This is a genomic window from Microcoleus sp. T3_D1 (assembly GCF_036700405.1).
Lineage (GTDB): Bacteria > Cyanobacteriota > Cyanobacteriia > Cyanobacteriales > Microcoleaceae > Microcoleus.
The window spans coordinates 1-48201 of sequence record NZ_JAUBOV010000059.1 but is presented as its reverse complement, the minus strand read 5'-3'; the positions used below and the strand labels follow the sequence as shown (position 1 = coordinate 48201).

Here is a 48201-nt window from a genome sequence, read left to right as displayed (position 1 = left end):
AAGCTTAGTCTGGTCAGAATGGCCTGTTAGATTTCTCTTTCAAGCCTCACGCCTTTAGGCTGAGGTTTCTGACAGGAGAGGTCTGGAAGCTGCGAATCTCGATCGCAAAATCGAAATTTTTTCTAAACCTGTCACTAGATTAACGTCCAGGGCTCGATCGCGATCGCAGGATCGACATATTAAAGCAGAAATCTATCTCCAGTTAAGCTCCAAGACCTCAACAGCCGATCGGCACGATCGTGGATGTTTGTCGTACAATCTCCTTAACAGGCAAAGGGAAAGAGCCTTCGCCGATCGGGGATTAAAATTAAAAGCGCATGACTTTCTCTTCAATAATTCGTACCCTGGGGCGATCGCCCCTAGCAACAGAACTCCTCAACAAGCTCAAGCGCCATCGCTGCTTGCAACTCAACGGCATCGCCCGGTTGCCCAAAGGTTTAGTAGCTTCCGCCCTCGCACAGCAAGAAGGGCGGAGTTTACTGGTAGTGACAGCAACTCTAGAAGAAGCCGGCCGTTGGGTGGCAGGGCTGGAGGCTATGGGCTGGCAGAGTGTGCATTTTTACCCAACTTCCGAGGCTTCGCCCTACGAGCTATCTTACTCCGACGAGAACGAAATGACTTGGGGACAAATGCAGGTGCTGGCGGATTTGGTCGAGAAACGAGAAACAAACGCTAATTCTAAGCCGATCGCGATTGTAGCTACCGAAAGAGCTCTCCAGTCTCACTTGCCGCCGCCTGCTGCTTTTGAACCCTACTGTCTGACGCTGAAGCGAGGTGCGGTTCAAGACTCGAAGATACTTGACCGCCAACTCGTGTCGATGGGGTACGATCGAGTGACTCTGGTGGAAATGGAGGGCCAGTGGAGTCGCCGGGGCGATATTGTCGATGTATTTCCGGTAGCGGCGGAGTTGCCAGTGCGGCTGGAATGGTTCGGAGATGATTTGGAGCAAATTCGGGAGTTTGACCCGTCTTCGCAGCGATCGCTCGATAAGGTCGATCGGTTGGTGTTAACTCCTACTAATTTTAACACAATTATTAAAGCAGTTTTATCTGAAAAAAAGGTTGACGAAATCAACCACCTAGGCTCTGTTGACACAGAAAATGAACCCGAAAATGAAGCGGAAAAATTTGTCCGCAGGTTGTTGGGTTTAGCTTTCGAGCAACCCGCATCTTTGTTGGATTATTTGCCAGAAAATACTTTAGTTGTTGTTGACGAACCGCAAGGCTGCGAAGGTCACAGCGACCGCTGGTTTGAGAATGCAGAGCAACAGTGGAAAAATTGCGATCGGGAATCTGTTGTTGCGGATGCGGGAACAGAAAAGTTGCCAATTTCTCATTTGAAAGTTCCGAAAATTCACCGCACTTTTGCTGAATCTATGGCAGATGTCGCAGCTTTCGAGAGGCTAGAACTTTCTGAATTAGCCGAAGATTCTACGGCTAAAAAATTTCAAAGCTCTGGGGAGAGTGACCAGCTACCGTCTGCGATTAATTTGGCTTCTCGGCCTGTGCCGGTGATGCCTCACCAATTTGCGAAGCTGTCTCAAATGCTCAGGGAAGAGCGCGATCGGGGTTTTACCATTTTTCTAGTTTCGGCTCAACCGAGTCGATCGGTTTCTCTGCTGTCGGAACACGACTGTCCGGCTCAGTTTGTGGTGAATCCGCGCGATTTTTTGGCGATCGACAAGTTGCAATTGCAGCACGTTCCGGTTGCTTTGAAGTACAGCGGGCTGGCAGAATTGGAAGGTTTTATTCTGCCGACTTTTCGGATTGTTTTAATTACCGATCGGGAATTTTACGGTCAGCATTCTCTCGCTACTTTTAGCTACGTCCGCAAGCGCCGCCGCGCTGCTTCTAAGCAAGTAGACCCGAATAAATTAAGCCCAGGTGATTATGTGGTTCACCGCCAGCACGGAGTGGGCAAGTTTATCAAGTTGGAACGTTTGACGCTCGATCGGGAAACTCGCGAATATTTGCTGATACAATACGCTGACGGTACTCTGAGGGTGGCGGCAGATCAATTGGGCGCTTTGTCGAGGTTTCGGACTGTAGGCGATAAAGTACCGGATCTAAACAAGCTGACAGGTCAAACTTGGGAAAAAACTAAGACAAAGGTTCGCAAAGCTGTTAAGAAATTGGCAGTGGATTTGCTCAATCTTTATGCTAAAAGAGCTAAACAAACAGGTTACGCTTTTCCTCCTGATATGCCTTGGCAACAAGAATTAGAGGATTCTTTTCCTTACCAGCCAACCCCGGATCAGTTGAAGGCAACTCAGGATGTGAAACGCGACATGGAGGGCGATCGACCGATGGATCGCTTGGTCTGTGGCGATGTCGGTTTTGGTAAGACAGAAGTGGCTCTGAGAGCGATTTTTAAGGCGGTTACGGCGGGCAAGCAGGTGGCTTTGCTCGCTCCGACGACGATTTTGACCCAACAGCACTATCACACGCTCTCGGAGCGTTTTTCCCCTTATCCGATCGAAGTTGGTTTGCTCAATCGCTTTCGCACTGAAACCGAGCGCCGGGAGATTCACAAGCGTTTGGCGACTGGGGAATTAGATGTGATTGTCGGTACTCAAGCTGTTTTGAGCAAGGCGATTAAATTTCGGGATTTGGGCTTGTTGGTGGTGGATGAAGAACAGCGGTTTGGGGTTAAGCAAAAGGAAGCGATTAAAGCTCTCAAAACAGAGGTAGATGTTCTGACTCTGACAGCAACGCCGATTCCCCGGACTTTGTATATGTCGCTGTCGGGGATTCGCGAGATGAGTTTGATTTCGACTCCGCCTCCTTCCAGGCGCCCGATTCAGACGCATTTGGCTCCCTATAACCCGGAAGTGGTGCGATCGGCAATTCGTCAAGAATTGGACAGGGGCGGTCAGGTTTTTTACGTGGTGCCGCGGATTGAGGGGATTGATGAGTTGGCCGTTCAGTTGCAGGAGATGGTTCCGTCTGCCAGAATTGCGATCGCCCACGGTCAAATGGAGGCGTCGGAACTAGAATCAATCATGCTGACTTTCAGTGCGGCAGATTTCGATATTTTGGTGTGTACGACGATTATTGAGTCGGGTTTGGATATTCCGCGAGTCAATACTATTTTAATTGAAGACGCGCAGAAGTTTGGTTTGGGTCAGCTTTACCAGTTGCGGGGACGGGTGGGACGCGCGGGGATTCAAGCTCATGCTTGGCTGTTTTATCCCAAGCAGAATAAGCTGTCTGATGCTGCAAGGCAGAGGCTGCGGGCAATTCAAGAGTTCGCGCAGTTGGGTTCGGGCTATCAGTTGGCTGTCCGAGATATGGAAATTCGCGGTTCGGGTGATGTTTTGGGTACTGAACAATCTGGTCAAATGGAGGCGATCGGTTTTGATTTGTATGCTGAAATGTTAGAGGAGGCTATTCGGGAAATTAAGGGTCAGGAAATTCCGAAAGTGGAGGACGCGCAAATTGACCTAACTTTGACGGCGTTTATTCCTGCCGATTACATCGCAGATTTGGATCAAAAGATGAGCGCTTACCGGTCTGTGGCTTCTGCTAATACGCCTGAAGAATTACAGCAGATTCAGGTTGATTGGTGCGATCGCTATGGGCCAATTCCTCTGCCAGCCCAGCAGCTTATCCGTGTGGTTGAACTCAAACAAATCGCTAAAAAAATCGGTTTTTCTCGGATTAAGCCGGAGAATAAGCAGAACATAGTTTTGGAAACTGCGATGGAAGAGCCTGCTTGGAATTTGCTCAAGGCTAATTTGCCGGAACATTTGCGCTCTCGTTTTGTCTACAGCAAGGGGAAGGTTACTATTCGGGGTATGGCGGTTTTGACGGCCCAAAAGCAATTGGATAATTTGATTGATTGGTTGGGTAAAATGCAGGGCGCTTTGCCGGAAGCAAATGTTTGATTTTAATATATAATCCCCAAATCTCGCGCACCGCCGAAACCACAGAATAATACTGATGGAACCAGAAAAAATATTACTGCTGTTTTCATGATGGTTTTAGCGACAGAAAGGATTAAAATCGTGAAAAAGTTAGTGAGTATTTTTTTGGCGATCGCGCTAATGCAAGGAGTCCCAATGGCGGTTCAATCTCAACAAATAATTGACCCGATCGATCGGGTTGTGAGTGCCGGATTGATGAATAAAGATGCTAGTGGTAATTTTAATGCTGATGGCCTTGTCAGTCGCGCCGATTTGGCGGTGATTTTAGTGAAAACTTTTGGTTTGGAACGCCGGAAAACCGCTCAGAAACCGGATAGGGAATTGCCGGACGTACCGAAGAGTTACTGGGCTTACAGTGCGATTCAAACTGCTTTGAAAACGGGAACGATGAGTGGATATCGCGACGGAATGTTTTTCCCAAATCAAAGGGTGACTCGCGCTGAAGCTTTGGCGATTTTTGCTCAGGCTTACGGGGTTTTTCAGTTTCCCGAACCCAGCATTTCCGAAATTTTAGCTAAGTATCCAGATGCAGGCGAAATTCCTAATTGGGCTAGAAAGTCTATAGCTACTGCACTTTATGAAGGGTTTGTTAATATTGATATCGCAACTAATAAGATTAATCCTTTGAAGCCGATGACTCGTGGGGATATCGCTTACGCTTTGAGCAAGTATTTAGAGCGGCAAGTAAGGCCCAGTTCTTTGCCTGTCCCGGACGAGGAGCCTCCCGATCGCGGCGTGGGAAGGTGATAGTGTTGAGTTGTGATATCAAATCCGGTAGCATCGGAATTATTCCTCTCTGTATTCTCTCCCTCTGCGTTCTCTGCGCCCTCTGCGGTTAAATCATTCCGATACAACCGGAAACGATATGAGTTAAAAAGTCGATCGCCCGCAATTCAAACACCATGCAAAATCCCGGAGATTTGGTGACTGTAAAAGCAGCCATCAAACCCCCAGGATTTAAGTTTTTCCTCTTAAACGAGGCTCAAATTATCTGCACTGAGCTTTAACTCAATCAGCAGTAGCCAATTCGGTACTAGCACCACCGCGCTTCCGTGTCAGGGTATTGAAAAGCATCTGACCGACAGCTTTAATCAAATTGCCTTCTAACTCCATAAACATCTTCATGTTCATGCCAAAAGCTGCATTAGCTTCGTCAACAATTCGCTCTGCTGTTGCTTCGTCAATCGGCAGTTCATTCATTGCCTGACGGTAGTTACCCTTGAATTCTTTTTCATCAGGAATATCCTGGAATTCATAGAAAGCAGTGCCTTCTCCGTCGGAAAGATTCATCCCGCGCTGGGCAATTCCCTTCAGGATTTGTCCGCCGGATAAATCGCCAAGGTAGCGAGTGTAAGAGTGAGCTACTAACAGTTCCGGTGCGGTCGCCGAAATCTCGCGAATTCGCTCCACATAAGCTTTAGCTGCGGCTGAGGGGGCTACTTGTTCGCGCCAATTCGCACCGTAGTAGTAAAATAAATCTTGCTCTAAGCTGTGTTTGCGATTCAACTCAGAAAAGTAAATTTTTGAAACAACCGGATGCTGCTTTTGGCGTTCCATTTCCTCTTCCATTGCCGAGTAGACAAAGTAGAGGTTTCCTACTAACTTCCGGTAAGAAGTTTTTTCTACAACGCCTTTTAAAAAACACTTGACAAAACCGACGTTTTCTGCCATTGTGTGGGACTTTTTGGTTCCCTCACGCAATTTGGTCGCTAAATTGATGCTCATGCTATATGTGTCCAACCTTCTATTTTTGTGGTAGCTGATGGATGCGCCAAAAATCTAAAATTTACCTAAGTGTTTACCTTAGATCGATTTGATGAGAGATTGTATTAATTTTTATAACAAAATCTACCGACCTCAAACGGCAGAAACCCTTGTGCCTTCCGAGGCACAAGGGTTCAAACTGCTGAAAAAGTTTAGTCGTTAGTGGTTCCTCATCGACTGTTAGCTACTGACTAACTTAGATGTCCAAGTCGAGGAGGTTGAGTTTGGGGCCGTAGGTTTCGATGAATTCGCGGCGGGGGGCGACACGATCGCCCATTAAGATCGTAAAGATGCGATCGGCCTCAGCAGCGTCTTCAATTTCCACCCGTTTCAGCGTCCGAGTTTCTGGGTTCATCGTTGTATCCCACAACTGTGTCGGCATCATTTCCCCCAAACCTTTGAACCGCTGAATGGTGTAATTAGCATTCGCCGGAAATTCATTGCGGATGAGATTGTTCATTTCGCGATCGCTGTAACAGTAGTAATGATTGCGTCCCCGTTCCACTTTATAGAGAGGAGGACAAGCAATATAGATGTAACCTTGTTCTACAAGTGCCCGCTGATAGCGGTAGAAGAAAGTCAGCAACAGCGTGCGGATGTGGGCACCATCCACGTCAGCGTCAGTCATAATTACGATGTGGTGGTACCGCAATTGACCCGGATCGAATTCTTCGCCTTTGATGCCCAAACCCAGGGCTGTAATTAACGATTGAATTTCGTTATTTTTGTAGATTTTGGCGTCGTCGGTTTTCTCAATGTTGAGAATTTTACCGCGCAAAGGCAGGATTGCTTGGAATTGGCGATCGCGCCCTTGTTTGGCACTGTTGTGCACGAAAATTCCCGCCCCTAATGCAAAGTTGTGACTGTTGGGCACTTCGATGTCGTAGACATCGTACCGCTCCTCCAAATGTTCGATCGACACAACGCGGTGGTTGTAATTCCGAACCGCTTGGCGAGCATATACTTCATCACCATTAAAGTAGCGATCGCAAAACGTCTCAAACTTCAACAAAGTCTTATCACCCTTCATGCGGCGATAAAGATTGTAAGCATCTACATTCATCCAACCTTCTTTCAGGTGGACTGTCTTCAAAGCTTCCAGCGTCTGGCGGTAATAAGTTTCCTTCAAAGCTTCTTTACGTTTCTGGCGAAACTCCGGCGTCCACTGTTCCTTAGTTTTTTCGCGCCGCCACTCCAACAAATTCTCATCTTGCCACTGTTCTTTAGCAAGTTGAGAATGAGTCTCCCGTGCTTCAGGATTGTTAGCAAAATGATTACTCACCCGTTCCGACTGAGCCAAACGGTTTTCTTCACTACTCCAATACTCTTGCTGCGCTTGGTTGAGCATTTCATTATTTTGCTGGCGATAAGTTTCATCACTATCGTAAAACTCCCGCCACTTGCTCATCATGTAAGCTTTATACTCTTCATCTTCCCACTGAGCTTTCGCCTGTTCCGAAAGAATTTGTCGCGTTTCGGGCTGCCGCATCCGCTCTTTCATCATCGCCCGAAATTCATCGGTCATGTGAGCTTGACGGCTCTTTTCAATGACATCGGGCCTGTGCAAGGTTTTCTCAAGGTTCGCGCGGTGAAGAGCCAAGTGATCCTCAGCAGGCAATCGCTGAATATTTGTCGGATTGTTGTTGAGTTTGTTAAAGTCAACGTGATGGCGGTGATTGCCGTCAGATGCGAGATAAACGCCGTGTTTCAGGTTGTAGAAATCCGCTAAAAGATGGGTGTAAATCCACTTATCACTGTTGGGATTCCAAACCATTTCGTAACCGTTAAGTCCCTGACCCTGTTTGGTTTTTTCCGACAACTTGCAGTGGAACGGCATTAATGAATCTTCCGGTGTCAGCATGGCCGCTGCTTTGTAAGTGCCATCCCGCAACATGAATGGATGGTCGGGAGTGCAAGTTATTGTCTCCCCATTGTCTAATGTCAATTTGACAACTTCAGCATTTGCTTTAGTCATCCGAGCATTAGTTATTCGCTCAAACCCGATGTTTCCACTCTCGCGAATGGTGTAGCAAAAGTGTTCTTTACCTTCTGCTTGTTCGTCAACTATCTGTTTGATAGTTTTTGTCGTACCGTCAGCTAATTTTATTTCCTGAAATGAAAAAAAACAGCCCCCCGCGGAATCCCCCTCGACGAGGTATATCTCAGACAGGGCGGGGTCTCTGGAGCTACAGTCCGCTAATTTTCCAGGCAAAGGAGACGATTCTAAGACTGATTTGCGGCGGACTAAATCGCGGGCACGACGGGCTGCTTCAGCAGCCTTAAATGCCTGAATTGCTTTTTCCAAAATAGCGTCGGCTACTTGGGGGCGAAACTCTAAATATTCTGTCAATACTTCGCCTACCAAGGAATCGACAATTCCCCGAACTTCTGTATTTCCTAGCTTAGTTTTAGTTTGGCCTTCAAATTCCGGGTCTGGGACTTTGACAGAAATCACTGCTGTCAAACCTTCGCGAACGTTTTCGCCGGCGAGGTTGGGCTCGTTTTCTTTGATTTTGTTGCGCTTGCGGGCGATCGAATTCATCGTCCGCGTCAAAACAGCCTTCAAACCTTCTAAGTGCGTGCCACCGTCGATCGTCCGAATGTTGTTAGCAAAACCGAGAACATTGTCGCTAAAAGCATCAACGCACCACTGCAAAGCCACTTCTATCTGCACGTTATTGCGTTCGCCTTGCACGTAAATCACTTCTTCGTGCAGAGGCTGCTTTTCGCGGTTCATGTAGGCGATATATTCCTTGATTCCGCCCTCATAACAGTAAGTTTCGACACGCGGTTCGCTACTTTTGAGCAGTTCCAAACGGTGGTCGCTAAACGTAATTCTCACGCCCGCATTCAAGTAACCCAATTCTCGCAAGCGCCCCGCGAGTGTAGTGTAATCAAATTCAATGCCAGTGCTAAATATTTGAGTATCTGGCAAGAAAGAAACTGAAGTGCCGGTGCGAGTGCCTTTGTTGGGCTTGGCAGTAAGTTCCGTAACTGGATTGCCTCTTTCGTAGCGCTGTAAATGTTCTTTTTGGTCGCGCCAAACTGTCACTTCTACCCACTCGGACAGCGCGTTAACAACAGAAATACCTACACCGTGCAATCCTCCAGAAACCTTGTAGCCACCACCGCCAAATTTACCGCCGGCGTGAAGTACAGTCATTACTGTTTCTATTCCCGATTTGCCAGTCTTGGCAACGATGCCGGTGGGAATACCTCGGCCGTCGTCTGTCACGGTAACGGAACCGTCGGCGTTGATGTCAATCTCGATGTGAGTGCAGTGGCCAGCCAGCGCCTCATCTATGGAATTGTCCACAACCTCGTAAACTAGATGGTGGAGTCCTCGCGGGCCGGTGGTACCGATGTACATCCCCGGTCGTTTACGGACTGCTTCGAGACCTTCGAGAACTTGAATCTGGTCGGCGCTGTAGCTGCTGGTCATACAAAAATAGCTCCAATAATGAGGCCTAAAGCCCCAAAAGCTTCTAAAATGGGAAAACTCCTAAAATTATAGCACAAAACCGTTAAAGGCGATGCTAGGGCTTTCTGAAGGGAAATTTATCGGGGGGACGTACCCGGCATAGTAGTTTTACTTGGGGAGCTATTGACATTTGGTGGCGGGGCTGTTAGCCGGAAGGTTGAGAAGTGCGATCGCCCGGTTGTCGGCGCTTGCCAATAATTGTTTTGTACCTCTTCTGGTGTCTCCGAACTGCTAGCGCTTGGCGTGCGGCCGCCACTGCGTCGCGGGCCTCGATCGCCCGTTGGACGATCGCCCCTGCGACTTCGGGACGGGCTGCCAGATACTCCATCAATCCATTTTCCACCAAAGATTTAACGATTTCTTGTACTTCGGGGTTGGCTAGCCGATTTTTCGTCGGGCCTTCAAATTCGGGATTCGGTACTTTCAGGGCAATAATACCGGTGAAGCCTGCCTCTAAAACCCCAGACCAATCCAAAATTTTATCTGTATCTTTAAGCTTGCCCAGATTGCGGGCGATCGCGCTTACCGTGCGCCGAGTCGTCAATTGGAAGGTGTTAAAGTATGTGCCGCGGTCAATGTTCTCGACGCAGTTGGCAAAACCTAACAGTCGGCCCCAGGACTTATTTTGCCTCGGAACGTGCCACTGAAAGGCTATTTCTACTTGTATGCCGTCGCGATCGCCCTGAATGTAAATAATATCTTTGTGCAGCGTTTCCACATCAGAGTTTAGGTAGGCGACATATTCCCGGATGCCACCAGGGAAGCAGTAGGTTTCGATGCAGGGATTACTGCTGCCTAGCAGTTGCAAGCGGTTGTCAGTCAAAAGAATTGTCAAACCGGGATTGAGATAAGCAAGCGGCCGCAGATGAAGGGCAAGAGTGGTGCGATCGAACTCAATGCCATTCTTAAAAATCTCCACATCTGGTTTGAAACAAATCGACGTACCCATGCGGTTTTCGGGACTCAGTTTAGCTGTCAGCGGCGTAACAGCGACGCCTTTGTCAAAACGCTGGCTGTAAATTTGCCCCTCGCGCCAAACAGTTACCTGCAACCATTGAGACAAAGCATTGACAATTGCTACCCCAACTCCGTGGAGACCTCCTGAAACCTTGTAGCCGTCGTGGCTGTCGCGCCGGCCGGCAAAGTGGATAACTGTGAAAACTGTTTCCAAGAATGATTTGCCAGTTTTGGAATGAATCTCAGTGGGAATTCCCCGGCCGTTATCTGTCACGGTAACAGAACCGTCAGCGTTGAGGTCAACTTCGATGCGAGTGCAGTAACCGGCCAGCGCTTCGTCGATCGAATTGTCCGCAACCTCGTAAACTAGATGGTGCAGTCCTCGCGGGCCGATCGAACCGATGTACATTCCCGGTCGTTTCCGAACTGCTTCGTGGTCTTCGAGAACTTGAATTTGGTCGGCGCTGTAGCTGCCAGTCATACAACAATACCTCCAATAATGAGGTCTAAAGCCCCAAAAGCTTTTAAAATGATAAAACTTCTAAAGTTATAACACAAAACGGTTAATGGCGATGCTAGGGCCTTCTGAAGGGAAATTTATTGAGGGGATGGATGGCTTGGATCGGGGAGGAGTGTTTGTTGTCAGCTAGAGGAGTTTGGGTGCGATCGCCCGCAAGGAAGTAAGCTATGCCTAGATTAATTACGATTTGTGGGGCGACGGCGACGGGGAAGTCGGGAGTGGCATTGGCTTTGGCGGGGCGACTACAATCCTCGATCCTCAGTGCGGACTCCCGTCAAGTGTACCGCGAATTTGACATCGGAACGGCAAAACCGACGGCGGTCGATCGCACTTGTGTACCCCATCACTTAATTGACATCTGCGATCCGACAGAAACTCTAACACTCGCAGACTACCAGCAACAAGCTCAAAATTTAATTGCTGCTGTTGATTCTCCTCTGTTGTTGGTGGGAGGGACGGGCTTATATATTAAGTCTGTAGTCAAAGGTTTGAAAATTCCGAGGGTAGCACCGATGCCCGAATTGCGATCGCAACTAGCAGAACTCGGACAATCTCAATGTTACGCGATGTTGCAGCAAGTCGATCGCTCTGCCGCTGAGAAAATTCACCTCAATGACCCAGTAAGAACTTTAAGAGCACTGGAAGTATTTTATGCGACCGGTCGCCCTATCTCCGAACAGCAGGGCGAAAATCCTCCCAATTATCCTATTTTACAAATTGGGTTGGATTGCGCGATCGATGTTTTGGTCGATCGGATCAAACAGCGCACCGAACAAATGCTAGAACGCGGTTGGATAGCTGAAGTAGAATATTTGTGTAAAAAATACGGCTGCGATTTGCCACTTTTGAACACGCTGGGCTATCAGGAAATGAAACAATATTTGGCTGGCGACATTAAGCTGGAAGAAGCTAAAGAATTAACAATTTTGCACACGCGGCAATTTGCGAAGCGTCAGCGGACATGGTTTCGAGCCTATCCTGAAATTGAATGGTTCGATGTTAGCATACCCGATTTGTGCGATCGAGTTTGGCGGAGGGTTGCAGAGTTTTGCGAACAATAAAGAGTTTTTTTACCGCAGAGGGCGCAGAGGGCACAGAGAAAGAGTAAGGAGAGATGTAAGTGTTATTTTTAATTTGGCAAAATTTCTCTAATTCTTTGCCGAAACAAACGCACAGCAGCACGCTGTCCGACTGTTCTGCTTTGTTCGATGAAACCGGGAATTTCAGCAACTGGTAAAAAGGGAAATGCTAAACTGCGATCGCACATTTCATATTTCCCTTTTCTCGTTCCCAGGATCTGCCTGGGAATGCCTGAATCCGAGGCTCTGCCTCGCACAAATAGGGAGGCAGAGCCTCCGGATCTGCGTTCCTAGGCTGAGCCTAGAAACGAGGGGAAATCCGTCAATTAACTGTACAAACTCGCCACATATTCGCCGTAACCGTTGTAGGGCAAAGTTGGGCGAGTTTCCCACGACCAACTGTTACCGGGGCCGACTATGCGTTCGCTGGCCTGCGACCATCTGGGGTGCGGCTTGTCGGGTTCCACATTTGCTTCAAAAGCGTATTCGTTGGGGCCGATTGTATTCCAAAAAGTGGCGGGCTGCTGTTCGACAAATTCAATTTTGACGATCGACTTTGCGCCCTTAAAACCGTATTTCCAAGGAATCACTTGCCGCAGCGGCGCACCATTTTGTTTTGGTAGCCTTCGGCCATACAAGCCTGTGGCGAAAAATGCTAAATCGTTCGCCATTTCTTCAATTCGCAGGCCTTCGGTATAAGGCCAAGGATAAAATTGCGACATCAAACCGGGGCCGGGAGTAATTTTGGGGTCGTAAAATGAGGTGAAGCGAACGAATTTAGCTTTCGATTGCGGTTCGACATCAGCCATCAGTAATTTCATGGGAAATCCGACCCACGGAACTACCATCGCCCAGGCTTCTACACAGCGAAATCGATAAACTCGTTCTTCGATAGGAAATTTTTTGTTGAGGTCGTCAATATCATAAGTGCGGGGATTTTTTACTAAACCGCCTACTTCTACTTTCCAGTTTTCTGTTGGCAAAGCTTGAGCGGCTTGCCAAATAGATTTTGTGCCGCCGTATTCGTAAAAATTGTTGTATTTTGTAGCTAAGGCTTGGTCGGTAATCGCTCGATCGACTTTCGCAAAGTCGGGATTCCGGCTCAATTCCGAATATGCTTGGGTTGAGCTTTGATCCAGAGCAGTTTTTGAGCTAGCATTGCTTTGGCAGCCAGTCAGCGGCAGCAGGGAAGCAGTCACGCCGGCGCCAATTAAATTTGTCATGAACCGGCGGCGGTTGAGAAAGGCTGTTTCTGGGGTAATTTGGGGTTCGAGAATTTCCCAAGGTTTGGGTACGCGAATTAACGGCATAAGTAATAGTTAAAAGTTAGTAGTTACTTGGGAAAAAATTGCCTAAGTTTTAATCGGTTAGTCGATTCTACATGGGAAATTTGAACTTTTAGATTCACTCCATAGAACAAAGAATCTCGGATATTTGGCAAGCTCTCCCGATTGATTTGGTGCGATCGCACGGCAAGTATTCGCAATGACAGTATAGCTTAATTCGGTAACAACTGAGATATTGCACCATCCTAAAGAACAGGCTTTCCGGCCTGTGAAGCGAAGAATGATTTTCTTGTGGGGAGTAGGGGTTGGGCAGGAGATCCCGCCCGTATGCTCGACCTATTAAACCTCGCTCGCAGGAAAGTCAGCAATTATTTACGCGCGATCGACCGCAGCAATTGTGGCGAAAATCTGGGAAACAATTATGATCAAGCAAAGATTCCAATTATTTAATTTGTCCACAGGAAGCGGCACGCACCGCCCCGCTTTCCTCCCCCACCAGCAACCATGTCGGACGGGGGTCTCCAGCGGAAAGACAAATGAGTTACTGCACCAATCCCCATTGCCAGAATCCCCAAAATCTCGATCGCGCGACAGTCTGCAAAAGTTGCGAGTCGAACTTGCTGCTAAAAGGCCGCTACCGAGTCTTTCACACCCTCGGTCAAAGTCTCACTTGCCGCACCTTCTTAGCCGTCGATGAAGACCAACCTTCGCAACCCCGTTGCGTCATTCAACAGTTCTGCGCGCCCGCAGGCACAGCGGACGGTCAAAACCCCCTAAACCGGACATTTCGCGGCTGGGCCTCAGTTCTCGACGAGTTGGGGAAACATCCGCAAATACCGAAACTGCTGGCATCTTTTGAACTCGAAGGCTGCCAGTATTTAGTGCAAGAATACATCGAAGGCCGCAATTTAGCCGATCGGCTTTCAGAAAAAGGTGTTGTTAAAGAAATTCAAATTTGGTATCTGCTGAGCGAATTGTTGCCAGTCCTGCAATTTGTTCACGAAAATCAACTGATTCACGGAGATATCAAACCGTCCAATATTATTCACCGGAAAACTCCCCAAGCATCCCCAGCTTTGGCAGGGAAAGAGGATTTACATGGAGTGTCTCAGGAAAGTGCCTCTGGGCTAGTTTTAGTCGATTTCGGCGCGGCAATTCCGGCAAACAGCGGGCCGCTCAAAACAGAAACGGTGACAGGTTCTGCGGAATACGCCGCCCCGGAACAAATTAAAGGCCAAGCGATTAAGAGCAGCGACATCTACAGTTTGGGCGTCACTTGCATTCACTTGTTAACGGGAATGTCGCCCTTTGATTTGTTTGACATCAAAGCCGAAAGTTGGGCCTGGAGACATTATTTGAAAGTACCAGTTTCGGCGAGACTCGGCCGCATTCTGGATAAAATGGTGCAGCGAGAACCATCAAAACGCTATCGATCGACCGAGGCAATTCTCACAGACATGAAATACGGCCCGGCACCGGTAGACGTGATTCTCAGCAAACCCAAGTGGACTTTGGCCATGTGGGGAGCAACTGCGGTTGCCCTGCTGTCCGTAGTGCTAGGTTCTCGCTTGCCATCTCCTGCACCGCAGGCTTTCACTTCTGGTGAGCCTGCTTCTAGCATTCCCGAAATTCGGTTCAATCCGCCCCCGATGCAGAATTTCAGGGGTGAGGCATCGCCGTCAGGGCCTGCTGTACGGACTCTGGCGGATCAACACAAAAACCCGGTTTGGGCGGTAGCAGTCGCTCCCCACGGCCGCGTGATAGTCAGCGGGAATAACGACGGTACAATTCACCTGCTGCACAAGCGTCACGGCAAGCTGCTCAAGGTTTTAGCAGGGCATTTGGGGCCCGTGTGGTCGGTGGCTGTCAGTCCCGACGGCAGGACGATCGCCAGCGGTGGCGTTGACGGTACGATTAAATTGTGGAGTTTCTATTCGGGCAAGTTAATTCGGACTTTGGACGGACACCAAAACGGCGTGTTCTCGGTGGTTTTTAGTCCCGATAGCCAGGCCGTGGCCAGTGTCGGTAAGGACAAAACTTTGAAGTTGTGGCAAGTCGAAGGCGGGGCAGAGTTGGAAACTCTCAAGGGGGTTTTTGACGAGGTGCAGTCGGTGGCTTTCAGTCCCGATCGAGAAACTTTGGCGATCGGCAGCAGCGACGGTAAGATCAACCTGTGGAACTGGCAGACTGGGGAATTTAAAGAAACTCTTTGGGGTCATTCCGAGGCGGTTTGGTCTCTGGCCATCAGCCCGGACGGTCAAACTCTCGCCAGCGGTAGTTGGGACAAGACGGTGAAGCTGTGGGATATCAGCCCCAATAATCACTCCGGGCAGCCCAACGGTTCTCTGCTACGGACTTTAATCGGCCATTCCGACAAGGTTAAGTCCTTGGCTTTCAGTCCCGACGGAGACAAGCTTGCCAGCGCCGATTTGAGCGGCACTATTAAGCTGTGGCGGATGAGTCCCGGCGAGCGGTGGCAGATGAGTCCCGCCGACACGGTGGGCACGCTGAAGGGTCATTCTACCTGGGTGGATTTGGCTTTTAATCCTCAAGACAAAACTCTGATCAGTGGCAGTTTTGACCACACGATTAAGGTGTGGCGACTGTCTCCTTAATTTTTTCGATCGCCCGTTCGATCGATTTTTGAACAGCTAGGGCGATCGAACATTCAGTTAATTTATCTATCAACACTTCCGACAGTTTCAAGGCTGACGCATGGGGTGGCGAGAAACCCGGTTCCTATGAGTTTTGCTAAGGATCGCGAATTAAATAACTTACAATTTTAATTGTTATTGTGGGATGGGCGTCCCGCCCGTCCTTTTTGGACGGGCGGGACGCCCATCCCACAAACTTGTGGAAGTTATTTAATTCTCATTCCTAACAGGAACGAGAAATATAGTCAGCCACCGGGTTTCAGATGGTCAAGAGTGCGTCCAGGACTTTGCTGGCTTTTATCTTGCTTTAATCGGGGTTCCCTAAAACCTCTATTCTACGGTTGGTAATCAAAAACTGTTTGAACTGTTCCAGGAATTACGCACAGCCTCAATAGATAGTGTTTTGTAGGGGCAAACCCCCCGTGGTTGCCCGATATAGTGTTTTGTAGGGGCAAACCCCCCGTGGTTGCCCCCATACCTGGAATGATTGCGTAAGTCCTATGTTGGTACAAAAACAAATTTAAAATCTCAAATAGTCAGAATATCCCTAGAAAAGGCAGTTGCTAACTAACTCTTGTGGTAAAGTAGTTTCGGCTGTTAAAATAAAATCTATGACCGCAAATTCCGAGTTAGCAGAGCAGTATTTGTCAGCGGGCGATAGCCTTCAGAAATCAGGAAAGCTTGAGGAGGCGATCGCTCAATATCAAAAATTACTAGCCATTCAAGCGGATAGTCCGATCGCACTCAACAAGATAGCAGAAATTTATTATACGCAACAGAAATATGTAGAGGCGATAGCCTCCTGTTACCAAGCACTTCGCCAGCAATCCAATTTCGCAGTCGCCTACAAAACTATAGGGAATATCCTGCAAGCCCAAGGCAAAATAGACGCGGCAATTCGCGCCTACTCCAAGGCGATCGAATTCGATCCTAATTTTGTCGAAGCCTATGTTAACTTGGGCAGTATGTTTTACAAACAAGGTCAGCTCGATGACGCCATAACTTACTATCAAAAATCTATCGTTATTCAACCAGATTTAGCCGTCGCTTATTGGAATTTAGGCAAAAGTTTGGAAGAGCAAGGTCGAATCAATGAAGGTTTATTTTATCAAAAAAAAGCTCTAAATTTACAGCCGGAGTTAGAAGCAAGAAGCAATTCAGTAGAAAATAACACTTACTGAAGAGTAATGTTATAGTCGGAATAATTCAATCATTCACGATGCAAGCTGGATCGACATGGAAATTAACCCGAATCCGCTGGAATTGCTAACGGCTAAAGTACGAGAAACTGTTGCAGATATCCAAAACTTAGGCAACCAAATTGATGCAAAATTTGATGAAAGTGCAACTGTATTAACGGCGTGGGTACAATCAGCGCCAAGTTCAATGGTTAGTGCCGGGGCGATCGCGACTCAAGAAGCTTTTAAAATAGCACATAACATCCGTTTTGAGAACCTACCAAGAAATCTGCAATCCAAATTTGCTAGGGCTGGGGTGCGTGACGGAATGCGAGATATTCAAGAAGCAGCAAAAGTATTTGAATCAATACCCGCCCAAATTCGTGCCCAAGGCCCAGAAGCAATTCGCAACTTCTGTCAAGATAAAGATTGGAGTCACATCCAAGCACACGTCAATGGAGGCCCAAGCGAAGCTGCTAACGGGATTTTTGAATATTTTTGGGTGAATCGTGCTCGCGGTGGTACAGACATGACTGCTGCCGAATTAGCAGTCGCTAAGCAAGTTTTAGCGGATGCAGCGTTTAAAGCAGCAGTTGCGGAAATCGTGGGGGCTGCAATGAAAGGGGCGATCGCCGCAGCAGTAATTGAGTTAATATTTTCTATCTTAGAAAACTCGCTATTGTGCGTTGAAGGCAAAATTACCCAGTCAGAGTTAGTCGAACAAGTCGCCACCGCCACCGCCAAAGCTGGCATTGCTGGCGGTGTTATTACTGGCATTCTGTTAACACTGTGCATGATATTTCCCCCCATTGCTGCGCTTTTAGGTGCCGCCGCGATGCCCTTAGCAGTTGCAGGTATTGGTTTTATGGGAATTCGCGCCTGGGAAATCTTTTGTCACGGCGATCGACTATTTGGTATTACGGAACAAACACAAAAATTTCTGGGGATGACTGAACAGTTGACAGTTGACAGTTGACAGTTGACAGTTGACTGTTATGATACCCGAATCAAACCGTTTATGAAGCGCGGATTGAAGGCTCTATTCATGATAGTTATTTATGTCCGCGCTTTGGGGTGGCGGTTGCTTGTAGCATCATTTTCAAATGATATCAATTCCGGTTATATCGGAATATTAAACCACAGAGGGCACAGAGGACACAGAGAAAGAGAAGAGAGAGGGATAATGATTCCGATGTCAACGGATTTGATATGATTGGGAAATATAAATAGTATGGATTCAGTAGAAAAAACTCAAGATCAGCAGCATCCGCAATACAAGCGCGATCGAGCCAGTGTCAATACTTTATTAGCAGGAGAAGCAACCGACTACAATTTATCGGAATTAGCAAGATTAATAATTCGCTACCGAGGCTTTCCCGGCGCTAGAGATATTCAATCAGACTTAAAAAAAGTCCTGCAAAAATGGAATCATACCGAAGAAACTCTTTATGAACAAACCCGTAAAATTCACACTAAAGGTGAAGTTTACAGGAAACAAAAAAGCGATCAAGAAGATTGGCTTTAATCTCAAATCTGCAACTTCCAGAAAGAGCCTGGAAGTTGCAGTCAACAGTCAACAGTCAACTGTCAACTGTTAACTATTTTCAAACCATCTCTGGCGAAACTTGCATTGCCGGCTGCGGCTGGAACTGGAACAGCGAATAAACCACATTGCGGCGGATATCCGTCATCATGTCCAAAAACAGCTCGTAACCTTCAGTTTTGTACTCGATTAACGGGTCTTTCTGCCCGTAACCGCGCAGCCCTACAGACTCGCGCAAAGCATCCATTTGTTGCAAGTGTTCCCGCCACAAAGTATCAATTTGCTGCAAAATAAAGAACCGTTCCGCATCTCGCATCAATTCAGCTCGGATTGCATTAACTTCCGCTTCTTTCATGTCGTAAGCGTTGCGGACTTGTTCGTGCAAGAAAGTTTTAATTTCCTCAACGGACAAATCTTCTAGCTGATCCGGTGTCATGTCAGCCAGCAGATAAACAAATTCCTTCACCTTGCTAACAAGTTTGTCGAGTTCCCATTCTTCCGAAGGTAAATCGGGATTGATGTATGCTCCCACGATGTCGTCCATCGTCTGTTCGGCATACCTAATTACCTGTTCTTTGGAGTCCAAACCTTCCAATACTCGGCGACGTTCGGCATAGATTGCTCGACGCTGATTGTTCATCACTTCGTCGTATTCAAATACCTGCTTGCGGATATCGTAATAGTAGGTTTCGACTTTTTTCTGAGCGCCTTCGAGGGAACGAGTCAGCATTCCCGATTCGATCGGCATATCTTCCTCAACACCGAAAGCCTTCATCAAACCGGCCACCCGTTCGCCGCCGAAAATCCTGAGCAAATTGTCTTCCAAACTCAAGAAAAACCGCGTTGAACCCGGGTCTCCTTGGCGTCCCGCCCGACCGCGCAACTGATTGTCGATCCGGCGCGATTCGTGGCGTTCGGTACCGATGACGTGCAAGCCTCCCAACTGCACGACTTCATCGTGTTCGGTGCTGGTAAAAGCATCGTATTCGCTGCGAGTTAAATTGTAAGCTTCCCGCAATTTTTGAATTACCGGGTCTTTTGTCGGCGCTTTTTCCGAAGCTATAGCCACGATATCATCGGCTTGCAATTCCGTGAGCGATCGCGCGCCGTACTCCTTCACCGCCAATTCCACCGCCGCCACGAGCATTTGTTCGGCATTTTTCGATAGCTGCGTCGGGAAAATCTGCGCCGAAGCTTTCCAAGACTTTACCTTTTTCTTAGTCGGATCAAAACCTTGAGGTGCGGGGCGGCCACCCATACCAGGCACTTGCACCAGTGAAAACCCGTCGTCATCTTCGGGTTGCACGATCCGGGGCATAAAATACTCCCGCAACTTCAGGCGCGCCATGTACTCAGAATTACCGCCCAAAATAATATCAGTACCGCGTCCCGCCATGTTTGTGGCGATCGTCACAGCACCCTTGCGTCCGGCTTGAGCGATAATTTCAGATTCCCGCTCCACATTTTCCGGTTTAGCATTAAGCAAATTGTGAGGAATTTTCCTCTCCAGCAGCAGCCGCGACAGCAACTCCGACTTTTCTACGCTTGTCGTGCCCACCAGCACCGGCCGACCCACCTCGTGCATTTCCGCGCATTCTTGGGAGATAGCATTCCACTTCCCAGCCTCCGCCTTGTAAACCATATCCGAAAGGTCTGTGCGGCTGGTAATCCGGTTAGTGGGAATCAGCGTCACTTCCAGTTTGTAAATCTTCTCAAACTCGGTCTCTTCAGTCTTCGCCGTCCCAGTCATCCCCGACAGCTTCGGATAAAGCAAAAAGAAATTCTGATAAGTAATCGTCGCCAGCGTCTGAGTTTCCGGCTGAATTTCCGCCCGTTCCTTGGCTTCGATCGCCTGGTGCAAACCGTCACTCCAGCGCCGTCCCGGCATCACCCGGCCGGTAAACTCATCCACAATCACGACTTCGCGATCGGGAGTGACGATGTAGTTAATATCCTTAATAAACAATTCCTTGGCCTTAATCGCATTAAAAATGTAATGCGCCCAAGGGTCAGCCGGGTCGTACAAATCCGTAACGCCCAACAACCGCTCAGCTTCACCAAAGCCTTCATCGGTCAATAGCACATTCCGAGCCTTTTCGTCAACCTCGTAATGTTCTTCATTTTCCTTTCTCAGAGCCGCAGCTACCTCAGCCGCCCGTATATACTTCTCACTGGGGCGTTCCACCTGGCCGGAAATAATTAAAGGCGTCCGTGCTTCATCAATCAGCACCGAGTCAACCTCGTCAATCACGCAGAAATTAAAAGGACGCTGCACTACATCTTCCATGACAGTAGCCATGTTGTCGCGCAAATAATCAAAGCCGACTTCGCTGTTCGTGGCGTAGGTAATATCGCAGCTATAATTTTTCTTTCGTTCCACCTGATCCATGCCCTGCTGAATCAGTCCCACAGTCAATCCCAGGAAGCGGTGCACTTGTCCCATCCATTCCGCGTCCCGTCTTGCGAGATAATCGTTGACGGTGATGATGTGTACGCCTTTACCGTTGAGGGCGTTGAGGTAAGCCGGCAGCGTCGCCACCAGAGTTTTGCCTTCACCGGTTTTCATTTCGGCAATTTGGCCTTTGTGCAGGATAATGCCGCCGAGGAGTTGGACATCAAAGTGGCGCATTCCTAAAACCCGTTGTCCCGCTTCCCGCACCACTGCAAAAGCCTCGGGCAAGATTTCGTCTAGGATCTCTTTCTCTTCGTTGAGAGATTTAGCTTTTGCCAGACGTTCTTTAAACTCCGCTGTTTTGCCTCTGAGGCCGTCGTCTGAGAGTGCGCGGAAGTCTTCTTCCAAAATATTGATATCAGCTACCCAAGGCTGAAATTTTCTCAGTTTGCGCGCGTTGGGATCGCCTAGCAGATTTTTAAACATGGCAGGAGAGGCAGATTTTTAATAATTTAGCTATTAGCTTTCAGGGTTACGGGCTGTAGTGTTAGCCACAACATATACCCTCCCCGATTGTAGCAACCATTGACCCTCCTGGGCCGTCGCTGCGGTCGATCGCTCGATTTTGGATTTTAGATTTTAGATTTTAGATTGAAGTTGGTGAAGGTGGGTAGCGATCGCCACTCAGGTATCGGCGCTTATTGACAATTGCAGAGCATAACAGGCAAGATGCCTGTTCCACAATAGATTAATGTGTTTGTTGGATTAATTTCAGCAACAGGCAAGATGCCTGTTCCACAAGAAATCAATGTTTTTGTTGGATTAATTTTAGCAACAGGCAAGATGCCTGTTCCACAAGAGATTAATGTTTTTGTGGGGAGTAGGGGTTGGGCCGAAGAGCCCGCCCCGACGATCGCCCTTATTGAAAATGCTCTCACATCTCAGGCCAGATTAATCCTAGTTTTAAACAGGCCTGGGCACTTCGTAAGTCAAAAAGTCATAGGCCATTTTCGTATTCGGAAAAATTGCCTGCGCTTCCTTGAGCAAATCATCCAGGACGATCGCATTTCCGGGAGCGTAACGCGGGCTAAAATGCGTCATAATTAACTGTTTCGCCCCAGCGATCAAAGCCACTTGAGCCGCCATTGTCGAAGTTGAATGCAGGCGATCGAAGGCCATTTGAGCATCTTGATGAGCAAAAGTAGCTTCATGAACCAACAAATCAGCATCCTTCGCCAATTCCACCGCCCCGTCACAAAAAACCGTGTCGGTACAGTAAACAAACTTCCGCCCGACTTGATCCGGGCCACAAAAATCAGTACCTTTAAACTGTCGCCCGTCCTCTAACTTTACCGTCTTTCCTTGTTTTAACTCGCCGTAAATTGGCCCGGAAGGAATGCCCGCAGCCTTCGCTTTTTCTACATCAAAATGTCCCGCACGATCTTTCTCAGTTACTCGATAACCAAAAGCAGTAACTCTGTGCTTCAAAGGGCCGCAGCTAACAATATATTCGTCATCTTCATAGATGACTCCCTCGTGAATTTTGTGTACCTTAACCGGGTAAGAAAAATGAGTTTGAGAATAGCGAACGCCAGCTTGCAAATATTCTTCAAGTCCCGGAGGCCCGTAAAGATCGATGCGCTTGACATTCCCCGCCAAACCGCAGCTAGCCAGCAAACCCATTAAGCCGAAAATATGGTCGCCGTGCAGGTGAGTGATGAAAATGCGGCTCAGTTGGCTGACTTTGAGATCGCTGCGGAGAAACTGGTGCTGAGTTCCTTCGCCGCAGTCAAACAGCCAGAGTTCCGCTCGCTGGGGCAAGCGGAGGGCGATGCTGGAAACGTTGCGCGATCGCGTGGGTACGCCGGAGCTAGTTCCGAGAAATGTAATCTGCAAGAGTCAAATCACCTCAATTAAGTCTGAAAAAATATGTTACATATATCCAGAGTGCGGCTGATCCGACATACAGGAAATAGTCGCAGCCAGGAACCGGGATAAATCGCTGTTCCTGCGAACATCTAGTTGCTAAAATCATTTTCGACAAGCGCACAGAGTGCCAAACCCAATTCTAACGTTTTCTTTCTTCCGTTCCCCTTCCTTTTTCCCTTGCCTTCCCTTCCCTTAAAAATTCTTAAACTCATACAGCACAGGAGGAAAATTTTCAAATGCAGTCAGGAGTATTTTTGGGTTCCGTTTTTTCGACATTAAAAAAACGCTACTTTTGGATTTCGCTGTTGTTTTGGCTGGTAATGGTAGCCCCAGCACAGGCCGCGCTGATCTTGCGAGTTGCGGTACAAGACGGGGCAAGTCAGATAAAAATCGGCAGTTCTACAAAGGCTGCAATCCGCGACGGTAGCGGGCGCAATTTGGGCGAACTGCCGGCAAACAGTTCTCAGTCGGCTCAATTTCGATCGGGAACAGTGGCGATCGGTCGCTGGGCCGCCAACCAAGTTTGGATCGAGCCGACGGGGAACGGTTATGTCTGGATTGGCGATCGTTGGTATCGGGGACGCACGCTTCTAGTTCCCCAAAAAGGAGGCTTGACTGCCATCAACTACGTCGATATCGAACAATATCTCTACAGCGTTCTCGGCGCCGAGATGAGTGGCAATTGGCCTCAAGAGGCTTTGAAAGCCCAAGCAGTCGCCGCCCGTTCCTACGCTATCCACCAGCGCCTCAAAAGCGAAACCGACCTTTACGACGTGGACAGCACTCAGTATTCCCAAGTTTACAAAGGACTGCAAACAGAATCTTCTGGCACTTATTCCGCAGTCGATGCAACCGCCGGTCAAGTTCTGGCCTACAACGGTCAGATTATTTTAGCCGCTTTCCACTCTGCCTCTGGGGGACATACTGAAAATGTCGAGGATGTTTGGACGGAACCTCTGCCTTACCTGCGTGCTGTTCCTGACTTCGACCAAGGGGCCCCGGTTTACCAATGGAAAGAAAATTTTTCCCGGGCTCAAATCAGCAATAGGATTTCTGGCGTGGGTAATGTGATCTCGATGAAGCCAGAACGCACTACCGCTCACGGCAGCGTTTTGAAGATGAAAGTAGTTGGAGATGGCGGTTCTAGGGTCATGACTGGCGCAGATTTACGCCGGGTTCTAAATTTGAGGAGTACCCGCTTTACCGTGATTCCTCAGTACGGAGGCGGCCGGAACCCAGGGAACAGCGGCCAAGCTCCTACCGGTTTTCAAGTTGCTGGCAAAGGTTTCGGCCATGCTGTAGGAATGAGTCAGTGGGGGGCATACAATTTGGCCAGGCAGGGATACGGCTACCAGCAGATTTTGCTGCACTATTACCGAGGTGCTACTTTGGCTAGAATTGCAGTCCAGTAACTGCTGGGAGTGGGCAAAAAAGAAGTTCGGCAACGGATTATGTAACGGATGTAACGGATGTCAGGAAGAAGGAAGAAGGAAGAAGGAAGAAGGAAGAAGGAAGAAGGAAGAACGGAAAAACAACTATTCCTGTATCTCTGACTTCCGTGTCCTGAATACAAGGAATTGGGAACTTGTACGGCCCTTCGACTACGCTCGGGAACCGCGTAGTGGCAGGCCAGAAACCGCGTAGCCGAAGTATTGGAAATTGGGAATTGGGAATGACTAATGACTAATGACTAATGACTAATGACTAATGACTAATGACTAATGACTAATGACTAATGACTAAGCTGTCACGCATTTAAATTGCATATTCAGGGCGGGCGAGACGCCCACCCCACAAGAATTAGATTGTTTTTTGACATTCTATTTAAATGCACAACAGCTTAATGACTAATGACTAATGACTAATGACTAATGACTAATGACTAACTACATTAAGGATTGCTATGCAAAAGTGGGAGTATTTATTTGTGGATGCGAATATGTATCCTTTTGGAAACAAGCTGATTAGTTTATATGTAAACGGTGAAGAACAGCGAGATTGGAAACAAGGCTCGCTGCATCTATTTGTCAATCATTTGGGGGAGGAAGGATGGGAACTTGTGGCTCTGGATCATGACTCGAAGTATGACCAAAATTGTTTAATTTTTAAACGCCCTAAGCTTATTTAATAAAAATTAGAGTAGGAAAAATTATGAGATCAATAAAATTTGATATTTCCCACAATTATTAGCAATGAGATCAAAGCCCGTTCCCCAACAAAGATATTTTATTGTGGAACAGGCATCCTGTCTATTCTTGAAAATGGTGCAAAATTTTAGCAACCTAACTTAACAACAAACAACGGTTTTTTTCATTAGTATTACAAGTTTTCGGATCGATCGAGCCTGCGCTGCCATTCGGCATCTATTTTGGCTGACTGTTCTAGTTCTTGTTGGGTTAATTCTGTTTCTGTTGTATAAGCTAAGTCTTCTCCAGTCAGAACGTTTTCTGCTGCAAATTTTCGGGCGTAGGCCAGTTTTTTGAGCAAGCTGTCATCAGGTTCGTTTAATAACATTGCTCGCTGCTGACGCTCTTGATTGCGGGCTTCTATCCGGCTATTTTTCCACTGAATCCAGAAGTAGCGAATTAAAGGAATTGCGAGAAATCCGACGCCGTAAATTAGGAGCATGGGATAAACAGCGCTGACGAAACCGATAAATTCACCTACGAGCGCACTATTAGTTAATAGATTCCCCAAAACTAACGCACCGACAAGATTGACGGCTCCTAACCCTGCTGCGAGCATGATTTGGCCGGAACTGGCGTTGCTGAAACGCCACAGCATTTCTCGCAAATAAGCTGCTACTGGTTCAGAATTTCTCTCGGTGGCTGTGGTTTGCAATTGCGGAAAATGGTAGACTATTTGCCCTTCGGGACTGACTTCGGGGCGGCCGTCAAAACGGGCGAGAGCCGGTAGCATATATTCTTCGTATTCTCGGGTGTATCCTTGTCCGAGATTGTCTAGATATGGAGCAATTTGTTCGGCGGCGACGGCGCCTCGGTTGTTGCGAATTGCGGCGGCAATATCGCTCCACTTGCGCTCTTCTAGATTGTGATTGGGATTGCCGTCTCCAAAGAGAAAGGAGAAAACTGCTTCCAGAAAACTCATCTCGGGTTTTTGGCCAGTTAAGCGCGATCGCTGCTGGTAGTATGGTTGGTCATGGTTCCAGTAAAATATCCAGACTAAATCGTTCCAGAAGTAGGGAAAAAAGGAAAAGCTGCCGCCTCTGCCGCCCCCGCCGCCACCGTCTCCTCCTCCCCCGTTATTGCTGTCGCTGCTGGAGAGTAAACTGGAGATTAAAATAGTGATAGCAACAAAAATTAAGAGGATGGAAGCTACCAGCACTATGCCAAAAGATATCCGAATCAGGTAAAATAAAACCCGCCAGATTTTTTGCCACCATTCCTGCAACTGCAAGCGCAAGAATTTGTTTCGCAAAATATCTCGAAAGTTCTTGGGAAATAGGTAGGCAATGTCGCCGGATTCTGCTACTTGCAGGTTGCCACCTGCTTCGGAGGCGAGGGTTAACAGTTCTCGCTGGGCAAAATTGACATCTAATCCAGCTTTTGCCGCCACGTCTCCAACCGTAACGCGGTAGCCAAGTTGTTCGACGGCTTGCATAATGGTGGGATTCGGAGCCATAGGTTTCTCTCTGTGAAAATTACCCGGTTATTTTTATTATATATTGCGGGAATTCGAGCTGGTTTTGGCGATCGGCTTGCTGATTTTTTTTGAGGCTGCCCTTGACTTTGGGGCAAAATATTGCTAGTGTTTTGCCGAATAACTTTTAAGTATGGGCTGAAGTCGAATAGCTTAATAAAACTTTGTGATTGACTTTCTCCTCGGCATTTGCTTTTGCTTGTTTGCTCTGAGAGTCAACGAGGAGGGATTATGGGTACAGTTAGTAAGGTACGGTGTGCGATCGCCCGTTGGCGGAGCCCTCGAACCGGATCGCCTCTGCACCCTCCTGCAGAACTTTTCCCTTCGGCGCGGGTTTTTGTAAGTTTTGTGTAGAGTGCCAGAGATATGTTAAAGAAATCTAGTTTTTTTGCAAGTCTTGCAAGACTTCTATAAAATAGATAGAGCTTGCGCGGGTGTTAAACCCAAGGGCGTGTTTTAAGGTTCGCAGGTGCGATCGACTAAACTTTTTAGCGCCCTCAACACAACGGCCCACTACAACAGTGGCGCAATTATTAATAGCAAAACTTTACAGGCTAATTTTTCTGATTAGCCACTAACCAAAGAATCGCATATGCCAAGAACTCAACGCAACGATAACTTTATTGACAAAAGTTTCACGGTAATGGCTGATATCATCCTCAAGATTATGCCAGCCAAAAAGCAGGCGAAGGAAGCTTTTGCTTATTACCGGGATGGTATGTCAGCTCAAGCAGATGGCGAATACGCTGAAGCCCTGGACAATTATCATGAAGCGCTGAAGCTGGAGGAAGATCCTTACGATCGCAGTTATGTCTTGTACAATATGGGGCTGATCCATACTAGCAACGGCGAACACGATAAAGCTTTGGAATATTACAGCGAGGCTTTGGATCTCAATCCGAGAATGCCACAAGCACTGAATAATATTGCTGTAATTTACCACTATCAAGGGGAAAAGGAAAAGGAAGCTGGCAATATTGAAGGGGCGGAAGGGCTGTTTGATAAAGCTGCGGATTATTGGAAAGAGGCTATTCGCTTGGCCCCAAACAATTACATTGAGGTACAAAATTGGCTGAAGACGACAGGCCGATCGCAAATTGATGTGTATTTTTAACTAGGATGGGCATGGGGCACGGGGCATGGGGCATAGTTAGTAGTTAATAGTTGGTAGTTAAGCTGTCGCGCATTTAAACTGTATATTCAGGGCGGGCGGGACGCCCAACCCCTACTCCCCACAAGACTTTAAATTTTTGTGACATACAATTTAAAGGCAGAACAGCTTAGTCGTTTCTCTAATAGCAAATAACCAATTCCCTATGTCCAATGCCCAATGCCCAATGCCCAATGCCCATTTCCCAATTCCCCATTCCCGATTTTTATGATTGACAGAGAAGAAGTTCGGAAAGTAGCGAATTTAGCGAGATTGGAATTAACGCCGGAAGAAGAAGAGCAGTTTACTGGTCAACTTAACGGTATTTTGGATTATTTCGAGCAGTTGAGTGAACTAGATACGAGTAAGGTACAGCCGACTACGCGGGCGATCGATGTTAGTAATGTAATGCGATCGGACGATTTGCAACCTTTTGCTAAGGGAGAAAGTATTTTGGAGGGAGCTCCCGATCGCGATGGGGAGTTTTTTAAAGTGCCTAAGATTATGTAGGGTTCTCCCTACGCACATAACTGAGGAAAATCTATGCAGGGGCGGGCTAGCAATGCCTACCCCACAACCAGATTAAATTAACTGTCTAACAGGTAATAAGTAAGCCCGGTAGAAGCCACCCCACAAGTCGATTAAACTGATAGAAGTCTAAAACAATCTCACTCATAGGGATAAATCTGTAAAGTTAATTCTTGGGGTGACAAATAGTCATGTACGTATTAATTGGTGGAGCAGGAATGATGGGGCTGGGTTTAGCCCAGCAGCTATTAACACTCGGTCATACGGTTGCAATCCTCGATGCCGACCCGCTTGCTTGTCGCTTTGCTCGTGAAAAAATCGGAGTGATGGCATTTGAAGGCAGTGCGGTGAGTACAACGGTTCTTCTGGAAGCGGGAATTAAACAAGCAAACGCAGTCGTTGCAGCACTCAGAGATGATGCACTCAATTTAGCGCTGATCACCCTATCTAGGAGCTATGGCATTTCGCATATTGTGGTGCGAATGCGCGATCGCGAATTCCTAGAAGCCTATCGACTTGCCGGAGCAAGTCATATCATCAGCACTATTGATTTGGCAGTTGCATCAATGGCGAATGCGATTGAATATCCCCAAATCGAGTCGATGATGCACTTTGAACACGGGCAAGTCGAGGTACTAAAGCTGCCAGTTCCAGGCGATTGCAAGGTGGCAGGTCACACCGTTGCTCAAATTGCTCAAGACCCTCGTTTTCCAAAAGGTTCGCTGATTATTGGTTATCAATGCCATGCCTGCGCCAATCTGGAGATTCCGAACGGCAATACTGTTCTGGAAGCAGGCTCTACAATCCTGGTCGTCACCCGTCCAGAGCTAGTTCACCAGATGATTGATTACCTCGGCATTCGCGCTAGTCATCTGCCAACGTTAGAAGTTTCTCATCCAAATCTTTGATGTAAGGATGAACCAGATCCTCTGGGACAATTCGCTTGCGGAGGGCATCGCTAACTGCTCCTTTTTCTGCTAGAAGCAATCGCCGTCGAATCGTATCTAGCCCGCTGCGATCGCCCTGTACTTGCCCGGCCCGATGTTGATTGTAAAGATCGCGCAGGACTCGCTCAGAGTGTGCTACTCGTGCTTGATATGATGCCCATAACTCTTCGTAAACTGCCTTCGGCAACACACCAGATTTCAGCAAACTATCTAGCTCATCTTGAGCCGCTTTGGAAGCAATCAACTGAATCTGTAACTGCCCCGCTTCCTGCATTACATCAGAAACACGGCTAATTTTTAGTCGTTTTACTAGCCAGGGTAAACTTAATCCCTGTCCTACCAGGGAGAATAAAACAGCACCGAAAACCAGGGCAATGATGTTATCTCGTCCTGTCAAGGCCAGGGGAATACTAAGCGCCAGTGCCATCGAGAGTGAGCCTTTGATGTTTCCCAGAAACAGAACGTGCTGCCAGCGCAGGGGAATCGGACGATCGAACCACCGCAGCGCCGCTAACAACAGATATACCGAGAGAATCCGTCCCAGTTGATACGCCAAAATAACGAACAGAATGGATGGCAAAATTCTCCACAGCGTCAGCGGGTTAATCTCAATGCCGATCAGCAGAAAAATAAATGTATTGACCCCAAAACCAGCGTACTCCCAGAAGCTGAGTAGCGTAATTCGATCCGAGGCTGACGTACTGCGAGAAAGCCCTAGATTGCCAAAAATAAGTCCGGCGATAACCACAGCCACCGCACCGGATACCCCCAAAAATTGCCCGATTTGGAATGTTCCTAACGCCAGCGCAACTGTCAGCAAGAGACTACTCAACGGGTCATTTAATCGAACAAATATCGGCAGACTCAAGTAACCTAAGATGACACCCACGAGTCCTCCACCCAAGGCAACCACGAGCAGTTCCTTAAGTCCTCCCAGGACAGTAAGAGAACCTGTAGCATAAACGACTAGAATCAAATTGAATGAAACCAGGGCAGCCGCATCATTGAACAGAGTTTCTCCCTCAACAATGGTGGACAATCGAGAAGGCACACGGATCTCTTTAAAAACCGCGATCATTGAGACTGTATCAGTGTTTGCCAGAATTACTCCGATCAGCAACGCCGGAATCCAGTCTAGCCCTAGCCCAAATTTAACCAGAATAGCGATAATTGCTGAGGAAAAGATCGAGCCTGGGCCCGCCAGCAGGGCGATCGGCTTAAAGGTGCTGCGGAGACGGCTGATATCCGTATTGATAGCTGCTTCAAAAATAAGAATGGGTAGGAAAAGATTTAATACTAAAGAGGGGTCTAAACCAATTCGACGCGACAATACCTCCGTAATTGGCAAGCCTGCTAACACTAAGCCCGTTACATAGGGAATTCGCAACCGTTGGGTTACGAGTGCAACAAAAGTTGCAATCAGCAGCAGAACGATCAAGATGATGACCAATTCAGGAATGGTTCCTGCCGTTTGGCTATTTGTAGCAGGATCGCTGCCCAAGGGAGGTGCTTGCGCTACAATCGACTCGATCGCCGATACTCCTGTCATAAAATCGTTTTCCTCAAAGAAATTGACAGATTAACTACGGTTTTAGTCTACACGAGATGGTTCACTCTGCTGTAGAGGTAACTGCAATGTATGTCGTGTATTTTGATGAATGCCGATCGAGCTGAAACAGGATTTCTGGGTTGGTTGGGCGATCGGATCGTTTTTAGAGTGCAATTTTTTTGGTATATCTGGATGATTTCCAAATCCTTACAGGATGCTAATTGCTCTTAATTGTGATGGTTTTTAATTTTTTTTTACAGTCTCTTCTGAAGTGTTGCCGACCCGATGGCGGTTGCCGCTAAGGATCGCGAATTAAATAACTTACAATTTTAATTGTTATTGTGGGATGGGCGTCCCGCCCGTCCAAAAAGGACGGGCGGGACGCCCATCCCACTTTCAAGAGTGGAAGTTATTTAATTCTCATTCCTAAAGCGGGTACTGGAAGTTGTCGATCCATCTGTAAGGAGTAGGAGAGCGATCGCCCAAAATCATCGACCTTCCAATATTTGATTGGGTTTTGGACGTTCTGATTGGCGGGAATAAATTCCTCAAAGGTAATCGTCTTTTCTGACCTTGAATTTAGGTAGCATCACAGACACGCCACGTCAGAATCTCCCAACGTTTAAGGACAGGTTCAGCAATCACGATCTCATTTTCTCTTGCCTCCATCACGATCAAATAATCTCCCTGGTTAAATCTGTTATTGTAAATTCTTGCTTGTTCTTCGGGCACCAACCATCCTTGAAGTGCGCCATATAGACCGCCAGCAGTTGCAGCAATCCCACTTCCAAAGAAAGTTGCTAAAATGCTTTCCACCGCTACTGCTTGACCAATACCGGGAATTAGCAGGCTGCTGAGTCCAACAATTAAGGCTACTGAACCTAGTCGTAGGCTGCCTAATATAGCGCCTACTTGTGCGCCGGCTGCTCTTGTGATTAAAATTTGCTGCACCCCCAGAGAGTCCAAATCATCATGGTCAGAAGGTTGAGCAATCACAGAAATTTTGTGCATGGGGAAGCCCCTGCTTTTTAGCTCAACTAGCGCCTGCTCTGCGTTTTGATGATTAGTAAATAGGCCGCTAGCACGTTTGAGATTTTGGGAATTCATGATAAATATTCAATATTCAACGCTACAAAAGTGGTAAATAGTGTGTAAAGCTGCTCTGAATGGCCGCATCACAAAAACCACTTAGTTCAGAGGTGCAAAACGCTTTAGCAAAGCTGACAAAGGAATCATTGGCAGTCCGAATCCAATACAAATTAAGCCTTGGATTGTGTTCAAAGCTTCTGTGTTGAATAACTGATTCATAATGCCCCATTGGCTAAACAGGAATTGGAGAATGAAAATAGCCCCAATGCCGATCGCCACAGCATAGCCAACTGATTCATCTTTACCGCGCAGTTTGGCGACGATCGCCGGAACGAAGCGACTGATACTTAACAGGTAAAAAGCTTCTGCCGCAACCAATGCTTGAATTGCCATCGTCCGGGCTAGAGCTTCATTGCCTGTGGTTTGGACGATCCATTCAAACATCCCAAAGATCGCAATCCAGTTAAATACCGAAACTGTCAGAATCCGAGCGGTCAGCCTGCGAGACAGAAGCGGTTCATTGGCAGGTCGAGGCGGCTGTTGCATGACATCGGGAGAGGGCGGCTCAAATGCCAACGGTAAGCTCAACGCAACTGAACTGACCATATTCAGCCAGAGAATTTGTACTGGCAAAATGGGTAGTGGGGTTGCCAAAAGTACGGCAATCAAGATGGTCATGGACTCTCCACCATTCACGGGCAGGATGAAGGCGATCGCCCGCAGCAGATTCTTATAAACCGTGCGCCCTTCCTTAACTGCTTTCTCGATCGAAGCTCGGAAGATAGACCTATTTCCAGGTCAGTCTCTAAAAGCCGAGCTACTTTCTCGACAGAGAGGTGATGCCAAGAGTGTTCTACTAATTTTTCTACATTGGTTGCAGTCATAACATTTCTTGTCAAGTCAAGTGCTTCTCTGTTGTTTCGTCTTGTTTCTAGCCTCATTGATGAATGTGAGGGAAAAGTGATAGACTGATTTCTGTTACTCACATTTGGATCACATTTGCTCCCTATACTTAGGTAGAAAACCGATTAAGATAACTTATAAACTTGCCAACCTTAGTTCACGCGATTTGATTTATTGTTACCTTTTATTAAAAGGGTTGTAAAAAGCATTCCTTTTGATGGATGAACTATGGTACATTTACTTGTTGAGTTCAAATGCTCAAAGACTTCATGCTGAGGTTTATCGGCAAAATGGCGTTTCCCAACAAACAAAACAAACAAAGAATATGCAATTATTAAAGCTATTTGTGCAAGGAATCAGCGTCAGCACTGTTGCAATTTTGGGTTTAGGTGCTTGCACCCCCCCCAATACTCCACAGACAACTGTTCCATCTCCTTCTGCTCCCACAACTGCCACTGGAAATACGACTGTTCCAACCACTCCAGCGCCTGCAACCACGACCGCACAGACGCCTCAAAATCAAGACATTGACGATATTGCCGATCGCGTAGAAGATGCCTTGGACTCCGATACCACCCTCAAGCAATTCGATTTGGACGCAGACGACCGGGATAATTCGATTGTGTTAACAGGGCGCGTTCAAACGGCAGAACAAAAAGCATTGGCAGAACAAATTGCTCGGCAAACTGCACCGAATGTTTCGCTCAATAACCAAATCGTCCTTCAGTAGTTCCTCACAGTGAAGTGGCCAGAGAATTTGGCGCTTCTTGCCACTTAAAAATTTGCGCGATCGCAGTGAGGAAACCTATGGATTTGGCAACCTTATTTGGCTAGACCTTTTGCAAAAATAAATAGGACGGGCTCTCCGGCCCGTCCCACAAAAAAAAATAACTCTTGTGGGATGGGCCCCAGAGCCCGTCCCATCAATTGATGAAAAGGATTTTTGCAAGAGGTCTACTGGATGCGATCGCAATCTTGAAACAATAAACTTATTCAACGATTTCGTAACGGACTAACTGGCGAACATTTTGACGTGATAACTGGAGCTCTTGCGCGATCGCTGCCTCTATCTGGGTTGCGTCAGTCATTGGCAATTCTAATTCCAATCGCTTCAAAATGGGTTCTGCTGTTTCTACCGCAACCTGGGTTGTTCCTTGTTTTCGGTTAATCACCGCGTTGATCAGCAATATATTGACAGACACCGTTGCTTTAAGCTGAGTATCTGCCTGAAGTTTATTCTTTACTATCTGGGGTTGTTGTAATTCTTGAGCCATTAGGAAACTGGAACCAACCCAAAACGCGATCGCCACAAACGGCAATGGCACCCAAAACTCTGCGCCTGATGCTTTTAGCCAACGTTTAGTAACCTGCCACATAAATTTTTTACCCCACCCCAACCCTCCCCGATGCCTTGGGGAGGGAGTAAGAAATTCACAAATGATTTAGGATTGCTATATTTGCACTTTAGTGGAGTTACCGCTCTGCTGAAATCATACTCAAGGACGATGCGTCAAATGTTTCAGTTCGACAAGCCGAATTAAACAGAAATATGAGAATCTTACTTGTGGAGGACGACCCAAAGCAACTGATGCCACTTCAAACAGTGCTGTCTCAAGCAGGACATAGCGTGGATGGGGTAAAAGATGGAGAAACGGCACAGTGGCTGTTATCAGAAAAAGAATATGATTTGTTGATTTTGGACTGGATGTTGCCACATATCAGTGGGGTAAATCTCTGTCGTCAATATCGAGCAGCAGGGAAAACAGCGCCGATTTTGATGATCACGGCAAGAGATACCACGCCTGAAAAAGTGACCGGGTTAGACGCAGGTGCAGATGATTACCTGGTGAAACCGATCGATTTGGTTGAATTCATGGCACGAGTGCGGGCATTAAGACGGCGATCGCCCCTTTGGCAAGGAGATACGCTCAGCCTTGAGGATCTGCACCTCCACCTTGATACTCTTACTGTTGAGCGACAAGGTGCAACTGTTTCCCTCTCCAGTCGCGAGTTTCAGTTGTTGGAGTATTTTATGCGTCATCCCCGGCAAGTTTTGACTCGGAATCAGATTGAACAAGGCGTGTGGGAATGGGGGACTGAACCAGAGAGCAATGCGATTACGGTTCTAATTCGCAAACTCCGCCAACGCTTGCAGACTGTAGGATCGGCAGACTGGATTGAGAGCATTTACGGTATGGGTTATCGCCTCACTTGCCCTGAAAAGTAACGATCGTAAAGGCAAGCTGTGTTTAATCAAAGTCGTCGGAATCTGGCTCGTTGGTTCACCCTCTCAATGGGAAGCATTCTTGTGCTGTTTGCAGGAGTGATTTACCAGATTGAGGTAAAAGATAAACTAGAGGCGCTTGATCGACTGCTATATGACAAAACTAGAGTCATGGCTGCCAGCGTGCATTATGAAGTTCGCCAAAACCAGAACCAGGTCGATCTGAGTCATGTTTCTTTGTTAGGCAGTGGTTCTCATCCCCTTGCTGAAGATCTGATTTACGTGCGCTGGTATAACGCACAAGGGCGGCTAGTTCGTTTTTTTGGGAATTCTCCTCCCGATCGGTTAAATACGCCTTTTGGTTATCTCACAGTTCGATCGCCCGATCCACTTTTGGGAAAAGGAATCTGGCTGCGTCAGGTGACATTACCCGTTGAAGGTAGAAGTCGGGTACTCGGTTATCTTCAGGTTGCAACTCCCCTGACAGAAACTCAAAACAGGCTCACTGAGCTTCAGATTGTGCTAACTCTCGCTGTCCCGCTGACACTGGGCTTAATTGCCCTCACAGGTTGGTTTCTCAGCGGGCTGGCCATGCAACCGATTCGGCAAGCCTATCAGCAGCTTCAGCGCTTTACAGCCGATGCCTCTCACGAGTTGCGATCGCCCCTCTCTGCCATTCTCACTAATGCCCAGCTTGGGTTGCTCATCGCGGGTGATGATTCGCGTTACCATCCTCCCTTAGAAAACATTGTAGATAGCGCAAAATCAATGGGAGCGCTGGTGAATAATTTACTACTGTTGGCTCGTCATCAAGGGCGACTTGCGCCGGAATCGCTCAGGTTAATCAATCTCAACGAGTTGCTGAGCAATTTAGCAACCCAGTTTCTCGCACTTGCAGAAGCCCAAAATATCAAATTCACCTGCGAATCACCGGAACAACCGATTGAATTATTGGCCGATCCTGATTTGCTACGGCAAGTAGTCGAAAACTTGCTTTACAATGCCTGTAAATATACTCCTGTTGGCGGAACTGTAAAGATACGCTTAGTTCTTCATTCCCATTTGGCAGTCATTCAGATTATCGATACGGGAATCGGTATTCCAGAAGCGGACTTACCCTATATTTTCGATCGCTTCTATCGAGTAGACACCGATCGCTCGCAGGAGAGTGGAGGCTTTGGGCTGGGGTTGGCGATCGTCCAACAAATTGTCAAGGCACACAGCGGACAAATACAGGTGACGAGTGCAGTGGGCCAAGGCTCAACGTTCCAGGTTGAACTGCCGCTCAAACCTTATCACTAAGCTGCCTCAAACGAAAGAGAAGGTGCACTCTGCTGTTGACGTAACTGCAATGTATGTGGTGTATTTAGATAAATGCCAATGAAGCTGAAACAGGATTTCTGGGTGGGTTGGGCGATCGGGGCGATCGTCCTGATCTCTTGTGGGGACCAAACTACCTCACAAAGACAACAACCCGATATAAAACGTGAAATTTCACTGAGAGCAGTCCCGTTAGATAAAACAAAAGTTGTGATGGGACAAACCGTATATGTCCCTATTTACTCACATATTTATCACTACAATAGTAAGGATCAAGTCATGAATTTGTCAGCCACGCTCAGTATCCGCAATACGGATCTGACAAATTCGATTATTATTACTTCGGTGCGTTACTACGATAGTGAGGGGAAATTGATCAGGCAGGACATTAAGAGTCCAGTAGAACTCAAACCGCTTGCTTCCACAGAATTTTTTATTGCAGCCGATGATACAAGTGGAGGATCTGGTGCAAACTTTATTGTGGAGTGGGTTGCAGAAAAAACGGTTTATGAGCCTGTCATTGAAGCTGTCATGATTAGTACCTCTTCTTCTCAGGGCATTTCATTTATCAGTCCCGCTAAAGTTCTCAAGCAACACAAAAAAATGCAAAACTGATTTTAGAGGATTAAATTCTTGCTTTACAAGGTAGTTTGGGACTAGGGTAGAATGGATTGAGGGATTGCTAGCAAAAGGTTGTATTTTGCCAATAAAATGTCCCTAGGTCAATACGGTTCACATAAGACACTCATGGAGACAAAACCCTGTGAAAAACAGATCCGGCGTTGGCGAATCCTGCCCGAAGGGCTTATGCTTCGCCCAAAGATCTCTTCGGACAAAAAAACATTAACTTAACCGTATTACTCTATAGACAATGTGCTGTTTGTTATACTTATTTTGGGGAATATTATTCATAAGTGCTACCTTTTAAAAGACATCGATCTGTAGGTAAAAAATCGGGGAAAACCACTTATATTTAAAGACTTAATAATACTTTGCGGCAGCGAAGTTTTCGTTTGGTTCGTAAAACCTCGTCTTTCTCACAAAAACTGCAAAACTATATTAGGGCAATTTTTAACTTTGTACATCACTATAATTATTGCATAAGAAAACGATATCATTACTGTGGATGACTACCCAACTTTTTTCTGTTAAGATTAGAGAGCTTGAGGGTGAATACTAAAAATATAAATGAGGACTTAGGGTATGCAAAAGCGACAATTGGGAACATCACAAATTCAGATTACCCCGATAATTATGGGGACTTGGCAAGCTGGGAAGCGGATGTGGGTGGGAATTGAGGATGCTGAAACTGTCAAAGCAATGCGCGCGGCTTTTGAGGCAGGTATTACCACCTTTGATACGGCTGAGGTTTACGGAGAAGGGCATTCGGAACAAATTATCGGTCAAGCACTTTCAGATGTGCGATCGCAAGTAGTTTATGCTAGCAAAGTTTTCGCCAACCACCTGAAACCTGATTTGTTAATCGAAGCCTGCGATCGATCGCTAAAAAACCTCAACACCGATTATATCGACCTTTACCAAATCCACTGGCCCGCTGGCAGTTGGAATTCCGAGTTAGTGCCAATTGCAGAAACAATGGACGCCCTGAACAAGTTAAAAGAACAGGGAAAAATTCGGGCGATCGGCGTTTCCAACTTCTCCCGCGCCCAAATAGAAGAAGCCGCCCAATACGGACGCATCGACAGCTTGCAACCGCCATATTCTCTGTTTTGGCGCTGGGTAGAAAAAGATGCGATGTCCTATTGTGTGGACAATCATATCTCCATCCTTGCCTATTCATCTCTAGCTCAAGGAATATTGACAGGTAAATTCGGGCCAGAACACAAGTTTGAAGAAGGCGACCACCGCGCCAAAAATAAGCTGTTCATCAAAGAAAATTACGACCGAGTGCAAACAGCATTAAATCAACTCAGGCCAATTGCCGATCGCCACCAGATAAGCTTGGGCAACTTAGCTTTAGCTTGGTTGATTTCCCAGCCACAAACAAATGCAATTGTCGGCGCGCGCGACGGGGAACAAGCAGCCGAAAATGCTAAAGCTGCTGAGGTAAAACTGAGTGAAGAGGAATTAAAAGAAATTGACGCGATCGGGCGAACAGTCACCGATCATTTAGACGATAATCCGGTAATGTGGAACTTCTAAAACAGAACTGACGCAAGTGGCATATATAGTAAGGTATCCCGGAACTCACGCCCCGATCACCATTCTCGCTTAACGGGCTAGAAGCCCGTTCCACAAAGAGTGAATTTCTTGTGGAATGGGCTTCTAGCCCGTTCTTAAAAAGCTAATGAGGTATAATATCTACTGCGCTGTGGAAATATTCAAAAAGTTAAAATCAAAAATCAAAAATCCGCAATCTAAAATCGAATGAGTTACTGCCTAAACCCCAACTGTTCCAAGCCACAAAACCCTCCCGCAGCCAAAATTTGCCGAAATTGCCGTTCAAAACTGATGCTGCGCGATCGCTACCGGGCTATAAAGGCGATCGGACAAGGCGGTTTTGGTAGAACATTCCTCGCCGTTGACGAAGACAAACCCTCAAAACCTCGCTGCGTCATCAAACAATTTTTACCCGCAGAAACCCAACTAATCCCATCAGCAAGCAATCGCAACAGCAAAAAAGCAGCCGAACTTTTTGAACACGAAGCAATGCGATTAGACGAATTGGGCAAACACCCCCAAATTCCCGAACTATTAGCCTACTCCATCCAAGACAGCAGACAATATGTAGTCCAAGAATTTATCGACGGGCAAAATTTAGCACAAATTGTAGAAACAGAAGGTAGATTTACCGAAAATCAAATTCAAGACTTACTCAATAGCTTATTACCCGTCCTTCACTTCATCCATTCCCACAACGTTATTCACCGAGACATCAAACCCGGAAACATCATCCGCCGCGCCGACAAACAATTAGTTTTAGTAGACTTTGGCGCTGCCAAAATTGCCACAGGTACAGCCTTACTCAAAACAGGAACCAGCATCGGCAGCCCCGAATACATCGCCCCCGAACAAGCTAGAGGCAAAGCATTTTTTACCAGCGATTTGTACAGTTTAGGCGTAACTTGTTTGTATTTGCTAACTCAAGTTTCCCCATTTGACCTGTTCGATCCGGGTGAAGATTCCTGGATATGGCGGCAGTATTTGGCTAACAACCCCGTGAGTGAACAACTAGGGAAAATTTTAGACAAAATGATTGCCAATGCTACCAACCGCCGCTATCAAACGGCTGTTGAAGTATTAAAAGAAATTAATCCCCAAGTTGCGATCGATCTACCAATTCCCCAAACACTTACCAAGCCAGTCAAACCCGCCCCAACACCCACCCCGTCCCAACAGCAAACTTATAACTGGCAATGTATTCACACTCTAACAGGTCACAAAAACTTAATTTACTCTGTGGCTTTCAGCCCCAACGGAGAAGTTGTAGCCAGCGGCAGCGATGACAAAACAATCAAGCTATGGCGTGTTGAAGACGGGCAAGAAATTGTCACCCTCACAGGACACGCTAACTCAGTTTATACAGTAGCTTTCAGCCCAGACGGAAAGATGCTAGCCAGCAGCAGCCAGGACAAAACAGTAAAACTTTGGCGGATGAAAGATGGACAAGAAATGCGTACTCTGATCGGTCACAGTAACTCAGTTTACGGCGCAGCTTTCAGTCCCGATGGAACTCTGATTGCTAGCAGCAGTTGGGACAAAACAATCAAGATTTGGCGCGTCAAAGACGGGCAAGAAATTCGCACCCTTGCGGGTCACACCAACTTAGTTTATTTTGTTGCTTTTAGCCCTGATGGCGAAACTATTGCTAGTTGCAGTTGGGACAGAACAATCAAGATTTGGCGCGTCACAGATGGGAAGCTAATTCGCACACTTACAGGTCATACAGACTCCGTTCGCTGCATAGCTTTCAGTCCCAATGGAGAGTTTTTGGCTAGCGGTAGCCATGACAATACTATTAAAATTTGGTGGGTCAAAGATTGGCAAGAAGTTTTAACTATCACAGGACATTCTTGGTATGTTGATTCTATTGCTTTTAGTCCTGATGGCGGGATTCTGGCTAGCAGCAGCAATCAAACTATTAAAATTTGGCGAGTGAAAGACGGTCAAGAAATTTGTAATATTGCGGGTCACAATAACTCGGTCTATTCTGTTAATTTTAGCCCGGAAGGAGAGTTTATGGCTAGCGGCAGTAGTGACAAAACTATTAAGATTTGGCAGAATACCATGTTTGTTTAATTGCCCACAATCAAAATTGTTTGTAGTCGGTGGGCGGGGGCAGGTTTATGATGTTTGTGGGTTTTAGGCGATTATTGTTGGTGAACCTGCCCCTACAGGGATTATGGTCAATTCACCGAACACGATATGATTCAACCGTTTTCCCTTTCAATTTTTTGCCGCAACTCCCGAATGACTGTACTTGTAGGGCGCTCGCGCGACATTTGCCAGCATTCCTCGACAATTTCTGATACATTAAAATTGGGAAAATAACGGCTAACTGAACTTTCGACATATCGATCGTTTTGCAAGTCGTAAATTCTGAGCTTATTTTTCTTAAACAGCCACACTTCCGGCACTTTATAAGGCAAGTAATCATCTAAATCGGTGTAGCTAGTTACGTCTACTTCGATTACTAGATCGGGCGGCGGTTCAACACCCCAAGCAATCCGATCTTTACCAAGAATTGCCGCGCAATTATCGATATAAAAACAATAATCTGGTTCAATCCCTCTTACCTCCGGCAAATCCATCGTAATTGGCGTAAACGCTTCATAATCTCGCCCCAAGTAATCTAGGAAAACCATTGCCACCATTGCAATAATATGAGATTGTTTGCCGTGTACTGGTAAAGGGGACATTAACAAAATCTCTCCGGGTCGATATTTGATGCGTGGAATCTGACGATCGCCCAATTGTGCTACAAGTGCTTGGTAATCCTGCCAGTTTCCGGGAAATTTTATAAGTGTTCCTGGGGGCAAATGAATTTTTTCTGGCGTGACAACTGCAAACATAAAACTTATACCTCCTGACTGAGGATGTGTGTTTTAAACAACTAAAAGCTATTATCACTCTATCTGCTTCACCACCTCCAATGTCAGCCCTAGCACCCCTGCAATTTCCTCATCCTTCAATCCCAACTGTCGTAATTTACCAATCATTTCAATTTTAACTTGATTCGTGCCATCTTGGTAGTCGGGAGTCGGAGGCTGACTTTTATCTGGGGTAGGAGTGGATAGTTCTGAGCAAGCATTGATATAGTTAATTGTATTGCTATTACCAAAATTAGTAGTGCGATCGCCAAAATTTATATTCAGATTTAATTGCCGTTCTAGAACAGATTCCAGATTACCTTTATCAACTGCTTCACCGAAAACATCAGATAACATTTGCAAAAGCTCGTAACCTACATCCTTAGCATGACCCGCAGTACAACCGTAACTATCTGCAATATCAGAATACTTTTTTCGATTCAGTATTCCCTCGATAATTCCGCGCTGCAAGTCATTGAGATGTTTGCCTGTCTTCGCGCTGAGCACTTTATCTACAAATTGCAAGATATGGGCAGTGTCCATCAGTAGGGGGTCGGAGAACTATAGTTAGTATAGCCGACTTTATCCGCCTTTATCCGTCTTTTTCCGCCTTGCATAGCGATTTTAGAAAGACCCGTCTTTTTCCGTCTTTTTTCGCTTTGCAGTTTTGTGCGATCGGTCTATGATGTGGAAAAGGATAAAAAGCAGCTTCGTTAGAAGAAGGGAGTGTACATCTAATCCCACTCTCCAATAGCGACCGATGGGGCTTTACTAAGTTGCGAGTTGCGATCGCACTTCTAAATTATCTTATAGGTTTTGGGCGCTCGCCTGTATTGCGAACAGAATTTCATCTACCAGTTTTCAGGCTTCTAATGTTTATCGATCGGTCAGATAGGCAGGTTTTTCCGATATTATCCCATCTTTCCGACATTTGAGCAAATTTTTCTGGAAAGTTCAGACTCAATCCGACTGCCAGGGCGTTCGGGTGTAGTTTTTGATTGGGAACGTAGTGTTTGACACTTAGATTGTTAAATATGAATCCGTAAAAGGAGATAAGTATGAAAAAATTGATTGTGGGCATGATTTCTGGAGTTGGAATTTTTGCTTCTACAATACCAGGGGTAGCTCAGAATCCACCACCTCCAAACATCCCATCTGGTATCTATGCGAGTCAAGGTCACAACTATTACTGGAATAACACCGAGAAAGCTTCGTGTCACATTGTCGGTCCTGCCCAGTTGAGGCTATTCGTTAATAGAGGTGTGCCGAGTCGAGGAAATGCACCTTTTACCCCCTATAATTTTCAAGGTGGTTGTCTATGGCCTCAAGGGCTTTATGTGCCACCAAACAACCAAGGCAAAGTGATGTACATCAACTCCCGTAAAGAGATTTGCCACGTAGGACCGTCATTGTTCGGATTGTTACGCAAGCAATTTGGAACGCCGCAGGAAGGTTCTTCTCTAGAAGTTATCTCTCAAGGTTTGACAAATATTGGTACTTGCCCAAATCCTGGATAAAATCTTGGGTCTTATGGCCTCTATCGCCTTACAAAGAGGGCCGGTAATTCCCACCTTATTTGTCAGGCAATTGCGCTGTACTTTTTTGTGCGATCGCCCTGTCGATGAAAAGTGTAGAATTGTAGATGCGATCGACCCTTGTCTTTTTTCACTGACAGGGCGATCGGGCTTGGGTTTTGATAGGAAAGAAGTTCAATAATCCTTCCTTAAGAAGGAGGTACTATGAACCGACAGTTAACTGAAATTGGAGAACTAACGGATGAAACTAACTCTAAAATTGATTTTGATATCCGCTGCTGTGCTGGTTACTAATTTTAATATGCACGAAGCAAAAGCGCAAGCAGTTAAGTGCTTTGATGTAAGTTCGAGGACAGGTTGGCAATACTTTGACCTTGGGGGTCCATATACTCGTATAGCCAGTGTTGGTGGAGGTTGGTCTGTAGATGCGAGAAGCTATGCTCGTGTTGGTCCTCAAGGTCACAATGAACCTGGGCTAGAGCCATATAACCAATATAAATACGATCAAGGATATCCTTTTGGTGCATTATTTGTAGATATTCCCACAGATGGTATTGGATATGTATGGGTGCGGGGGGCTCAACAACTACCTAAACCAATCACTCGGACTGCTATACGAATTAACGATGCTGACAATGCACTAGGAGACAATTCAGGTGTTCTCAGAGTTTGTTTTAGTCGATAAGGGAGTAGGGATACGATCGCCCCGGCTCTCCTGGCTATCCGGTGATTGATATAGCTTATGTGTCTCAGGGCAAGGATTTCAGCCATTTCGTCACCAAAATTTTGTACTTTTTAATACACTTTTTACCACAAATCCAAGAGAGCCATCCCCCCTTACTTTTTTTATTGATAAGCGATCTTACTCTTTGTGCGGATGCGATCGCTCTTGACTTTTTTTATCGATCGGCAATCGCCCCTCTCTTTTTTACCGATCGACATCGACGCTGATTAGAAGCGGATAATCTCGATCGTGCATCGCGATCTCTGAAAACAAACATCAAATTCTCGAAAGAAGTTCGTTTGCCCAAGAATTAAGGGTACCTGAGAGGATTGTGCCCAGGCAAATGCTAGACGAACTGGTTCCAGATTCCCAATTTGAACGTGCACAAATACACCCCGCGCCTCAACCCTTGCAAGATTTCCAGCCAATGGCAAGCGGATAGTTTGTTCCTCCCAAATTGAACCCAATTGCAGCCCTATGTCATAAGGTAATAGGTTGAGCGCAGACCCAGTATCTAGCAGTGCATTCGCGGAGACAGAAAAGCCTGCATGACTCACAGTGATGGAATCGTGGGTAATGCTTCATCGTCAGAAAAGGGAAACTCGATCGTACTAGGCATGAGTAGATGCCTCTCGGTCATCCCGGATCATCTGCATCAGAATGTTTGCAGCTTCCGTTGCGTCGTAGGGCGACCAAACCGGATACTCGGATGCAGAAAAGATAACTTGTAGTTCAGCCTTTGGGATTTGCACAGCTAGGAGTTTGAAGAGTGATAATTTGTCTGGCTGGCTCAGACTGTTCACCAAAGGAATTAACTCAGCGAGAGACATAGTTTAAACTCCCAGACATACGAGGATACATTTATCATAAGCGATATGTGAGACACTGTTTTATAGATAGGCGATCGATCAAAAGTGTGGATGCGATCGCCCCTTACTTTTTTTATGGATAGGCGATCGATAAGGAGTGGGGATGCGATCGCACTTTTCTTTACCAAAAATCTCATTTTAAACAGAAGTACGATCGCCCTTCCTCCACCTCTTCAACAACTCCGGCGTCACCAAACCTTGCGGAAAAAATATCGTCCCCAAAACAATCAGCACCCCAAAAATAATTAACCGCCCATCCCGCAGAAATTGTGCCAACCAAATCGGCAATCCCTGAATAGTCGCCATCCCCCTCAAAACCTCCGGCAAAGCAGTAAACACCATCCCACCCAAAACTGCTCCGAGAAACGTTCTGCTACCACCAATCAACACAGAAGTCAAGTAAATAATACTAGCATCAAAAGTCCCTTGACGCGCGTTCCAAGTATTCAGGAAATGAGCACTAACTGCACCCACAACACCAGCTAAAATAGCACCTAACGTGAAAGCCAAAACCTTATAAAAAGTTGGGTTAATGCCGATCGCATCAGCCGCCAACTCATCAGCGCGGATCGCCGCAAAAGCCCGCCCCACCCGAATCCGTTCCAGCCGATAGACAATCGCCATACTGACCAACAGTAAAGGTAGTACAATCCACAAATACTCGATCGGCGTCCCAAACGGTTGCGGAATCCCAAAAATGCCCACAGCCCCGCCAGTGATGTCCAGATTCAGCGATAAAACCCGCAAAATTTCCACAAAAGCAATAGTTGCGATCGCCAAATAAATCCCACTCAACCGCAGCGCCGGAATTCCCACCAAAATCCCCAGCAACCCCGAAACAACCCCTGCAATTATCATCTCCACCAACAGCAATGGTAGAGGAAACAAACCCCCTGTCGTCTTAAACACCGTCGTAGACAAAATCGCCGCAATATACCCACCCAACGCATAAAAACCAGGGCTAGCGAGAGACAACTGACCAGTCATTAGAGGCAAATATAGCGACATTCCCAACATTGCACCCAGCAACATCGAGACAATCAGAAAGCCATAAGTAGTAAAAAATGTAGCCATGATTTTATTTTAAATAATAAACATACTTAAATACCAACTTCATCTCAAATCCAGTCCCATCATAATCATTCATTTCTCTCTTCTCTTTCTCTGCGTTCTCTGCGTCCTCTGCGGTTAAATCATTCCGATATAATTAGTTTCTTTAGGGGGCAATCCCCCGTGGCCGTTGGTGCGTGCGAAGAGTCGAACCATCGCCCCAATTTTAATCACCTAATTATCTATTTTACACCTTTTGAATTAAACGCCGTCCAAACAAACCCTGCGGCCTAACCAATAGCATAATAAACAATATCGCAAAAGCCACAGCATCCTTATAAGCCGAAAAATCTCCCGGCACAAAAGCCTCCACCAAACCAATTATAAAACCTCCCAAAACTGCCCCAGGAATACTCCCCAACCCACCCAGCACAATCACCGCCAAACCCTTCAAACCAAAAGCAATACCAAAATACGGCCCAGCAATACTCACACTCGAACCCACCAAACTTCCCGCCAAACCAGCCAGAAAACTGCTCACAAAAAACGTCAAAACAATGTATCTATCAGTATCAATCCCCAATAGACTAGAAGTAGTAGCATCTTCAGCCACAGCCTGCATTGCTTTGCCAAACTTAGTAAAATTTATTAAGTAAGTTAAGACAGCCACAATCGCAACTGATACCGCAAAAATTACTATTTGAACAGTCCGAATCGGAATTGGTTTATCCGCAGTCCCAAAGTTAATGGCAGCGGGCAAATAGCCGTAAGTGTTAGCGGGAAAAGTGTAAATTTCCGCACCGACTAGATATTGGATAAGATTGGCGATCGCAACTGCCACACCCAAACTAGAAACCACCGTCAGCAGAGGATCAGAGAGTCGGCGGCGCAAAGGTAAAAAAGCTACTCTTTCAACAATTACTCCCACCAAACCAGCCATGACACTTCCCAAAATTAACGCCACAGCAAAAGGCAACTGCACGGGAATTCGAGCATTAGCCCACAACCCATTAAAACCGAAAGTACCTCCCATCAGCGCATAAGTGAAATAAGCACCCAAAGTAAATACTGCACCGTGAGCAAAATTAATAATTCCGAGAATAGAAAACACCAGCGTGTATCCCAAGGCAAAAATAGCATACACGCTGCCGATCGACAAACCATTCAAAAATTGTTGCAAAAACAGAGTTAAGTCCATCACCAGTTAAGAATTTGGCATCACAACGAAGTCATTCACAAACAAACAGCATACAATTTTTTACTCTTCCTTCAACATCTACCTTCAACATCAGAAAGAACGAGTGGTAATTAATCCGTGTATCCGTGTCAAAATCCGTGTCGTGCCTTCCCTCATTTCAAAAATTCAAACTTACCATTATTTCCATCAGCATCCATTTTTATCTGTGCCACATAAAACTCTTTCTGGTTAATCTCACCTTCAGGCGTAAAAGAAATTTCCCCCAAAGGCGTATCGTACTTGCCCACCAGCAACTGCTGATTCAAATTTGTCCGCAACTCGGCCAACGGCTTTTCGCTAACCTTAGACTTAGCATTCATTGCCTTTAATGACTCAACAAAAACTTGTACGCCCGTAAAAGCCTGAGCGCTAAACTGAGGCGGTTCTTTCTTGAATTGAGCGCGATAAGCCTCGCGAAAAGCCTTATTAACTTCATTTTCGTATTCCGGGCTGTAGGCTTGGGCAATCAAAACCCCATCACAAAGAGCCTTGCAAACAGGAAATACATTAGAAGTATTCAGACCGTTGCCCCCAATGATAACGCCTTTGTAACCCAACTCCCGTAATTGCTTAATTAAATTGCCTCCATCGGCGGCCAACCCAGAAATAATGATTAAATCCGGCTTGACATTTATCCCATTAGTGGCTTGAGATTGGAAATCTGTATCAGTAGTCAAGAATTTTTGGACTGTTGCCAATTCCAGTCCCATATCTTTAACCGTTGTCTGAAAAGTTTCAGTCTCAGATTTGCTAAAAGCATCATTCTGAGCAAAAAACACTGCTACTTTCTTAATATTGGGATTTTGCTTGAGGGCCGCTTTAACTGCATTAGGTGCTACCACGGCCACAGGCGCTGAGACTCGGGCCACATAATCGCCAATCTGGGGAATGCCTTTAGCGGTGTTGGAGGGGCCGAGTACGGGAACTTTTGCTCGATCGGCGATCGGATCGGCACTAAAAGCCTGCTGGGAGAGAGTTGGGCCCACAATACCTACCACCTTATCCTGATTGATCAGAGTATTGAAGGCATTGATCGCCCCTTGTTCATCTCCACCGGTATCTTGGAACACCAGTCTAATCGGCGTCCCATCCACACCGCCCTTATCGTTGAAATACTTCTCAGCAATTTTCGCGCCAGCCACCTGTTCCTGACCGAGCAAAGCCACATTGCTAGTTTGCGCCACCCCAACCCCAACGGGAATAGCGGTAGAGTTCCCCGCAGCAGAACCCTGTGGCGAAGTTGCCGGAGATGGCGAAGTACCTGGAGATACTGTAGTCGATGTCTGGGGAGTGTTCGTCTGAGTGCAAGCGATCAGCAGTGAAGCGCAGGTAATGAATAAGGCACTAGGGCGAGCGGCAGGTTTTTTCATAAGCGGGCGATCGAACACATATATATAGACCATCTCTATATAGAACATCTATATGTGCAAATATTCTACCGATTCGCGGGAGAGACCCGGACCCAAAAACCTATTTCCGGGGCAAAAAGACCCCATAGCCATCAAGAGGAGTCAGCCAGCGGAGGTCGGAGAGCAACGTAAGAGCCGAAACCCTTGGTGTGTATAGCTTTCAAAAAAAGTCAAAAATATTTTCACAAAACGCTTGACAACTCTGGGGAGAGTTGATACATTAATAAAGCGCCAGAAGGGAAGCGGT

Annotated in this window: 41 protein-coding genes and 1 pseudogene; 22 read left to right on the top strand and 20 right to left on the bottom strand. The window is 46.7% G+C overall.

Going from position 1 to position 48201, the window contains the following annotated elements:
- The first annotated feature begins 317 nt into the window (after positions 1-317).
- Together mfd and QT992_RS23350 are read left to right on the top strand one after the other, a co-directional pair.
- The gene (gene mfd, locus QT992_RS23355; protein WP_333342264.1) at positions 318-3887 is read left to right on the top strand and encodes a transcription-repair coupling factor; all 3570 of its coding nucleotides are present in this window, start codon (positions 318-320) and stop codon (positions 3885-3887) included.
- Positions 3888-4019: 132 nt separating this feature from the next.
- Positions 4020-4673: an S-layer homology domain-containing protein gene (locus QT992_RS23350; protein ID WP_333317123.1), complete on the top strand. Its 654-nt coding sequence runs from the start codon at positions 4020-4022 to the stop codon at positions 4671-4673.
- Between the two features lie 261 nt (positions 4674-4934).
- Here the strand turns inward: QT992_RS23350 and QT992_RS23345 are convergent, their stop codons facing one another.
- The 3 genes from QT992_RS23345 to QT992_RS23335 form a co-directional block, all read right to left on the bottom strand.
- On the bottom strand, positions 4935-5651 hold the full coding sequence (locus tag QT992_RS23345; protein ID WP_333108776.1) for a heme oxygenase (biliverdin-producing): 717 nt from the start codon (positions 5649-5651) through the stop codon (positions 4935-4937).
- Positions 5652-5886: 235 nt separating this feature from the next.
- Complete coding sequence (gene gyrB / locus QT992_RS23340) at positions 5887-9132, bottom strand: DNA topoisomerase (ATP-hydrolyzing) subunit B (protein WP_333342262.1); 3246 nt, start codon at positions 9130-9132, stop codon at positions 5887-5889.
- Positions 9133-9316: 184 nt separating this feature from the next.
- Positions 9317-10609 carry an ATP-binding protein gene (locus QT992_RS23335; RefSeq protein ID WP_333317127.1) on the bottom strand — a complete coding sequence of 431 codons (1293 nt, stop codon included), beginning with the start codon at positions 10607-10609 and terminating at the stop codon, positions 9317-9319.
- Between the two features lie 206 nt (positions 10610-10815).
- On the opposite strand from QT992_RS23335, the gene miaA reads away from it, so the two are divergent.
- On the top strand, positions 10816-11709 hold the full coding sequence (gene miaA / locus QT992_RS23330) for a tRNA (adenosine(37)-N6)-dimethylallyltransferase MiaA (RefSeq protein WP_333317129.1): 894 nt from the start codon (positions 10816-10818) through the stop codon (positions 11707-11709).
- A 68-nt stretch (positions 11710-11777) separates the two neighbouring features.
- Here the strand turns inward: miaA and QT992_RS23325 are convergent, their stop codons facing one another.
- Both QT992_RS23325 and msrP read right to left on the bottom strand, forming a co-directional pair.
- Positions 11778-11915, bottom strand: a complete 138-nt coding sequence (locus QT992_RS23325) for a hypothetical protein (protein WP_333053602.1) — start codon at positions 11913-11915, stop codon at positions 11778-11780.
- A gap of 138 nt (positions 11916-12053) precedes the next feature.
- Positions 12054-13037 carry a protein-methionine-sulfoxide reductase catalytic subunit MsrP gene (gene msrP / locus QT992_RS23320; RefSeq protein ID WP_333317131.1) on the bottom strand — a complete coding sequence of 328 codons (984 nt, stop codon included), beginning with the start codon at positions 13035-13037 and terminating at the stop codon, positions 12054-12056.
- A 512-nt stretch (positions 13038-13549) separates the two neighbouring features.
- Here msrP and QT992_RS23315 point away from each other — a divergent pair.
- From QT992_RS23315 to QT992_RS23300, 4 genes are all read left to right on the top strand, one after another.
- Positions 13550-15628, top strand: coding sequence for a serine/threonine-protein kinase (locus tag QT992_RS23315; RefSeq protein WP_333377815.1), 2079 nt, complete (start codon positions 13550-13552; stop codon positions 15626-15628).
- A gap of 650 nt (positions 15629-16278) precedes the next feature.
- The gene (locus QT992_RS23310) at positions 16279-16848 is read left to right on the top strand and encodes a tetratricopeptide repeat protein (RefSeq protein WP_333342291.1); all 570 of its coding nucleotides are present in this window, start codon (positions 16279-16281) and stop codon (positions 16846-16848) included.
- Positions 16849-16903: 55 nt separating this feature from the next.
- On the top strand, positions 16904-17821 hold the full coding sequence (locus QT992_RS23305; protein WP_333321960.1) for a hypothetical protein: 918 nt from the start codon (positions 16904-16906) through the stop codon (positions 17819-17821).
- Between the two features lie 255 nt (positions 17822-18076).
- Positions 18077-18370, top strand: a complete 294-nt coding sequence (locus tag QT992_RS23300; protein ID WP_190739603.1) for a DUF3288 family protein — start codon at positions 18077-18079, stop codon at positions 18368-18370.
- Between the two features lie 79 nt (positions 18371-18449).
- Here the strand turns inward: QT992_RS23300 and secA are convergent, their stop codons facing one another.
- Together secA and QT992_RS23290 are read right to left on the bottom strand one after the other, a co-directional pair.
- The gene (gene secA / locus QT992_RS23295; protein ID WP_333321959.1) at positions 18450-21266 is read right to left on the bottom strand and encodes a preprotein translocase subunit SecA; all 2817 of its coding nucleotides are present in this window, start codon (positions 21264-21266) and stop codon (positions 18450-18452) included.
- A gap of 477 nt (positions 21267-21743) precedes the next feature.
- Positions 21744-22676 carry a ribonuclease Z gene (locus QT992_RS23290; RefSeq protein WP_333108095.1) on the bottom strand — a complete coding sequence of 311 codons (933 nt, stop codon included), beginning with the start codon at positions 22674-22676 and terminating at the stop codon, positions 21744-21746.
- A gap of 269 nt (positions 22677-22945) precedes the next feature.
- Here QT992_RS23290 and QT992_RS23285 point away from each other — a divergent pair, with 269 nt between their 5' ends.
- Together QT992_RS23285 and QT992_RS23280 are read left to right on the top strand one after the other, a co-directional pair.
- Complete coding sequence (locus QT992_RS23285) at positions 22946-24121, top strand: SpoIID/LytB domain-containing protein (RefSeq protein ID WP_333342293.1); 1176 nt, start codon at positions 22946-22948, stop codon at positions 24119-24121.
- A gap of 491 nt (positions 24122-24612) precedes the next feature.
- The gene (locus QT992_RS23280) at positions 24613-24837 is read left to right on the top strand and encodes a hypothetical protein (protein ID WP_015174403.1); all 225 of its coding nucleotides are present in this window, start codon (positions 24613-24615) and stop codon (positions 24835-24837) included.
- 191 nt (positions 24838-25028) lie between these two features.
- On the opposite strand, the gene QT992_RS23275 is transcribed toward QT992_RS23280, so the two are convergent.
- Positions 25029-26351, bottom strand: coding sequence for a hypothetical protein (locus QT992_RS23275; protein ID WP_333342295.1), 1323 nt, complete (start codon positions 26349-26351; stop codon positions 25029-25031).
- A 610-nt stretch (positions 26352-26961) separates the two neighbouring features.
- Between QT992_RS23275 and QT992_RS23270 the strand changes: the two genes are divergently transcribed.
- The 3 genes from QT992_RS23270 to QT992_RS23260 all read left to right on the top strand — a co-directional run bounded on the left by QT992_RS23270 (position 26962) and on the right by QT992_RS23260 (position 28955).
- A complete protein-coding gene (locus tag QT992_RS23270; protein WP_333039118.1) occupies positions 26962-27483 on the top strand; it encodes a photosystem I assembly protein Ycf3 in 522 nt (173 codons plus the stop codon).
- A gap of 264 nt (positions 27484-27747) precedes the next feature.
- Positions 27748-28029 (top strand): Asp-tRNA(Asn)/Glu-tRNA(Gln) amidotransferase subunit GatC, encoded by a 282-nt coding sequence (gene gatC / locus QT992_RS23265; protein WP_006635952.1) that lies wholly within the window; start codon positions 27748-27750, stop codon positions 28027-28029.
- A 209-nt stretch (positions 28030-28238) separates the two neighbouring features.
- Positions 28239-28955 (top strand): TrkA family potassium uptake protein, encoded by a 717-nt coding sequence (locus QT992_RS23260; RefSeq protein ID WP_333342297.1) that lies wholly within the window; start codon positions 28239-28241, stop codon positions 28953-28955.
- On the opposite strand, the gene QT992_RS23255 is transcribed toward QT992_RS23260, so the two are convergent.
- The 4 genes from QT992_RS23255 to QT992_RS23240 all read right to left on the bottom strand — a co-directional run bounded on the left by QT992_RS23255 (position 28912) and on the right by QT992_RS23240 (position 32516).
- Positions 28912-30543, bottom strand: a complete 1632-nt coding sequence (locus tag QT992_RS23255; protein WP_333342299.1) for a sodium:proton antiporter — start codon at positions 30541-30543, stop codon at positions 28912-28914. The genes QT992_RS23260 and QT992_RS23255 overlap by 44 nt on opposite strands.
- 579 nt (positions 30544-31122) lie before the next feature.
- On the bottom strand, positions 31123-31650 hold the full coding sequence (locus QT992_RS23250; protein WP_333321784.1) for a hypothetical protein: 528 nt from the start codon (positions 31648-31650) through the stop codon (positions 31123-31125).
- An 81-nt stretch (positions 31651-31731) separates the two neighbouring features.
- Positions 31732-32310, bottom strand: coding sequence for a cation transporting ATPase C-terminal domain-containing protein (locus tag QT992_RS23245; protein WP_333321782.1), 579 nt, complete (start codon positions 32308-32310; stop codon positions 31732-31734).
- A gap of 14 nt (positions 32311-32324) precedes the next feature.
- Complete coding sequence (locus QT992_RS23240) at positions 32325-32516, bottom strand: hypothetical protein (protein ID WP_333321781.1); 192 nt, start codon at positions 32514-32516, stop codon at positions 32325-32327.
- A 236-nt stretch (positions 32517-32752) separates the two neighbouring features.
- Between QT992_RS23240 and QT992_RS23235 the strand changes: the two genes are divergently transcribed.
- Positions 32753-33265 carry a BON domain-containing protein gene (locus QT992_RS23235; RefSeq protein WP_333321780.1) on the top strand — a complete coding sequence of 171 codons (513 nt, stop codon included), beginning with the start codon at positions 32753-32755 and terminating at the stop codon, positions 33263-33265.
- Between the two features lie 259 nt (positions 33266-33524).
- Here QT992_RS23235 and QT992_RS23230 read toward each other — a convergent pair whose 3' ends face one another.
- A complete protein-coding gene (locus QT992_RS23230) occupies positions 33525-33911 on the bottom strand; it encodes a hypothetical protein (RefSeq protein ID WP_333321778.1) in 387 nt (128 codons plus the stop codon).
- 173 nt (positions 33912-34084) lie between these two features.
- Here QT992_RS23230 and rppA point away from each other — a divergent pair, with 173 nt between their 5' ends.
- The 6 genes and pseudogenes from rppA to QT992_RS23200 all read left to right on the top strand — a co-directional run bounded on the left by rppA (position 34085) and on the right by QT992_RS23200 (position 40339).
- A complete protein-coding gene (gene rppA, locus QT992_RS23225) occupies positions 34085-34762 on the top strand; it encodes a two-component system response regulator RppA (protein WP_333321776.1) in 678 nt (225 codons plus the stop codon).
- A gap of 18 nt (positions 34763-34780) precedes the next feature.
- Positions 34781-36061 carry a HAMP domain-containing sensor histidine kinase gene (locus tag QT992_RS23220; protein ID WP_333342049.1) on the top strand — a complete coding sequence of 427 codons (1281 nt, stop codon included), beginning with the start codon at positions 34781-34783 and terminating at the stop codon, positions 36059-36061.
- Positions 36062-36139: 78 nt separating this feature from the next.
- Positions 36140-36694 (top strand): DUF3124 domain-containing protein, encoded by a 555-nt coding sequence (locus tag QT992_RS23215; RefSeq protein WP_333321772.1) that lies wholly within the window; start codon positions 36140-36142, stop codon positions 36692-36694.
- A 245-nt stretch (positions 36695-36939) separates the two neighbouring features.
- Positions 36940-37209, top strand: a pseudogene (locus QT992_RS23210) (IS1 family transposase); the annotation flags it as partial.
- Positions 37210-37282: 73 nt separating this feature from the next.
- Positions 37283-38242, top strand: a complete 960-nt coding sequence (locus QT992_RS23205; protein WP_333342047.1) for an aldo/keto reductase — start codon at positions 37283-37285, stop codon at positions 38240-38242.
- Between the two features lie 225 nt (positions 38243-38467).
- The gene (locus QT992_RS23200) at positions 38468-40339 is read left to right on the top strand and encodes a serine/threonine-protein kinase (protein ID WP_333342045.1); all 1872 of its coding nucleotides are present in this window, start codon (positions 38468-38470) and stop codon (positions 40337-40339) included.
- A gap of 131 nt (positions 40340-40470) precedes the next feature.
- On the opposite strand, the gene QT992_RS23195 is transcribed toward QT992_RS23200, so the two are convergent.
- Together QT992_RS23195 and QT992_RS23190 are read right to left on the bottom strand one after the other, a co-directional pair.
- Positions 40471-41112 carry a Uma2 family endonuclease gene (locus tag QT992_RS23195; protein WP_333342043.1) on the bottom strand — a complete coding sequence of 214 codons (642 nt, stop codon included), beginning with the start codon at positions 41110-41112 and terminating at the stop codon, positions 40471-40473.
- Positions 41113-41166: 54 nt separating this feature from the next.
- A complete protein-coding gene (locus QT992_RS23190; RefSeq protein WP_333342041.1) occupies positions 41167-41673 on the bottom strand; it encodes a hypothetical protein in 507 nt (168 codons plus the stop codon).
- A 515-nt stretch (positions 41674-42188) separates the two neighbouring features.
- Between QT992_RS23190 and QT992_RS23185 the strand changes: the two genes are divergently transcribed.
- Genes QT992_RS23185 through QT992_RS23175 form a run of 3 tightly spaced genes read left to right on the top strand, consistent with a single transcriptional unit; the run spans position 42189 to position 43350 of the window.
- Positions 42189-42647 (top strand): hypothetical protein, encoded by a 459-nt coding sequence (locus QT992_RS23185; RefSeq protein WP_333157575.1) that lies wholly within the window; start codon positions 42189-42191, stop codon positions 42645-42647.
- A gap of 13 nt (positions 42648-42660) precedes the next feature.
- Complete coding sequence (locus tag QT992_RS23180; RefSeq protein WP_333157574.1) at positions 42661-42846, top strand: hypothetical protein; 186 nt, start codon at positions 42661-42663, stop codon at positions 42844-42846.
- 60 nt (positions 42847-42906) lie between these two features.
- A complete protein-coding gene (locus QT992_RS23175) occupies positions 42907-43350 on the top strand; it encodes a hypothetical protein (protein WP_333157573.1) in 444 nt (147 codons plus the stop codon).
- 266 nt (positions 43351-43616) lie between these two features.
- Here the strand turns inward: QT992_RS23175 and QT992_RS23170 are convergent, their stop codons facing one another.
- The 5 genes from QT992_RS23170 to QT992_RS23150 form a co-directional block, all read right to left on the bottom strand.
- Positions 43617-43946 carry an aspartyl protease family protein gene (locus tag QT992_RS23170; RefSeq protein ID WP_333157572.1) on the bottom strand — a complete coding sequence of 110 codons (330 nt, stop codon included), beginning with the start codon at positions 43944-43946 and terminating at the stop codon, positions 43617-43619.
- Between the two features lie 54 nt (positions 43947-44000).
- A complete protein-coding gene (locus tag QT992_RS23165) occupies positions 44001-44219 on the bottom strand; it encodes a hypothetical protein (protein ID WP_293354415.1) in 219 nt (72 codons plus the stop codon).
- Between the two features lie 177 nt (positions 44220-44396).
- Positions 44397-45332, bottom strand: coding sequence for a branched-chain amino acid ABC transporter permease (locus QT992_RS23160; RefSeq protein WP_333377811.1), 936 nt, complete (start codon positions 45330-45332; stop codon positions 44397-44399).
- Positions 45333-45555: 223 nt separating this feature from the next.
- Entirely contained in the window at positions 45556-46506 is a 951-nt protein-coding gene (locus QT992_RS23155) for a branched-chain amino acid ABC transporter permease (RefSeq protein WP_333377818.1), read from the bottom strand.
- A 152-nt stretch (positions 46507-46658) separates the two neighbouring features.
- The gene (locus tag QT992_RS23150; RefSeq protein WP_333377808.1) at positions 46659-47915 is read right to left on the bottom strand and encodes an ABC transporter substrate-binding protein; all 1257 of its coding nucleotides are present in this window, start codon (positions 47913-47915) and stop codon (positions 46659-46661) included.
- Positions 47916-48201 lie beyond the last annotated feature (286 nt).

Bases quoted from the DNA above. Each gene is read 5' to 3' on its own strand.
- QT992_RS23315 (WP_333377815.1), top strand. From the start codon at position 13,550: ATGAGTTACTGCACCAATCCCCATTGCCAGAATCCCCAAAATCTCGAT.
- gyrB (WP_333342262.1), bottom strand. From the start codon at position 9,132: ATGACCAGCAGCTACAGCGCCGACCAGATTCAAGTTCTCGAAGGTCTC.
- QT992_RS23245 (WP_333321782.1), bottom strand. From the start codon at position 32,310: ATGACCATCTTGATTGCCGTACTTTTGGCAACCCCACTACCCATTTTG.
- QT992_RS23310 (WP_333342291.1), top strand. From the start codon at position 16,279: ATGACCGCAAATTCCGAGTTAGCAGAGCAGTATTTGTCAGCGGGCGAT.
- secA (WP_333321959.1), bottom strand. From the start codon at position 21,266: ATGTTTAAAAATCTGCTAGGCGATCCCAACGCGCGCAAACTGAGAAAA.
- QT992_RS23335 (WP_333317127.1), bottom strand. From the start codon at position 10,609: ATGACTGGCAGCTACAGCGCCGACCAAATTCAAGTTCTCGAAGACCAC.
- QT992_RS23275 (WP_333342295.1), bottom strand. From the start codon at position 26,351: ATGGCTCCGAATCCCACCATTATGCAAGCCGTCGAACAACTTGGCTAC.
- QT992_RS23190 (WP_333342041.1), bottom strand. From the start codon at position 41,673: ATGGACACTGCCCATATCTTGCAATTTGTAGATAAAGTGCTCAGCGCG.
- gatC (WP_006635952.1), top strand. From the start codon at position 27,748: ATGATTGACAGAGAAGAAGTTCGGAAAGTAGCGAATTTAGCGAGATTG.
- QT992_RS23175 (WP_333157573.1), top strand. From the start codon at position 42,907: ATGAAACTAACTCTAAAATTGATTTTGATATCCGCTGCTGTGCTGGTT.
- QT992_RS23180 (WP_333157574.1), top strand. From the start codon at position 42,661: ATGGCCTCTATCGCCTTACAAAGAGGGCCGGTAATTCCCACCTTATTT.
- QT992_RS23200 (WP_333342045.1), top strand. From the start codon at position 38,468: ATGAGTTACTGCCTAAACCCCAACTGTTCCAAGCCACAAAACCCTCCC.
- QT992_RS23165 (WP_293354415.1), bottom strand. From the start codon at position 44,219: ATGTCTCTCGCTGAGTTAATTCCTTTGGTGAACAGTCTGAGCCAGCCA.
- QT992_RS23305 (WP_333321960.1), top strand. From the start codon at position 16,904: ATGGAAATTAACCCGAATCCGCTGGAATTGCTAACGGCTAAAGTACGA.
- QT992_RS23300 (WP_190739603.1), top strand. From the start codon at position 18,077: ATGGATTCAGTAGAAAAAACTCAAGATCAGCAGCATCCGCAATACAAG.
- QT992_RS23195 (WP_333342043.1), bottom strand. From the start codon at position 41,112: ATGTTTGCAGTTGTCACGCCAGAAAAAATTCATTTGCCCCCAGGAACA.
- msrP (WP_333317131.1), bottom strand. From the start codon at position 13,037: ATGCCGTTAATTCGCGTACCCAAACCTTGGGAAATTCTCGAACCCCAA.
- QT992_RS23155 (WP_333377818.1), bottom strand. From the start codon at position 46,506: ATGGACTTAACTCTGTTTTTGCAACAATTTTTGAATGGTTTGTCGATC.
- QT992_RS23280 (WP_015174403.1), top strand. From the start codon at position 24,613: ATGCAAAAGTGGGAGTATTTATTTGTGGATGCGAATATGTATCCTTTT.
- QT992_RS23345 (WP_333108776.1), bottom strand. From the start codon at position 5,651: ATGAGCATCAATTTAGCGACCAAATTGCGTGAGGGAACCAAAAAGTCC.
- QT992_RS23230 (WP_333321778.1), bottom strand. From the start codon at position 33,911: ATGTGGCAGGTTACTAAACGTTGGCTAAAAGCATCAGGCGCAGAGTTT.
- QT992_RS23270 (WP_333039118.1), top strand. From the start codon at position 26,962: ATGCCAAGAACTCAACGCAACGATAACTTTATTGACAAAAGTTTCACG.
- QT992_RS23240 (WP_333321781.1), bottom strand. From the start codon at position 32,516: ATGACTGCAACCAATGTAGAAAAATTAGTAGAACACTCTTGGCATCAC.
- QT992_RS23160 (WP_333377811.1), bottom strand. From the start codon at position 45,332: ATGGCTACATTTTTTACTACTTATGGCTTTCTGATTGTCTCGATGTTG.
- QT992_RS23185 (WP_333157575.1), top strand. From the start codon at position 42,189: ATGAAAAAATTGATTGTGGGCATGATTTCTGGAGTTGGAATTTTTGCT.
- QT992_RS23285 (WP_333342293.1), top strand. From the start codon at position 22,946: ATGCAGTCAGGAGTATTTTTGGGTTCCGTTTTTTCGACATTAAAAAAA.
- QT992_RS23260 (WP_333342297.1), top strand. From the start codon at position 28,239: ATGTACGTATTAATTGGTGGAGCAGGAATGATGGGGCTGGGTTTAGCC.
- QT992_RS23235 (WP_333321780.1), top strand. From the start codon at position 32,753: ATGGATGAACTATGGTACATTTACTTGTTGAGTTCAAATGCTCAAAGA.
- QT992_RS23215 (WP_333321772.1), top strand. From the start codon at position 36,140: ATGAAGCTGAAACAGGATTTCTGGGTGGGTTGGGCGATCGGGGCGATC.
- QT992_RS23205 (WP_333342047.1), top strand. From the start codon at position 37,283: ATGCAAAAGCGACAATTGGGAACATCACAAATTCAGATTACCCCGATA.
- rppA (WP_333321776.1), top strand. From the start codon at position 34,085: ATGAGAATCTTACTTGTGGAGGACGACCCAAAGCAACTGATGCCACTT.
- QT992_RS23255 (WP_333342299.1), bottom strand. From the start codon at position 30,543: ATGACAGGAGTATCGGCGATCGAGTCGATTGTAGCGCAAGCACCTCCC.
- miaA (WP_333317129.1), top strand. From the start codon at position 10,816: ATGCCTAGATTAATTACGATTTGTGGGGCGACGGCGACGGGGAAGTCG.
- QT992_RS23325 (WP_333053602.1), bottom strand. From the start codon at position 11,915: ATGTGCGATCGCAGTTTAGCATTTCCCTTTTTACCAGTTGCTGAAATT.
- mfd (WP_333342264.1), top strand. From the start codon at position 318: ATGACTTTCTCTTCAATAATTCGTACCCTGGGGCGATCGCCCCTAGCA.
- QT992_RS23150 (WP_333377808.1), bottom strand. From the start codon at position 47,915: ATGAAAAAACCTGCCGCTCGCCCTAGTGCCTTATTCATTACCTGCGCT.
- QT992_RS23250 (WP_333321784.1), bottom strand. From the start codon at position 31,650: ATGAATTCCCAAAATCTCAAACGTGCTAGCGGCCTATTTACTAATCAT.